Raw genomic sequence first — 56,549 nt, 5'->3', positions numbered from 1 at the left:
CGCGCTAACAGCTCTCGTGGATTAAATGGTTTTGGAATGTAGTCGTCTGCTCCCAATTCAAGGCCAATAATACGGTCAACCTCATCACCTTTAGCGGTAAGCATAACAATTGGAATGTCGTTTTCTTTTTGGCGTAAACGACGACAAATAGACAAACCATCTTCACCCGGCAGCATTAAATCGAGCACCATTAAATGAAAGTTTTCACGTTCGATAAGCCGATCCATTTGCTCTGAATTACCCGCTGTTCTTACAATAAAGCCTTGCTCTACTAAATAGCGCTCCAGTAAGCTGCGTAAACGCATGTCATCATCTACAACCAATACTTTTGTCGTTTCGTGTCCCATTGTGTTTCTTATTTTTATAATCTATTACCCATTAATATAAATGAAAAAACCTGTAAGCAACAATTTATTAGCCGCTTAGATTGTTACTGAACATTTCAAACTCATTTGTGCGCGTGTTTTATTAATAATACACTCGACAAGTTTGGGTTATTTTAATACCTTGCTCTGTATGAGTATTAAAAAAGAACATGGCGTGAAAACAAACTTAATTACCCGCGAAGGCTACTTACAATTACAACAAGAACATACCCATTTATGGAATGTAAAACGCCCTGAAATCACCAAAATAGTAAGCTGGGCGGCCAGCCTAGGAGATAGATCTGAAAATGCAGATAAAGGTTTATAACCCCACAAACAATACTATTTTTACTTTTAATAAACGGCTTCTACGGCAAATAGACCGCCGTGTGCGCTACTTACGTAAGCGCATACCCGACTTAAAAATTATTGATTATTCGCCTGTGCAAGATGGCAAAGTGTTTTTTGGTGCTTGGGTTGAAATTGAAAATGAGCAAGGCGAGATTAAAAAGTTTAAAATTGTCGGTCCCGATGAAATTTACGAGCGTAAAGACTATATTTCGATTGATTCACCAATGGCGCGAGCGTTGTTAAAAAAACAAGTAGATGACGAGTTTGACGTTATCACCCCTCAAGGCAAAAAACAGTGGTACGTAAATAGCATTAGTTATCAAAAAAATAGTTAAGCTGCTTTGATTCAGATCATATTAACTTTTTATTGTGTAACTTAATGCAATGAGCTATAACTGATTTAACTCAAGTTACACAATTTTAATTTGAGACTCGTTAATTAAGGTCGTATTTATGTCAAACATAGTATCGCGCATATTAAGTAATGCCGTATTGTTTGCACTCTTCATGAGTGTAAGTTTGACTTTGCATGCTAGCCCTAAAAACACACAACTAGACTCAAGTATAGTTACTCCCCACTTTATTGCTTGTGACACTCCTGATCAAACAAATCCCGACATAGACTTTGATTCTCATGCCTATGTTATTAGCCTTAGGGTACTGCAACCACTCCCTAAAGCACCCTACTCTTATTACCAGAGTACTATTTTAGACAAACCTTTTAGCTGCGCGCATCAGCGAGGCCCACCTAGCTATTTAATTTAATAACTTACTTTTCAAACTATTAAATTTTATAACTAAATAAGGTGACTAATATGTCTAACTTTAAAGAACTTCGTATTCAAGATATTTCTCATGGCGTTATTGCTAACACGTTTGCTGTTGAACAACCGCTTATTGATTTAACCTCTCCTGCTATTAAAATGATTAATAACTTTACGAATAAAATACCAGTGCGTGCATCATTCGATACAACCATTGAGCAAGCGCTAAAACAACTTAGTGTGCAACCTTCAAACTTTATTTTAGTCACCGACGAGCAGCATAAGCTAATAGGCATTGTTTCGAGTGCAGACTTACAAAGCTCAAAAACAATGATAATAGCCCAGCGTATAGGCTTGCCGCGCAGCGAAGTTAACTTACACCACTTAATGACCCCGTTAACTAATTTACTCGGTGTAAGCATGCAAAGCTTAAGCTACGCATGTATTGGCGATGCACTACAAACAATGGAGCACCGTGGCGCTATGTTTTTATTAGTGACTACTGCTAATAATGAAATATGTGGCTTAATTTCAGCTCGCGAAATTGCCAAAACACTGCAAATACCTGTGCACATAACCCCTATTGCTAACTCATTTAGTGAAGTACTAGAGAGCGTAGATCACCCCCATTAAAGCGCTTTACAACAATTAAAGTTATCGCTTTGATTGTTACATCTTAAAGCAAGCAAAATAGCTTGCTTTAAGACCTTTTTATTACCCTCCCCTGTGATATTATTCAAGCAATTGACCCGCCAGTTAAGTTAATTTAACTGGTCTTATTTTTGTTTTATAAGGTTTTTGCATGAGCGATATCTCTGCACGTTTAGCCAGTGAGTTAAACGCACAACAGCAACAAGTTGTTGCAGCAACAAAGTTACTTGATGAAGGCGCAACGGTTCCTTTTATTGCCCGTTACAGAAAAGAAGTAACCGGCGGACTAGACGACACGCAACTGCGGTTGTTAGAGCAAAGGTTGTCGTATTTACGAGAGCTTGAAGAGCGCCGTAGCTTTATTTTATCAACTATAGAGTCACAAAAAAAACTAACTGCAGCGCTAAGCGCCGATATTAATGCTGCACAAAGTAAAACTGAGCTTGAAGATTTATACCTGCCTTATAAAGCAAAGCGTCGTACCAAAGGGCAAATAGCAATAGAGGCGGGATTAGAGCCGCTTGCCAATGCACTATTTAATGATGCCAACCTAGATCCAGAGCAGCAAGCTGAGCAGTTTGTAAGTGCCGATAAAGGCATAGCAGATACAAAATCAGCCCTTGAAGGTGCTAAGTTTATTTTAATGGAGCGTTTTGCCGAAGACGCCAAGTTACTCGCGAAGTTCAGAAGCTACATTAGTCAAAATGGGGTTATTGAAAGCAGCTTAATTAAAGGCCAAGAACAAGCTGGCGCTAAATATCGTGACTACTTTGAGCATCAAGAGGCTCTTAAAAAAGTACCTTCGCACCGTGCGCTTGCTATGCTTAGAGCCCGTAATGAAGGCATTTTACAGCTTAATATTAATCCTGAACCAAGCTCAGAAAATTCAGCGCAACTTTGTGCTCAAATGATAGCTGATCATTATCGCTTAGATATTAAAAACCAAGCAGCTAGCAGCTGGCTATTAACTGTGGTGCAGTGGGCGTGGAAAATTAAACTAGGCTTACACTTAGAAAATGAATTTTTAGCGGCTATGCGCGAAAAAGCCGAAACCGGTGCAATTGATGTATTTGCTAAAAACTTAAAAGACCTACTCATGGCCGCACCAGCTGGCCCGCGTACTACTCTAGGGCTCGATCCTGGTCTACGTACCGGTTGTAAAATTGCGATTGTAGATAGCACTGGCAAACTTTTAACCACACAAACTATTTTCCCACATGCGCCACAAAATCACTGGGAAAAATCTGTACGCACCTTAGAGCTACTTTGTCGTCAACATAAGGTTGAGCTTATTGCGATTGGTAATGGCACCGCGTCTCGCGAGTCTGATAAGTTAATTGCTGAACTAATGAAAGCTAATGCCGAGCTTAAACTTAATAAAATTATGGTTAGCGAAGCGGGTGCATCGGTCTATTCTGCCTCAGAACTTGCTGCTAATGAATTTCCTAATTTAGACGTTTCTCTAAGAGGCGCGGTTTCTATTGCCCGTCGTTTACAAGACCCTCTAGCTGAGCTGGTTAAAATTGAGCCTAAAGCCATAGGTGTAGGTCAATATCAGCACGATGTATCGCAAAGCCAATTAGGGCAAAGCCTGATCTCAGTAGTAGAAGACTGTGTAAACTCTGTAGGCGTAGATTTAAATATGGCCTCGGTGCCATTACTAACCCGCGTTTCTGGTTTAAACAAAACCTTAGCGCAAAATATTGTTAACTACCGCGATGCTAATGGTTCGTTTGCAAAACGCAGTGAGCTTAAAAAAGTAGAGCGTTTAGGGCCAAAAGCGTTTGAACAAGCCGCAGGGTTTTTACGTATTAACAACGGCAGCGATCCGCTAGATAACTCATCTGTTCACCCTGAGGCTTACCCTGTTGTTAAGCGTATTTGTGAGCACAATAGCATTGATGTAAATAGCTTAATGGGTAACAGCGACTTTTTAAATAAGTTAGCCGCTAACGACTACATTGACGATAAATTTGGTTTACCTACCGTTACCGATATTATTAGCGAGCTTGATAAGCCAGGGCGCGATCCTCGCCCTGAGTTTAAAACTGCTGAATTTAAAGCCGGCGTAGAAAAAATAAGCGATCTAAAACCAGGAATGATTTTAGAAGGTGTTGTATCTAACGTTGCTAATTTTGGTGCTTTTGTTGATGTAGGTGTACATCAAGATGGTTTAGTACATATTTCATCAATTACTAATAAGTTTATCTCTGATCCGCGTGAAGTTGTTAAAGCCGGTGACATTGTAAAAGTTAAAGTAGTTGAAGTTGATGCCGCACGTAAACGCATTAGCTTTACCATGCGCCTAGATGACGACATTGATACCAGTAATAAGCCAGCAGCTCCTGCTGCGCAAAAGCCACGCGCTAACAACAACTCACAGCCAAGAGCTGCTAAGCCAAAGCGTGATAATGGTAATGCGCTAATGGGCAATGCGTTTGCTGATGCATTTGCTAACGCTAAACTGAAAAAGTAATACTTATATAGCTCCGAATAAATCTAGCTAAAAATAAAAAACCGCGTTAGCGGTTTTTTTATTTGGGTATTTTGATAAAAGCTTTAAGCTCAGTATTGCTTAAGCTACATAACTAACCTGATCTCCGGATAATAAACCTATCTCAAGCAGCTATTTTCAGCGCTAACTGCGTTGAATTTACTTGCAATAGGCCAGCTATTGACGCGTAAACTCGCCTTATTTTCACTGAAAATCTCTGGCTAGAGAAAATAAAGTTAAATATAATTATAAATTCAATACGTTAGTAAATTTCTTAACCAGAGTTCAGGTTAACTATATTTGCGCTGAAAAACCGCTGTTGCTTGCGGGCGATGTCGCCATTTGATAAAAATTAGCAATGCGCCCAGCGCGTGCTTCAACTTGTGTATCGCGAGTTTGCTCTGCACTTTTTGCTGTTTTTTCTTCACTGCTATCATTACTTGAAAGTGAAGCGGCTGCTTTACTTGTTGTTTTTTCGTCTTCATTACTTTTTGGGCTTGCAAGTTCAGCCTGTGCGGTGGCTATTTTTTGCGTGGCATCGGCAGCAATTGCTCTATCTGCACCCGATGGTTGAGCTGGGGCAAGTGCTGCTGCACGTACTGTTTGCATTTTTTCTATGGTTGCTTGTGGATCGCCACTTATAGCCCCCACATCTATTTGCACTTCGCCACCCACAGCGTAATTAGTGCCATCTGGGCCACGCTGATACTCATAACTAGGCGAGCCCGCATGTTGCCCACCCACTGCTGCATGCGCTTGTTCGTGCACACGCACTTCGGTATCACGCGCTTTAAGCTCTTTAATTTGTAGTTCTTGTTGCGCTAACTGCTGCTCTTCTTTTGCTGCTTCTTGTTCTGTTGTTTGGTTTTTTTCTTGCTCGTTTTCTTGCTCAGCATTATCTGAATTGCCTGAACTTTCGTCACGTGCCTCAACAGACTTTTCACCGGCCAGTTTTCCTTTCGCGTCGTAAGTAGCTGGGTCACTGTTACCCGGTAATTTAGCTTTTTCGGCATCACTTTGGGCTTTATTTTCGGTGCTACTAGCCGTACTTGATGCTGGCGGGGGAATAACTTCTCGCAACTGATTATCACGCCGTGCAGTTTCGGTATAAACATTTGCGGTGTTTATATTAATAGACGGGAATGGCGTGACAATATTCATAATATTTAAACGTTTATATCAATTAATGTACCGAGCACATCATCGGCAGTTTGAATCGATTGCGTATTCGCTTTAGCGTTAAACTCTTCAACTTTTAAGTTTACCAAAGCTTCATCAATACGGGCAGGTTTTGCTACTGGCGCAGTAACCGCTTCTTCTGAGCGAGCAGCCGTAAGTTGTCGCTGCTGTGCTAGTTGCGCATCGTCTTGTTGTTCAATACTGGCACGGTTAATTTCTGCGCTGGCTCTTTCAATTCCTTGGCTAGCTCGGTTAAACCCTTCTAGGCCACTATTAAATGCAGATCCTATTGGCATATTAAATCTCCATTAAAATAAATATTGTTTAATTATCGCTCAACTAATGCGCAAAATAAAGCTTTAACCAGCGCTATTCGTCGCTCTATTTTAAAGCATTGATTTAACGGCAGATATAAATTCATTTTTATGAGAAATAAAAGGAGCATGTGACGCTTTATCTAATACTTCATACTCAAACTCAGTATTAAGTGCTGCCATTTGGGCAATTGCTCTATAAGGAACAAGTGCATCTAAACGACCAAATATAGCGCTTATAGGCACAGGGCAATGAGTAAATAGCGCTCGTAAATCTTCATTTTGTAAAATATCTAAACCCGCAGTCAAAGCCTCATTTTCAGGGGCTTTATATTGATTTAGCAATTGTTTAAGTTGTTTTACGTCATCACGAGCCGATTCGCTGCCCATTGCCTGAATAGCTAAAAATCGCTCTATGGTTTTTTCACCATGATTAACAAGCTGCTCTTTAAATTGCGTTAAAACCTGTGCTTTTATACCCGGCCACGGCGCTTGCTCTGCAAAAAAGGGGCTAGCAGCAACAAGTATCACTTTAGCTACTTTTTCGGGCCAATGTTTAGCAATATATAGTGCAAATAACCCACCTAAAGACCAACCCATTAAAATAGAGTGTGGTTTTAACTGCTCACTTAAAAGTGCTGCAGCGCTGTGTAAGGTATAAGGGTTTGGGCATGTTTTACTACTACCGTAGCCAGGTAAATCAATACTGCGTACGTTGTTATTATGAATAAATGCTAGCTCTGGCTGCACTAATTGCCATACACCTTTGTTCATACCCCAACCATGTAGTAACACTAATTCATTTTGCATATTTGCCAAACCTTAACCAAACTGAAGTTTATAATAGCGTTTAACTAGGCGATTGTAATGAGTATATTTATCCGATGAAGCACGCATTTATAAATTGGCTGTTTGAGTCGCATTGCGTACTTTGCCAAGGCCCAGTCCCAGCCGCGCTGGGCTTGTGTGAGTATTGCTTAGAAGATTTACCATTATTTGATTTAAGCGAGCAAAAAAACTTGCTATATCGCCCTGATATTATTGAAATGTTTCCTAACTGCGAATTTGATAAGTTATTTTCCTGTGCGTTTTACCAGCCCCCTTTTGAGCAATGGCTGAAGCAACTTAAGTTTAATAATCAAATACATTATAAAAATGCATTACAACAAGTTATTACTAAACAATTGAGTACTTTTTTTACTCCTGATTACCCACTGCCCGATACCTTTATTATATTACCGCTGCATAAAAGTCGATTTTTTCAGCGCGGTTTTAATCAAGTAACACAAGTATGGCAACCGTGTTTATCATCTTTTAATTTACTTAGTGATTCGCTGTTACGTAATAAAAAAACGCACGCACAATCTAAGCTAACTAAAGCTAAGCGGGTTAAAAATTTAAAAGACGCATTTATATGTACTGCAGATATGAGTGGTAAAACGGTGGCAATTGTTGATGATATTATGACCACAGGCGCTACACTTAATGCAGCCACCCAGGCTTTAAAACAGGCAGGCGCTAAACAAGTGTGGGCTTTTACCACTTGCTTAACGCCTATTTAAAATTTTAATAGTTAGTCGCCACTTACCCGAAACGTGTGGCCAAAAAACAATGCGTTACTAAGTAACCTACTTGTACCGTACCAATAACCTCTAAACACCGGATCGTCGGTCATACCAATTACTGCTCCACGCCCGTAAGAGTGCGCAATTAAGCCTGCTGCGCCGGCAACTTGAGTAACATTTACAGCATCGGTAAAGCCCGCAAGTAATGGCTGCTCAGTATAGGTAAGCACATTAACAAACGGTGTCTCTGAGGTCTCCAGCAACCAAGTGCTATTTTTAAATACAGGTAGCGTATTACGTGGTAATGAAAAGGTAAGTGGGTGAGTTAAATCTACATGGGTATTAAAAATAGCGCCTGCAATACGCTGACGCCCAGCTAAATGCTCTTTATCAGCATAGTTTAAACCGTCGGTTTTAAACGCACTGGCTACTTCTTTGCGAGACAAGTAGCTGGCTTTTAATAGTTGCTGATCCGCTAAAAATTTAGCACCGCCTTTGTGACCCCAAATAACACCGCCTTTTCTAACCCAACCTTTTATGGCCACTTTATCAGCGTCAGATAAACCACTGTAGTTACCATGAGCCAGCACAATATGGCTGTAATTACTTAGCTCAATTGAGCCCAAACGCTCTAGCTCAACAATGGTTGGAGCAACACCCACAAAACGGTCTAGGTAGTACCACACTTCTCCAGCTTCATATTGGCTTACCCCTTTACCGCCTAACAGCAGCACTTTGGGAGCGCTAAGCACCGCCATTGAGCGTGACCCTAAATCGGCACCTTTACTGGTTAATCCTGACGTTATTGGCTTAATAGCAATGCCAAACTCATTTTGCGCCTGATTAAGCTGTGCTATCCAATCACTATTTGTTTGTAACCCTGCAGGAATAATAATACTCCCCGCTGCAAAATTTACTTCTTCGCTGTTTACTGACTTAGCCGTTAATGAATTTAATGCAACACGGGCTTTTACCCCTTGCTGCAGTAAACTATTGAGCATTTTTGGCGCCAAGGTATCATCCCACGAAAAGCCAAATGCATACCCTTCATTAAGTTGTGCAAAGCGCGGTGTAGCGGCTTGTTGCCATGCGTTATCAGCAACTTTTAATCCCCAACTACTGGTTACTTTAGCAAAGGGTAAATTAAATGCATGCGCTAGTGTCCAGCCAGATACATCGTAAAAAGTGTTATCGGCAAAGTTTTTTTGTTCGCTAAAAATAGCTTTAACTAAACGGTATTGTGGCTGTGCTAAAGGCACAAAATAGCTATTGCTAGAATAAGTTTCACCACCTGCTTTTAGCTCTTTTGTTAAAGGGTAAGCGTTAATTTGGTGCTGTTGCAGTAAGCTTAAAAAGTCGTTAACTCGGGTGTTATCGGCTGCACCTGCAACTACATAACCTTGAAAGCTTTCATCGGCTGCTAAATCTATCGCCTGGTTATAAAACTTAGCTTGGTAATCGAGTAAGGCTTGGCGGTTGTCTATCGCAGCTTTAAATGTTGATAAACTAGTAAGCAGCTGGTTTTTAATAGTAAAAGCAAAGCTGAGAGGCCCATTTACGGTTTCTTGAATATGCCCGCGCGAACTGGCTTGTTCAAATAAAATACCTACGCCACCATTTACGTCTGGGTAAGTTGAGCCTTTACCGTAATAAAAGTCATCAAAGCTTTCTTCGGTGAAGTATAGCGCATTATTTTCGTCTAATGTTTTAGCATGATAATTTGCAATTGCTTTAGTTAAGCTGACATTTTCATCAGGCGTAATCGGGTGTTTGCGCGATGGAATACCGGGCTGAAAAAAGTAACTGCTGTTTGGCCCCATTTCATGAAAGTCGGTTAAAATATTTGGTTTCCACTGATGAAACTTTGCAATACGCGCACGCGATTCTGGGTGTTGTAGTAATAACCAGTCGCGGTTTAAGTCAAACCAGTAATGATTAGTACGGCTACTTGGCCAGCTTTCCACGTGTTCTCGGGTAACGGGGTCTGACGATAAGTTCATACCACGATTACTATTAGCCCAATTAGCAAAACGAGCTAAACCATCGGGATTAAGTGAAGGGTCGAGTAAAATAACGGTATTATTTAATAACTCATTTATTTCATTACCTTGCGCTGCGGCTAAGTAATACGCCACCAGCAATGCAGAATTACTGCCCGACGACTCATTACCATGTACGCTGTAACCCATCCATACAACACCAGGCTGCTCTGATGATTGCGTGTTGCTAGGCGTTAAACGCGCTAAATGGGCTTGGCGAATTTGCTCTATATTTTTTAATTTATTGGCGGCGGTAATAGTCAGCATCACTAATGGTCGCTGTTCGTGCGTGCGCCCTATTACTTCAAAATTAATTCGATCACTTTTTTGTGCTAGTATTTCCATATAACGCACCAACTGATCGTGCCTTACATGCCACTCACCTACTTGATAACCAAGCACTTGCTTTGGAGTGGGTATACTTGGATCAAACTCAACATCCTCTGCAAAGTAGTAAGACAATGGTTTAGCTTGAGTTGAAAAACTCAGTATTGCCACCATTATCATTAATGTTATTTTTATTATTATACGCATATAATTTACTCATAAAATGTTTGTTGTTTGCACGCTAGCATTGCTTAAAATAGATGCCAACTTTTTACGCTCAACACTAGCCGCAACACGATGAGCGGGGTATGATATGCAGTATCCGAGTAATTTAGTCAAGTATAGACGGTCTTATGATTTCAATTTCCGAAACAGCACAAGCGCATTTTGCTAAACTATTAGCAGATCAAGCACAACAAACCAACATTCGTGTTTTTGTTGTAAACCCTGGTACATCACAAGCGGAATGTGGTGTTTCTTATTGTCCAGAAGACGCTGTAGAAGACAGCGATATTCGCCTAAACTTTAATGGTTTTGACGGCGTTGTAGATGCAGAAAGTGCACCCTTTTTAGAAGACGCTGAAATTGATTTTGTTACCGACAAAATGGGTACTCAGTTAACACTAAAAGCACCAAATGCTAAAGCGCGTAAAATTAGCGGTGATGCATCGTTAAACGAACGCGTACAACACATGCTAGAAACCGAAGTAAATCCGCAACTTGCTAACCACGGTGGCCAAGTAAGCTTAGTGGAAATTACCGCTGCAGGTATTGCTGTATTACAGTTTGGCGGTGGTTGTAATGGTTGTTCTATGATCGATGTCACGTTAAAAGAAGGCATTGAAAAAGAGATGATCGAAAAGTTTGAAGAGATCACTGGTGTTGCCGACATTACTGAGCACCAAGCGGGCGATCATTCTTACTATTAATAAGCATTTTTAATGCTAAAGTCGCTTATATATAGCTTAGGGAGCAACCCTAAGCTTAGCTTAAAGCGCTTTTTTCGCGGCGTAGCACTGTTTGTGCTAGCCGTGATATTTATTTTTTTAGGCTATTACAATCACTACAGCTTGCAAATTATTGGCGTTGTTATTTTAGTGCCAGCTTTGTTTTTTGCTGCTTGGGGCTACAGCGGTATTTTTGCTAATCGCTTTTCACAAGTACTTAAAAATATTGAGCCTAAAAACCACGATCCCGACCTATGGAAATAAGCCACCAAACTTCCTTAATCTAATAACTGATTACTTGCCTTTAACCTTTGGTACTTCACTATTAATGTTATTCCTCGCATTAGCATAAAGCAGCTCATTGCTAACCATAAACCATTATTCTCCCACTGATGAAACACAGCAAACACACCAAAAAAACCAACACTTGCTGAGAGCAACATACTATTGCGCATTGCTTTTGCCCGGGTAAGTCCAACAAATACACCGTCAAATAAAAAGCAACTCATTGCCAATAATGGCAAGGCTATAACCCAAGGCAAGTACAGCGTAGCCGTGGTGATCACTTCTGGTACATTAGTTAATAGCGTAATAATATAGCGGCCAAATATAGCAAAAAACAAACTGTATGCTAAGGCAAATAGCGCGCCCCAAAACACACTTATTTTTACCCAAAGATCAATATTCTTTACACTTTGCTGGCCTTTAGCATGCCCTACTTTTGCCTCACTGGCATAAGCAATGCCGTCGAGTGCAAAGCTTACCAACATTAAAAAGTTAAGTAATACTGCATTTGCTGCTAGCGTGGTTTCGCCAATTCGTGCGCCGTAAAAGGTCATAAAGCTAAAGCAGAGCTGTAAAATAAATGAGCGAATAAAAATATCACGGTTTAAACTTAGTAGGTTTGCCATTTTTGTAATGCTAAACCAACCTGGTACGCTTAGTTTTATGCCGCGTTTTTTAGCTAATTTAATAACTAACACCACGGCAAAAACTAACGCGGTGTAATCGGCAATAAGTGACGCCCATGCAGCGCCTGCTACCGCCCAATCTAGGTATACAACAAAATATATATCGAGCACTATATTGGTAATATTAGTCACTAATAATAAATAAAACGGCCCACGGCCATAATGCATACCTAGCATCCAGCCTAATAGTACTAAATTACATAAGGCCGCAGGCGCACTAAAAATACGAATACTAAAATACTGATACGCTTGCGTAAGCACGTCGCTATTGGCCGCCGATAAAAATGCAATGGCGTGTTTTATTAAAGGCGATAAGGCGATAAGCAATACGGCAACAAAGCAAGAAAGCACTAAGCTGCGTTTTAATAACGCCGCCAATTGGGTTAAATCGTTTTGCCCATAAGCTTGTGCCACTAACCCTGTGGTGCTCATTCTTAAAAAGCCTGCGAGCCAAAATAATATTGATATAACCGCAGATCCCAGCGCAATACCGGCTAAATAATGAGCGCTCCCTAAGTGGCCAATTACTGCAGTATCAACAATTCCTAACAGTGGGACGGTAATATTTGATAATATCATCGGACCCGCTAACAACAACAAGCTTTTATGGTGTGCTTTATTATGTATAAGAAATTGTTTCATTTAGTATTATTTATCCTTATTAGTATTTCACTGCGCGCTCAAGCAGCCGTTATTTTACAGTATCATCACGTTAGTGAAACCCTTCCGGCGGTAACCAGTGTTAGCGCGAGCACTTTTACTGAGCACTTAAGTTATTTAAAAGAGCATAACTTTAATGTTATTCCTTTAGATGAGCTGATAACTGCGTTGCAGCAAAAACACACTTTACCAGATAAAACCGTCGCTATTACTTTCGATGATGGTTACAACAATAATTACGAGCAAGCAGCGCCAATTTTAGAAAAGTTTGGCTATCCGTACACAATTTTTGTCAATCCTAAGCTAATAGACGAAGGTAAAGGCTATGTAATGGGCTGGGATAAACTCCAAGAGCTAGCAAAAAAAGGCGCACTTATTGCCAATCATAGTGGCCAACACGATTACTTACACCATATGCTTGCAAACGAAAGCGATGCACAATGGCAAGCCCGCATTAAACAAGACATCCTACATTCACAGCAGCGTATAAAAACAGAAATTGGCCATGATTATAAATATTTAGCTTATCCGTATGGCGAGTTTAACAATAAGTTACAAGCCCTAGTAACCGAGCTTGGTTTTATTGGTATAGGTCAGCATTCTGGCGCTGTAAATAAAGATTCTAACTTTAGTCGCTTACCGCGTTTTCCGGCTTCGGGCTTTTATAGTAAATTAGATACGCTGATCACTAAATTGAATTCTCGCGCATTTAATATAACCGCGCTCACTTATGAAGACAGTGTAACGGCGCAAAACCCACCCAAACTCACTATTGAGTTTACTATGGGGGATTTTCATAAAAGTCAGTTTGCTTGTTATGTATCGAGTGTTGGCCAGGCTAATTTAACCTGGATAAATAAAAACACAGTAGAAGTCACCTCACCTAAAGCGCTCAATAAAGGTCGTTCGCGCTTTAATTGTACCGCCCCTGCAATTAACAATGCTGGTAGCTATTTTTGGTTTTCGCAGCCTTGGGTTATTGAATAGTTTTAATTACAGTAGTAAAAAAGGAGCCTAGGGCTCCTTTTTAATTTACTGTTTAAATAACTAGTTTTTATAATAATCAGCTATTTTTTTAAATTCTTGAGTTAACTCTTTGGAATTTATTAACGGCACGCTACCTTGTTTAAATTCAGGTTTAAATATAGCTCTTACCGCCCCATTGCCATCGACCATAGCCACTGAAGCACTATGATCAACTGCATACTCTGACTCGCTACTATCACTTATAGCGTAAATTAAGCCTAACCCTCTCACCATAGGAAAAAGCTGTTTGTGCTCCCCCGAAACCGCTAAAAAATCGGGATTAAAGTAATCAATATAGCCTTTGCGTTTTGCTGGGGTATCTCGTTTGGGATCTACCGATACAAACCAAATTTGCACTGGGTAATCACTACGTAAATTTTTATACACCGCATTTAGTTTAGCCAGTGTTAACGGGCAAATATCGGGGCAGCTGGTGTAACCTAAAAACACTAAATTCCATTGTCCTAAAAATTGCTGCTTAGTAACCAATTCGCCATGTTGATCATCTAAACTAAAGTCGGCTAAAGGTTTAGCATTCTCGTACACTAAAGCATTAACGTCTGGCGGTGCATTATCATCTGAGCACGCCGATAAAAACAGTGTTAAAACAATAGCTAACCCTAGCCATAATTGCTTCATAATAGTAGCCATTTATCTATAAATAATATGATAAAGAGTACCATTAAATGAATAATTGAAAAGCGAAATAAATCCATAGCAGTGTCGTCGTTAGCGGCTAGTTTTAATTTAATCGCTTTATAAATAAAGACCGCATTTAATCCAGATGCGCCGATTAAATAAATTAACCCCGACATTCCTATCAAATAAGGAAATATACACACAATTGCCAGTAACACAGAGTAAGCAACCACACAGGTTTTAGAAAAATCGATACCATGCGTAACCGGTAACATAGGAATTTTAGCCCGTGCGTAATCGCTCTTACGAGCTATAGCTAAGGCCCAAAAGTGCGGAGGGGTCCACGTAAAAATAATCATCACTAGTAGCCAAGGTGCAGCTGCCATTTGCCCTGTTTCAGACACCCAACCCAATAAGGGTGGCATAGCGCCAGCAAGGCCACCAATAACAATATTTTGTGGTGTAGCGCGCTTTAAAAAAGAGGTGTATACAAAGGCATAACCCACCAGCGCAAATAAGGTTAATATGGCGGTAAGTGTATTTGCCCATAGCATTAGCATAATAAAACCTGCCACACCTATTATTGCTGCAAAACTCAGTGCATGTGCCTTACTTAAGCGGCCTTTAGCTACTGGGCGATGACGAGTACGCGCCATTTTGCTGTCTATTTCGCTATCAACAACATGGTTAATTACCGCTGCTGCTGCTGAAAGCAATCCTATGCCAAGTAAGCTTATAAACTGTACACCCATGCCTCTGCCTACATCGGGTGCTAGCGCCAAACCAACCCACGCGGTCAGTACCAACATAGCGACTACTTTAAATTTACTAATGGCTAAATAATCTTGTAGTAAATTATAACTACGTGTAATTAGCGGTAGTGTATTTATAGGTTGTATTGCTTTTTTATCTATTGTAAGTGCCATAACAACGCTCCTTTCTATTTGTAATTTTAGGTTCGTGCTTTTAAGTTCGTGCTTTGAGGTAATAGCATAATCTAATTAAAGTTAATAACAGTATGGCAGCCATTAAGTTATGTGCCAGTGCCATACTTAACGGAATATGCCAATGCACCACTGCGAGGCCTAAAGCAATTTGGCAAAATAAGACAACTAACACGCTAACGGCGCAGCTTTTTATTTTTTGCGAGTAGGCACGGCTGTATATTCGCCACATAATTAATGCCAATACTATGCAAGTAACTAATGCCCAAATACGGTGTAATAAATGAATCGACATACGTGCTTGCTGCGACAGGACGCCAAACTCGTAGTTACCATACTCAAGCGGGAGCTGAAACACACTACTAAGCGAAAATGGCTGAGCATTACTACATAAAGGCAAGCCATTACAATGCGGAGCAGCGTAATTTGCAGCCAACCAACCTCCTAATGCTATTTGTATAATTAGTACGCTAAGCGCCACTAAGCTTAAAGCAAAATAGCGTCTTGCACCTGCATCCCCCCCCATTATTGGCTTGGCGTTTAATCGTAAATATAATAAAGTGAGCAGCGCTAAAATACTAAAGCCACCAAGTAAGTGACCCATCACTATTAACGGCTGTAAATTCATCGTAACCGTCCACATACCTAATGCAGCCTGAAATATCACTAACAATAACAGTAGTAATGGTAATTTAACTGGCGTTGTTGGCGATTGACGTTTTAAAAAAGCATATACAAATAAGGCTAATATGAGCAAGCCTAGCGTACCGGCAAAGTAGCGATGAATCATTTCTTTCCATGCTTTAGCGGTTTCAAACATCATATCGGGATAACTTTGTGCTGCTTGCGCTATATCGGCTTCATGTTTGGGTACAGTTAAAAAGCCATAACATCCTGGCCAATCTGGGCAACCCAACCCGGCATCACTTAAGCGAGTATAAGCACCCAACGCCACTACTATCAAAGCCAATAAGCCCGCTATTAATACCCAGTTTTTATAATTTTTATACATGGCATCTTCCTACTTAGCTCGAACGAGAATAACTCAGTAATTTTTTTAGATCTTTTAATAGTCCTTTTTGTACTAATCTATTTTCCTGTGGCTGTGTTTTAAATGGATACTCAAGCACTACAAGCCCCATATGGTCGATTAAATACAAACTAGCCGGTTGTAAGTTTGGTTGCGCATCTATACTTTTCCACGGGGAGTTGGCAGCTTTTACTTCGCCTATCACGGCTACATCTACTTTATTCTGGTTTTTGCCTAGTGCTATGTATAAATTATTTAGTGCGGCTAATTGCTCACTACAAGGCGTAGTACATCCATTGGAGTAATTTAGGGCAATAGTCCATTGCTTATGATTGTTTTGCGGCCAATTTTCATATTTAACCTGTTGCTGTAAAAACTCACCATTGTTAGTAATGGCGGTAGGTAACCAATCTAATTTAAGCGCGCTGTACGCTAAAATTAGCGGAATAGCGCAGCAAATGACAAACAGTAAAAGGGGATTATTTTTCATTATGTGTCCTTTTTTTACTTGCAAAAATAGCCACTAAAACGCACGCCAGCGCAATTAAAAACCATTGCACCGCATAAGCGTGGTGTTTTTGTGGGCTCATAACAACCGCGGTATAGTGAGGTATACCTATTGCATCGCCGCTACCTTGGCGATACGCCATAAAATTAACTAATAATTGCTGGCTTTGTTCGCTCAACTTATTTAATTCAATTGTTTGCACTCGCTTTGGTAAATCAATGTTATTGGTTTTACTCTCGAGGCTAAAAGCAGTGAGGTTATTTTCTTTTATTTGAGCAGTAAGCGTAAAAGCGTGTTTAGGTAGGGTTACTTTAGGTAATGTATCGCGCGATAGGGGAGCTTTTATCCAGCCTAAATTAACCAAAATGGCATGTGTTTCGTTATTTGGCTTTAACAGTGCCAGTAAGTCATAACCCACCTGCCCGTTATAAACTTGGTTGTCTAAAAGCCAATATTCATCGTTAATAAAATGCCCTGTTAACTCAACTAACAATCCTGTTTTATTCCAGTTACTAGGTAGTTTAAGCATTTGCTGCCAGCTCATTACACCGTGCGTTTGCAGCGTTGCAATAGAAGCTAACTGCTGTTGTTTGTGTGTCGCACGTTCTAACTGCCAAAAACCTAAACGCACACACACCAAAACTACAATCACTACCATACAAATGGTGATTATTGAGCTAAACTTTTGTTCACGCCATCTAATTAACTGCATAAAGGGTCAACCTAGTGATGATTAAAATTTTTATTGTATTGTTGTTATTATTTATACTTTTTAACTTATTTCGCGCTTTATTTATTATGGTCTCTGGAAAAACCCAAGGACGACCTATGTCTCACTTTTTAGGTCGTCGCGTATTATTTTCTGTGGTGGTATTAATAGTTGTTATTGCCGCACTAAAACTTGGCTTTATTAGCGGCAATAACGCCCCTTTAATAACTACAGCACATACACAAATATAAATAAGCATAACCAAACTACATCAACAAAATGCCAGTACCAAGCCGCCGCTTGAAAAGCAAAGTGCTTATCTTTAGTAAAGTGTCCTTTTAAAATTCGTAAAAATACTACCAATAAAATAATAGTTCCTAAGGTCACATGCATGCCATGAAAACCCGTAAGTAAAAAGAACGTGCTGCCATAAATACCGGCATCTAATGTTAAGTTTAAATCGTTATACGCATGAATATATTCTTCTACTTGTAGGCCTAAAAAAACTGCACCCAATAAAATAGTCAGTCCTAAAAACACTTTTAACTGGCCGCGTTTATCACTTTCTATTGCCACATGGGCAAAATGCAAAGTAACTGATGAGGTCAATAAAATTAAGGTGTTAATCAGCGGTAGACCTTGCCATCCCATAGCTTGGGTAGTGTCGCCCCCTGGCGTGGTAATTAATGGCCACACAGCTTCAAATGTAGGCCAAAGCACTTCGTTAGTCATGGCATTGTTATCGGCACCACCAAGCCAAGGCACAGAAAGCATACGGGCGTAAAAAAGTGCGCCAAAAAATGCCATAAAAAACATTACTTCAGAAAAAATAAACCAACTCATTCCTTGTCGAAAAGAGCGATCCATTTGCGCCGAATATAAGCCTTTCCCGGCCTCATCAATCACGTTTTTAAACCAGCTAAACAACATATACAGCAGTACTGCTATACCTGCGTACAAAATATAAATGCCACTGTCACCTTCTTTACCGGCACTCATTACGGTTAGAGCTGCACCTACTGCAATAAAAAATAATGCTACTGCGCCAACAATCGGCCATGGGCTTTGATCTGGTACATAATAATGCTCATATTCTTGCTTCATTTTATTTGCTCCTGGTTGTCACTAGTTAGGCTAGTTGTTATTGGCTGCTAGCCGCTCACTAATATCAAATACCGTATAAGATAAAGTTAACTCTTCAATGTCACTTGGTAGTGCGGTATCAACATAAAAAAGCAACGTAAACTCTAGTTCTTCACCTGCTTTTAATGGCTGTTGATCAAAACAAAAACACGCTATTTTATGTAAGTATTTTGCTGCTCTACCGGGTGATACCGAAGGCACTGCCTGCATTACTTTATCTTGGTCACTATTATTTTTGGCGCTAAACATTACCTCACGCATAGCACCGGGCTTTACCGCAACACTGTACTCTTTAGACTTCACAGCAAAGGGTGCACCGCTTTGTGCATGCGTGGTAAAGCTCACACTTATTTCGCGATTTTGTATTACTTGCGTGCTTTGCTTTGCTTGCTCTAATGATGGCTTACCGTTAATGCCGGTAATATCACAAAACACGTCATACAAAGGCACTAACGCAAATGCAAATGCGAACATGGCTAAGCAAATAACAACTAAGCGCTTAAGTAGCGGTGCGTGTATCATTATTTTATTTCCGGTGGTGTTGAAAATGTATGGTACGGAGCAGGTGAATCTACCTCCCACTCCAGTCCTTCTGCGCCTTCCCACACTTTTGCAGGAACCTTGTCGCCGCCGCGTGCGCATTTAATCACTACAGCTACAAACAACAACTGCGATAATCCAAAGGCAAAGCCGCCAATACTAATAATGGCGTTAAAGTCAGCAAACTGTAGCGCATAGTCGGGTATACGGCGTGGCATGCCTGCAAGCCCTACAAAGTGCATAGGAAAAAACAATACATTTACGCTTACCAGCGATAACCAAAAATGCCATTTAGCCAGCGCTATGTTATACATATTACCAGTCCATTTAGGCAGCCAATAATACGCGCCTGCCATAATAGAAAACACCGCTCCCGTTACCAGTACATAATGAAAATGTGCCACTACAAAGTAGGTATCATGGTACTGAAAATCAGCCGGTGTAATGGCCAGCATCAATCCCGAAAAACCACCTAAGGTAAACAACACAATAAAAGCAATACTAAACAGCATGGGGACTTCAAACGTAATTGAACCGCGCCACATAGTGGCTACCCAATTAAATATTTTTACTCCAGTGGGCACCGATATCAGCATAGTCGCGTACATAAAAAATAGCTCGCCAGCCACCGGCATACCGGTAGTAAACATATGATGCGCCCACACTGTAAAACTCAACAACGCAATTGACGCCGTGGCATATACCATGGAGGAATAACCAAAAAGTTTTTTACGCGAAAAGGTAGGAACTATAGTAGAAATAATGCCAAAAGCCGGCAAAATCATTATGTATACTTCGGGGTGGCCAAAAAACCAAAATATGTGCTGAAACATCACCGGATCACCGCCACCAGCTGCATCAAAAAAGCTGGTTGCAAAGTATTTATCGGTGAGCACCATGGTCACTGCACCTGCGAGTACCGGCATAACCGCAATTAATAAAAATGCCGTTATCAGCCAAGTCCATACAAACATAGGGACCTTCATCCAAGTCATGCCTGGGGCACGCAAGTTAACTATGGTTACAATTACATTAATTGCCCCCATAATGGAGCTAATACCCATAATATGCACAGCAAATACAAACATGGCGGTATTGTCATTACTGTAGGTTGTGGACAGCGGCGCATAAAAAGTCCAACCAAACGCAGGACCGCCACCGGGCATTAATAGCGATGATAATAAAATTAAAAACGCGAATGGTAAAATCCAAAAACTCCAGTTATTCATTCGGGGTAAGGCCATATCAGGCGCGCCAATCATTAATGGCACCATCCAGTTAGCTAAGCCAGTAAAGGCCGGCATAACGGCACCAAATACCATAATCAACCCATGAACCGTGGTCATTTGATTAAAAAAGTGAGGATCCACTAATTGCAATCCTGGCTGAAATAACTCAGCGCGGATCACCATAGCCATAGCACCACCAATAAAAAACATAGTTAGCGAAAAAATTAAGTACAAGCTACCTATATCTTTATGATTAGTGGTATATAACCAACGCTTAAAGCCTTTAGCAGGATGATGAGCGTGGTGAGCTTCATTAATGTCAGGTTGTTCTACTATGCTACTCATTAGTTCGCCTCCCCATCGGCATCAAGTGCTGCCTGTATTTCACTTGGTTGAATTACATCACCGGTATCATTACCCCATGCATTACGCTTATAAGTAATTACCGCTGCTAATTGCTTTATAGAGAGCTGTTTAGCAAAGGCTTGCATGGCTGTGCCGGGGCTTCCGTGAATAACAATATCAATGTGGTCTTTTATATCGCCAAGCACTATCGGGCTGCCTTTAAGTGCAGGAAAAACGCCTGGCAAACCTAACCCTGTGGGCTGATGACATGCAGCACAATTGGCCATATACACTTGCTCACCCAAAGTCATTAATTCTTCTTTAGGGAGTGTTTGGTCAAGTAATGCAGCATCTGCTGCTGCTGCTTTTTGCTTTGCTTGTTTAGCATCTGCTAGCCAAACTTTAAAATCGGCCTCTGACTTAGCCTCTACTACCACTGGCATAAAGCCATGATCTTTACCGCATAGCTCAGCACACTGACCGCGATAAATACCGACTTCGTTTATGTTGGTCCACGTTTCGTTAATAAACCCCGGGTTTGCATCTTTTTTAATAGCAAAATCGGGCACCCACCAAGAATGAATAACATCGTCGGAGGTCATTAAAAAGCGTACTTTTTTATTGATCGGTAATACCAGAGGCTTATCTACCTCAAGTAAATAGTTGGGGTTTTTATCGGCTAGGTTGGCAATTTCATTTTGCGGTGTGGCAAGTATTGAGTAAAACTCAACATCTTCCCCCATATATTCGTAATGCCATTTCCATTGTGAACCAGTTACTTTAATAGTGATATCCGCTTTACTGGCATCTTCCATCGCTATTAATGTTTTAGTTGCGGGGACTGCCATTGCTATTAAAATAACAAATGGAATTGCTGTCCAGAGTATTTCTACTTTGGTACTTTCGTGAAATTGAGCAGCAACTGCTCCTTTAGATTTACGATGATGAATAAGTGCCCAAAACATAACGGCAAATACAATCACGCCTATTACACAGCATATTAAAAATATGGTCATGTGTAGTTGATAAACATTATTACTTATATCGGTTACGCCTTTGCGCATATTATATTGGCTATTTGCCAATGCTAACTGCGGAAAAACAAACAATATAAGCCACAAGGTAGAGCTCAATTTACCCATGTGACAGCTCCTTTAATACTGTTGCGAGTGCAAAACAAAAAGACATAAGCTTTATATGCCAATTTGTTATTTTTTATTTTTGTATTGCTGCCGGATATATAAATATATTTTCTCAAAACTAAAGCTGTGAGTTATTGTTAGTCCAGCCCATTAACAATTAGTTAATAATTGAACAACTAGCAAGTTTTAGTTTGAAAAATAATCAAATAATATTAGGGGATTAGCGTAAATATGGGATTTATTTAATTTTGTTCTAAGCAGGAAGTGAGCAACAGCAAGGGTTACAAATAAAAAGACAGCGATAACGAGTATTAAATACTTAAATGATAAAAAACATAAACTTAATATAATTTTTTCATTACAGCGGAATTTTCACAAAAAAAAGCAAAAAAAAGCGCACTAAAAAGTGCGCATTAATTATCTGAGCTATTAAATTATGCCGATATTTTACATAGCTATAACAGCTTAATTGTCACATCCAGTCAGCATTACGAATAACCCCAACAGCTAAGCCTTCAATATTAAAAGATTCGTTTTCAAGATCCACTTCTATCGACGAAAATTCTTTATTTTCAGCATGCAATAATACTTTTTTGCCTGCTTTTTCTAAGCGTTTTACCGTTACATCGTCATCAACGCGGGCAACAATAACTTGGCCATTTTCGGCAACTTGAGTGCGATGAACAGCCAGTAAATCACCATCCATAATACCAATATCTCGCATGCTCATACCATTTACACGCAATAAAAAATCGGCAGCGGGTTTAAACATTAACGGGTCAATTTTACAATGGCTCTCAACATGTTGTTGCGCCAAAATAGGTTCGCCGGCAGCTACACGGCCTATTAACGGTAAACCAAGTTGTTCTGGTTCATCTTCTTCAATAAGTTGAATACCACGGCTAGCGCCTGGTTTCATTTTAATAGCGCCTTTTTTAGCCAGCGCTTTTAAATGCTCTTCTGCTGCATTAGCACTTTTAAAGCCTAATGTTTGTGCAATTTCTGCGCGTGTAGGAGGCATACCAGTGTCTTTAATAAACACTTTAATAAGTTCGAGTATTTGCGCTTGGCGGTTAGTTAATGGTCGCATACAACTGGTTTTCCATACAGTACATTTAACTGTGAGTATATACAGTTATCTGAAAATCGCAAATTTAAATTACTCCTCGCCTTTGCTGCCAAAGATGGCATTGGTCTAAGCTTAAAATTACCAAGTAAATTACAGATAAAATTACGCAGATCACGATAGTGTTAGTTTTACGTTACATTAATTACATAACTACTAAGTTGTTGCTGTTATTAAAAATTAGTTAACTATCGTTTTTGTAATGGGCCTTAACTTCATCAATGTGAATTAACGGAGAGTGTTATGAATATCACTGTAGCGGTAATAATTAACGGTCCTAAACGTAAAGTATGGGCGGCAATAACTGACATCGAAAACAGTGCCAATATGCTGTCTGGCATTATTGATGTAAAAATAATCGAGAAGCCACCACAAGGGCTAGTGGGCTTAAAATGGTTAGAAACACGAAAAATTTTTGGCAAAGCAGCCTCAGAAACCATGTGGATCAACGAAGCTGTTACTAATGAATACTATTGCACTCGCGCAGAAAATGGCGGGGCAGTTTATACCACTAAGCTGTCACTTACCGCCGCCGAACCTAGCACCTGTTTAACCATGACTTTTTCTGATAGATCTGAGTCTATTTGGGTAAAAATGATCTCTGCAGTGATAGGTTTTTTTCTTAAAAGTTCGATGCGTAAAATGCTAAAAAAAGATCTCGATGAAATTAAGCACTATGTAGAAAGCAAAAAGTAGCACTGTATTACCATGCAGTAGCTGCACTAATTTGGCTATCATATCGCCATGAAAAATCGTATTATCGGTTATCGTTTTCAACCTTTAAAGGAGTAACAATGAGTATTTGGCATCAACCTATTACTTTAGCGTTTTGTAAGCAGTTAGACCAAGGCATAAATGGCCAAGGTACACTGATGAAAACCATGGGGATTGAAATAACTGAAATTGGTGATGATTACTTAGTTGCCACTATGCCAGCAATTCCTGCGCACCATAACCCTATAGGCATGGTGCATGGCGGAGCAAACGTGGTTTTAGCCGAAAGTGTTGCCAGCTACGCGGCTAATTTTGTGGTCGACTTCACTAAATTTTATTGTGTAGGGCAAGAGATCAGTGCCAGCCATTTAAAAGCCTCGCGTAATGGCACCTTAACCGCCACCGCAAAAGCGTTTCATATTGGCAAGCGTAGCTCAGTATGGGAAATAAAAATAACGAATAGTCGCGGCGAGCTTTGCTGCGTATCAAAAATGACCGCAGCTGTTGTAGAGCGCAAAGGCTAAGGCTATTTTTCTAGCGGGTAAATAGTAATTTCCATGCCTGCACCAATTGCCGATATACGTAATAATGTATCGGCGTGCAGCGCTTGGTTAAAACACTTTGGCGAAGTGCCCGATTCAAAACCAATATCAAAGGTACGGCGCGAACAACTCAACCATTGCTTAAGTGCAGCCCGCGAGCATGACTCTACTAACTCACATAAGTGGTTAATTGCTTTATCCGGTGAAGATATTTCGCCTGTTACTTCTATACGCGCTAACTGACGGTATTCGTCTTTATCATAATGTAAAATAGTGGCGATTTTTTTTAGGTCAGCTACAAGCACGCTAATATCTTGCTTTGACTCAAGCTCTAGGTCTACATTTAAAAATTGAATTTCCGACATTGTCTGCTGTTTATCCTCTAATTAGTTCGCTGTAAACTTTAACGCAGTTTTACGCTTATACCAAATCAACTCTGCAATATTCACCTTTTTTATCTGAATAGTCGGCTATTTTTACGCATTTATTGACGCTTTACTTACTCTTATTTCACGAATAAAAAATATTTAAGCACCAAAAGCTCACTATTATAAAAGTGCTGAGCTAGCTCCATAAAAATAGCTAGCTACTTGCATTTAAAATTTAACCACTATTTTTTATTCTAAATGTTTAAATCGACTTAAGTGCTGCTTTAACATTTGGTTTTCAGCAATCAACTCATCCCGTTCATCCAATAATTGTAAAACCAAAGCAATAGCAGACCAATCTAACGATAAGTCATGCTGAATACGCGCAGCCTTTTTAACTAAGATCACTGTTGATACCGTAAATTGCCATTCTGTAACGCGCTCGCCCTCAATAGGAATAGCAATGCTGTGCTCAACCAATTCATATAATATGGCTTCGCTAATATCACTACTCACACACAATTCTTGGCTAGTGAGTAAATTGCCTTGTGGTGCCTCGATAATTTTCATTATGACTTGCTCCAATTGCTACGGGGGTCAAAATGGGCTTTTTCGGCCAGCTCTTGCCAAAGCTTTTTGCTAACATCATCACTCAATGCTGGATTAACAATTTTAATCACAGCAAATAAGTCACCTTTGGCTTTTTTACTAATTAACCCTTTACCTTTAATGCGTAAACGTTGACCCGATTGACTATTAGCTGGAATAGTTAGTTGGATTTTTCCGGCTAATGTAGGTAAATTTATTTTAGTGCCCAAAGCAGCTTCCCATGGTGCAAGAGGTACCACTATGTTTAGGTTATGCCCCTCAACGTCAAATAATGGGTGAGGCACTAAGCGAATTTGCAAATACAAATCACCATTAGGGCCATTTGCCGAACCTAATCCACCTTGGCCTTTTAAGCGAATGCGTTCGCCATTAACCGAGCCGGCAGGAATTTTAACTTTAAGCGATTTTTTAACTTCAGATACACGGCCACTACTGTCTCGCTGCGGCAGCATAAACTCAATTGGTTTAACGGTATCGACTAACGTTTCTTCAAGAAATACCGGGAATTCAATTTCCACATCTTGTCCTTTTTGCGCACGAGCGCCACCAGTTCTGCCCTGCCCGCCATGGTTAAACCCACCTGCGCCGCCAAACATAGAATTTACAAAATCAGAAAACTCCTGATCGGCTTGGGGATCACCTTGCTGATAATGGTTTTGTGACGAGCCATAGCTACCGCCATAATTTGCTTGCTGCTGAGCACGGTTTTGTTGATTACGACGTAACACATCGTATTTAGCGCGCTCTTCTTTGTTGTGAATAACTTCGTAAGCTTCACCTATCTCTTTAAACTTTTCCTCGGCTTGAGGTTCTTTACTTACATCTGGATGATATTTTCTAGCTAGCTTTTTATAAGCTACTTTAACCGCTTTATCGTCTGCATCGGGCGATATTCCAAGCACGGCATAATAATCTACAAATTTCATTCGCAATCCAAATCACAAACTTATGAGCTTTCATCATACTCTTTAAGTAACAACTTTTGTTTATTTAAACAACAATTTAAAGTAGATAACCTGAGCTCCGGATAATAAAACTAAATATAACTATGATTCAATACGTTAGTAAATCTCTTAACCAGAGCTAAGGTTAAATACTAAAGAACGGTAAATATGGCTTTAAGTAAACTTTATCTTTTAGCTTCAAGTCATTAAACTAGCCGCTCCTGTAGTTCACGTATGTGATGGATATGACTCGATTTATTTTAGCCTTGTTGGCTTTTTTTGTATGCTTTTCGCTATCGGCTGAAGAATTCACTCGGTTTTCAACCGCTAAAAGACACCTAATTAAAACCCTCCCTAGTAATGCTAAAAGTATTTACTGTGGCTGCGATATAAAAAAGCAGGGTAAAAAACTAGTTCCCGACCCCACTAACTGTGGCTATGTGCCACGCAATACACATACCCGCTCAGGTAACGTAAATGCACGCGCTTTACGCATAGAATGGGAGCATATTGTGCCTGCCTGGGAGTTTGGCCACCAATTACAATGCTGGCAAAATGGCGGGCGTAAAAACTGCCGTAAAGTAAGTGCTAAGTTTAGAAAGATGGAAGCCGATATAAACAACTTGGCTCCTGCTATTGGTGAAATTAACGCAGATCGTTCTAATTATCGATTTGGAATGCTTAGTGAAAGCGCCACCCAATACGGTCGTTGTGAAGTTAAAGTTAACTTTAAACAACGAGTAATAGAGCCTCCTTTTTATGCCCGTAAACAAATAGCCGACGCCTATGCCTATATGCAAAAAACTTACGGCTTAAAAATATCAAATAAACAACAGCAGTTATTTAATGCTTGGCAACAACAAGCGTATGCCGCGCAAACCAATACCAAAAAGCTTTAATTTAAAGGTATTAGGAGCCAGTTTAATATTTAACCTGAACTCTGGTTAAGAGATTTACTAACGTATTGAATCATAGTTATATTTAGCTTTATTTTCTCTAGCCAGTGATTTCCAGTGAAAACAAGGCGAATTTACGCGTCAATAGCTGGCCTATTGCAAGTAAATTCAACGCAGTTAGCGCTGAAAATAGCTGCTTGAGATAGGTTTATTATCCGGAGTTCAGGTTATTTAACGGCACAAAAAAGCGCGCTATTGAAGTAATGCCCAATAGCGCGCTTTTTTAATTGAGTTTTATTCTATAAATATTATAGATCTTGATGCGGGCCAAAAATTTCGTAATGAATGTGTCCGTTATTAACGCCTAATTCTAGCAGTTGTTTTTTCACAAAGGCCATAAAATTAGCGGGTCCACACAAGTAAAAGTCGCCGTTGCTCAGTGGCAATTGCGCTTGTACTGCGTGTAAATCCATAAAACCGGTAAAATCAGCTCCTGCATCGCCTTGATTAAACCAAGTCATGGTTTGTAAACGCGGATAAACAGTGCTTAGCTCATTTAAATAATTAGCAAATGAGTGCTGCTGAGTATTTTCGCAAGCATGCAAATACATAATATTTTGATTAGCAGTATCGCTTAATAGCGTCTCTAACATTGCTACCATTGGCGTTTGTCCAACACCCGCTGAGATAAGTACAGCAGGACTGGTGTTATTACGTAAAAAGAAATCCCCTGCTGGCGGATATAGCTCTACTATTGCGCCTTGCTCTAGTGAGTGTAAATGATTAGACACCAAGCCAGGGTTTGGTAATAACTCTTTTTTAACGCTAATACGGTAGTTTTTACCATTACTTTTTTGCGAAATAGAATACTGGCGGATCTCTTCATATTCACTAGCCTCTGGCTTAACTTTAATACCTAAATATTGCCCCGGTTTATGGGCAATTACTGCTTCGCCATCAATTGGCGTAAGCGTAAAGCTAGTTACTAACTCTGACTCAACCTGCTTATTAGTTATTGCAAACTGACGTGTACCTGCCCAACCACCTAAGTTATTTTTGCTGTGCTCGTATAAAGCAGCTTCCTCTGTTATACAAATATCAGCAAGTACGCCATACGCTTCACGCCAAGCATATTCAACATCTGGCGTGAACTGCTCAGGAATAAGCTCTTTCAGCGTGCCAATTAAATGTGCACCAACAATTGGGTAGTGCTCCGGCAAAATATTTAAACTAGTATGTTTATGGTTAATGCGCCCAAGTGCCGCTTTTAACACCTCTAAATTATCAATGTTTTGTGCATAAGCAGCCAATGCGTTAAATAATGCAAATTGTTGACGGCCGGTATCTTGGTTGCTCATATTAAAAATATTTTTAAGCTCAGGGTTATGGCTAAATAAACGCTTGTAAAAATGATCAGTAACAACCGTACCTGCCTCAGCTAATAAAGGAACAGTACTTTTAACAATTTCAATAGTTTTATCAGATAACATCTAGGTTTTCCTACGTGTGAATAATACCCAATTAATAAAATAGGTATAGGTTAACCACGACGCCCATCAACACGACGCTGTGTTAAAATAGGTGTGCAGTGAATTAAAAATAATAAAAAGGCGATTAGCCACAGCCCAGCACTTAGCTGCCAAGCTAGGTGTGGCCCAATAACAAAAGGCAGTAAAGAGCGAGTAATCCCAGCCACTAACACTAAAGCAAAAGCAACCGCCATATAATGTGGGATAGTCAAAGAGCGTCCGGTATGACCATGAGATACGCGTGTCATCATGGCTAAAATCATCATCCCAATGGTACTTATGGTAATGAGGTGCAATGCATCTTTAAATAAAATAACACTGCTGTAAAAGCTCGCGGCTACCAGCATTAAACCAACACCGAGTGCCAAGTACGAAAAATGCAAAGACCATAACAAAGGAACTTTAAGTACGTTTTTATCCCACCAATAAAAACTGCGGATTAAATGCAGCACAGCAACAACAGCAAGTGCCCAACCTGGGTTTAGCTGGTTAAAAAACAACTGACTAAGAAAAAACACCGCAATACTAAAAACGCTCATATACGGCAGTACTGAGTCAACGTTAGCTGTACGTACCTGCGCTGTTAAACCAAGGCCTTTACTGGTAAAAAATGGCAATACACGCCCTGCTACTACGCCAATTAATAAGGTCATCAGTAATACTGCGGTATCAACAATGGCGAGCGCAAACTGCATTTTTTGTTCAATCAGCATGGCCAAGTAAACAATATTTAACGTACACAGCGCCGCTAATAGCACTAAAAATTGGTAGTTATTTTTGCTTTTAGCGGTTAATAACATATTAGCTAATGCTGCAATAACACCTAGCCACCATGCGAGCTGTAACGCTAACACCGCATATAAATTAAATTGTGCAAAAGCAGGCAAAGACACAAAAAAAGCACCTCGTGCCCCAAGCCATAGCAGCGTTAATAGCATTAATTTTTTGCCACTAATACTAGGTACTCCTGTCCAAGTTTGCGCGGCGGTAAGTAAAAAACCCACCGCAACAACACCTGCAAAACCAAATAACATTTCGTGGGCATGCCATAACGTAGCGGGAATTGTTAACTGCCAAGTTGCACTACCCGTTAAAATTAATAACCAGTAGCCTATTGAACTAAAAGCCAGCAAGCCTGCGGCTAAAAAATAGGGTCTAAATGGCAGCATCCATACTGGCCACTGCGTTATTTGGTAAAAGCGAATATTAGCCGGTACCGGCTGAGATAAATTAATAGGTCGCATTAACGAACTTCCTTACCCATGCCATGCAGTGCGATACAACGTAGTACATAGCTAATTTTTAAAATAGCAGCAATAACAATAGTGCTAATATGTGCCGAAATTTGCACCGGTATAGAAAAGTAATCGGCAAAAGGGTAGCTAATTAAAATACTGGTTATTAGTAATGCACAGCTAGCTGCTAATAATGAGTTTGCCACTCGCAATAGTTTTTTCAGTAAACAAGCTGTCTCAATTTTGTAGCTTGGATTATGTATAACCAAGGTGTTCATAACGGCCTCAACAACTAATGCACTTAACTACCTATTACACTTATCGTGCCAATAAAATAAACATATATATTTCAATGAACTAACTTATCCACCTTTGCTTTTTATGTCTTTATGACCTACCATAAATCAAACCAAAAAACACATAAGAGTCATTTTGACATGAGCAGCGCAATTAACTTCACTGCCGTAGCGGTAAAGCTGGCTCAAAGCACATTAGATAAAAACTGTTTTGAGCAATTACTTACTGTCCTTGAAACAGTGATTGCCAGTGATGCCAGCGCACTGCTTGAGCTACAAGGTGAGCAGCTCAAGCCACTTGCAATTAAAGGCTTAATGCCAGATAGCCTGGGGCGGCGTTTTAAGCTTAGTGAGCATCCGCGCTTAGAAGCTATTTGTAATACTCAGCAACCACTGCAATTTGCCCATGACTGCCCACTGCCCGATCCGTACGACGGCTTGTTGCTAGCAAAAACTGGCGACATTCCGGTACACGCCTGCTTAGGCTTACCCTTATTTGATCAACAACAGTTATTAGGTGTGATTACATTTGATAGCCTAAATGCCAATGCCTTTAACGCCATTAGTGCGCAAACGCTTAGCACCTTACAAACGCTATGCAGCGCACATTTTAAAACGGCATTACAGCTGGCTCATTACAAATTACATGCTCAGCATTCCAGCGCCTTAGTGCAAGAGCTTAATCGCGAAGCACTCACCCGTGATGGCGGCGAGATTATTGGTCAAAGCTCAGCAATACAAGTACTTAAAAATGATATAAAACTTGTCGCCGCCTCTAATTTTAGTGTGTTAATTTTAGGCGAGACCGGCGTAGGCAAAGAGTTGGTTGCACGTAATATTCATTTACACTCTAAACGCAGTGAGCAGCCGCTTATTCATTTAAACTGTGCTTCGCTTGCTGAAAACCTCGCCGAAAGTGAGTTTTTTGGCCATGCTAAAGGCGCTTTTACTGGGGCGGATCATGCGCGCCAAGGTAAGTTTCAGCTAGCGCACGGTGGTACTTTATTTTTAGACGAAATAGGCGAACTACCACTGGTACTACAAAGCAAATTACTACGGGTATTACAAAGTGGCGAAATACAAACAGTAGGCGAAGACGAAGTAAAATATGTTGATGTGCGAGTTATTGCAGCGACTAATCGTAATTTAAAAAAAGAAGTAGCCGAAGGACGCTTTAGAGCCGATTTATATCATAGATTAAGTGTTTACCCGCTAACGGTTGCACCGTTACGCCAGCGTGAAAATGATGTGGTTGTATTAGCTGGTTTTTTTGTTGAGCAAACCGCCCGAAAATTAGCAATAAAACAGCTTAAGCTAAGTGTCGATGCACAATTATTATTAACCCAATATCAGTGGCCGGGTAACGTACGGGAGCTTGAACATGTAATTAGCCGCGCAGCACTAAAAGCCAAGCAAAGCCAATGGCAACAAGCCATTATTACCATAAAGCCCGAGCACTGTGAGCTAAACCTTAGCGCAGGTAATGCAACACAATCCCCACTACCTGCTAATACTACAAACACCACCACTGGCAGTAGCACCAACATAGCAGAGCAAAATTTATCCCTTAAGCAAGCAACCGATACCTTTACCCATCATTTAATTAGTCAGCAGCTTGAGCAACATAATTATAACTGGGCAAGTGCCGCACGCACCTTAAAAGTAGATCGTGCAAACTTAGTTCGCTTGGCTAAGCGCTTAGGTATTTCAGTCAAAAAGTCGCTATAAAACCGTCAGTTCGTCTAAATTAGGGGCTTTACAACAAGTAGCCCCCAGCAGGTTAGCAAGCGATTGATAGTGCGGCGAAAAATACAGAAACACTTCACAATGCAGTCCACTTTTTGCGTAATATTTAACGTAAAGTGGTGCGTTGATAGCCATTACTAGCTGTTTTATTTTAGCCAGCTCTGCATCTGCAAACATAGCATCACCTAAGTTTTTATAATGCCACATTAGCTTACTTTATTTGTTTGAAAATAGGTTTTTAACAGTTGACTAAATGCCTGCACTTTTGCGGTACGATGCACTAAATGATGCGTTACTAGCCATATATCAGTACACCAGATTAATTCATTAGATAAAATGGGTACTAAATTAGCGTATTGAGTCGCAACATTGTGCTGTAACCCACCAATTCCTAAGCCTTTTATTACAGCGCGAGTAGCTTCTGAGGTTTCTGACACACGTAGTTTTATTTGCGGCGCTGCAATATGCTGATCTACCCATTCAAAATACGGCACCCGCGCATTAAAGCCTGCCACGCCAGAAATAAAGTTATGCTGCTGTAAGTCACTCAGCGATTTAGGCATGCCATATTTATTAATATATCGCTGGTTAGCATATAAACCCGAGTTAAGCTGAGCCAAATGCTGTGCAATATAGTCGTCTTCATCGGGCCTTGGCCCTGCACGTACGGCAATGTGCGCCTGACCGTGATCGAGCCGTAAACGCTTTTGCTCTAAAATCATCTCAAGCTGCACTTGTGGGTGTAGCGCCTGAAATTGCTCGCACACATCGCCAAGCACATCCATAAAGCCACTAACCGTAGTTAACAGTAAACTGCCGCGCAGTGTGCTATCGGCGGCCGCAATATCATTATGTAACTGCTCAAGCGAATTATCGATCACTTGTGCAGTACTAAACAGCTTAGCGCCTGTTTCTGTTGCTTTATAGCCACGAGCATGGCGATGAAACAAACGAGTATTTAAGTTTTTTTCAAGATTATTAATTCGCCTAAGCACTGTACTATGGTGCACATTAAGTGCCTCTGCCGCCGCAGTTAAGGTACCTAAACGTGCAACCTCAAAAGCCACTTTAACATCTTGCCAATCTTCAAACTTAACCGCCATACTGTGTCACCTTAAACTTGTGTGCATATACGCACACAAGTGTTGCGTTTATTCGGGTTTTCTTCAAGTCATTTTTTGTTAAAGTAACCCCATATTATCTACATTAACCTGAACTCTGGTTAAGAGATTTACTAGCGTATTGAATCATAGTTATATTTAATTTTATTTTCTCTAGCCAGAGGTTTTCAGTGAAAACAAGGCGAATTTACGCGTCAATAGCTGGCCTATTACAAGTAAATTCAACGCAGTTAGCGCTGAAAATAGCTGCTTGAGATAAGTTTATTATCCGGAGCTCAGGTTACATTAGCCCGAACTTTGGTTAAGAGATTTACTAACACATTAGCAGGATAAACCATGACAGCACCAAAAATTATTGCTTTAGCAGGTAGTTTACGTAAAGACAGCTTTAATCAACAACTGATCAATGAAGCAGCACGCTTTGCATTAGAAAGTGGTGCAGAAGTAGAAATAATTAAACTTGCCGATTTAAATATCCCACTTTTTAATCAAGATATTGAAGAGCAAGGTACACCTGCCGATGTGCAGTTGTTAAAAGAGAAGTTACGTGCTGCAGATGGTATTTTATTAGCCAGCCCTGAGTACAATGGCTCTATTACTGCCGCGCTTAAAAATGCAATCGACTGGGCTTCTCGTACAGAGCAAGGTGCGGTACCTGCTTTTCGCAATAAAGTAGTGGCGTTATTTGCCGCATCGCCTGGTGGATTAGGTGGTCTACGTGGCTTAAACCACGTACGTGATATTTTAAGTGGTATTGGCTCATTAGTACTTGCCGATCAGCTAACGGTTCCAGCTGTGCATACTGTACTCGATGAAAACGGCCAAATTAATAACCCAAATACAGCAGAACAAGTGTCGGCATTAGCGCAACAATTAGTAACCGTTGCCAGCAAGCTTAGCTAACTAGCTAAGGCTCTATTTTGTCGCCGCAATTTTAGCGGCGATAAAATCTACATGAGTTACATATAACAAGCCTGCCACTTTACGTATTACGTACTCTTCTTGCGGATCAATCTCACCATCGGCATAGGCCAAGCACCATAACAGCTCTATTATTTCAATGCGCTGCGCCGCACTACAATGTTGGTTAATTTGTTTTGAAAACTGAAAATAATCTGTCGCGCTATCCACGCTACTGTTTGCATTATTTAGCAGCTCGTTTACGTCGGCATCGTTTAATGCAAAATAGCGTTTTAAGGTAGTTGTTAGAGTATGTTGTTCATTATCATCTAACTTAGCATCTGCGCGCATTACCTCAATTAATAATGCAGCAACCGCTGTTTTTAAATCATGCTCTTGCATACTTGGCTGTTGCTCATCGAATACAGAAAAAAGTTGTTTTATTTGTTTGAACATCACACTTTCCCTTATTGGGTGTTAAACTTAATATAAATAAATAGCGCTTAATACTGATAGTATTAATGGGTATAAAGTTCGCAAATTAAAGGAATTATTTATGCAAGGATTAAACATTAGCTTAGTTATTGGCAGTACTTTGCTAGCTTGTTCAAGCGTAGGCACAGCTTTTGCCGAACAAGCAAAAACAGAAAAACTCTACGACTTTGATAATAAAGTACATTATTACCAAACAAAACTCGACGATGATAACTATAAAATAGAGATCCAGTCAGACGATTACAAACACTTTGCAAATCAGAGTGTATTTTTACTACGCCATGCTAATCGCTTGTGCCTTAATAAAACATTTATGCTTAAAGTGCTGGATGGCGTGCAAGAGTACGAAAGTATGCCTACTAACCCTAGAGCTTACCAACCAGCATTAAGTGTTTTACTACAGTGCGAAGATGAATAATTTTAGTCTGTATATCCCCAAGGGGCTGCTGGCGGAGTGATGGGTTTAGTTAAATCAAAATCCACTTTAAATTCGCGGCCTTGACGAATTAAACGATAAGTAAATACCTCAGGATAAATATACATTTGCCAAGTATTACCTACCGACTGTGCTATCCCTTGTGCAACAAATAATTCTTTTGAATATTGATCGGCAGGAAACGACTGCATTTGTGCAAAGCCAGCATCATTTGTATGCCCGCCATACATAGTTGAGATGTCGTTAGAACCATTTTTATGGCGATGGTCGTGCTTTAAGCTTAAGCCACTGCCCGTTTTAGTAATAATCCAAGTGCGCGATGCATCATCACCCACATGAAATGGCACTTGCAGCTCACTGTCGGTACATTTACGTACATGCATTACTAATTTTTTGCCCGCAAATGAGCTTGGTCCCGCGGCGTTATCAACACTTACCTTGCCTTCATAAGCTTTACCGCAATGTGCAGCAATATTACTAAAAAACGCATCGTGGCTAGCAATAGACACCAAAGGCGCAGGGCTTGCTACAACAGTTGATGAAGCCAATAATAAAGTGGCTGCAGTTAATAATTTCATCACATATTCCTTATAATAGTTTTTAGTACCATAGCCCTTTAACTCACTTAAAGGAAGTAATCACGATGAACCACCAAAGTGCAGGAGTAACCAACAAATGATACTTGCAACTCGCTGATAATTTTAAAATATAAATTGTTGCAAAAAAAATATAATAATTAAATACTGCCAACTGTAAAATTAATAACTAGCATGGAGCGCAGAACCAAATGACAAATTATATAGGCTTAATAATAGTCATATTATTATTGATTTTACAAAATCGTTATTACCTTTCCCTATGTAAATACCTTGCTCAGCAACACCCAAATGAATGGCAAAAGCTTACCCAAAACTCTTTAGATGGAACAGCACATGCCAACCTTGCTGAATCATTTAAAAATGGCTTTTTTGCGACCATAGATGACTCGAAAGTAACCCGTTTTCAAACCTTTAAAAGGATAAACTTATTAATAATAGCAGCCATTTCCGCCGCTAGTTTAGCTACTGCATTTTTATTTTGAACAAATTGATAAAACAATTAATGTGTTGCCGCTAAAATAAAAAAGCGCAGCTTATGCTGCGCTAAATACGTCTTTTTATTTATTTTAACAACTTACTGCCAAGGACGCTCTGCAGCAAGTTGCTGCTCAAACGCGTCTATTTGTGGGTTAAGCGTTTCGGTTACGCCAATAAAGTCTAGGCCGCTTAATAGACGCTCTTTTACGTCTTTGCGAATATCAAAACTAATGGGGGCAAATTTAGTGCTAGTCAGTGTTTGATTTTCAAGATCGATATCGATATGAATATCGTCATGTTGCTCACTTAACACAAATAATTGCTCTAGCGTATCGCCAGGCAGTGCAATGGCTAACATTTGATTATTGCCACAGTTATTGAAGAAAATATCGGCAAAGCTTTCAGCCAAAATCACTTCAAAACCATATTGCTTTAGTGCCCATGGCGCGTGTTCGCGTGATGACCCACAACCAAAGTTGTCGCGCGTTAGTAATATTTGCGCGCCTTGGTAGCAAGGACGATTTAAAATAAAATCAGGGTTTGGCTCGTCATTTTCTAAATAGCGCCAATCATAAAATAATGCGGCATCAAAGCCTTCGCGGCTGGTTGAGGTTAAAAACTGCTTTGGAATAATTTGATCCGTGTCCACGTTGTTTTTATCCAATGGGGCCATTAAGCCACTAAAATAAATGCTCATTAGGCTTCTCCTCTAATATCAACAAAGTGACCATGTATAGCTGCCGCAGCGGCCATTGCAGGGCTAACCAAATGGGTGCGCCCGCCACGGCCTTGACGTCCTTCAAAGTTACGATTTGAGGTGGATGCACAGCGTTTACCTGCACCTAAGCGGTCGTCGTTCATTGCTAAACACATTGAACAACCCGGTTCACGCCACTCAAAGCCAGCTGCTTTAAAAATATCTGCTAAGCCTTCGTCTTCGGCTTGTTTTTTAACTAAACCAGAACCCGGTACAATTAACGCTTCAATACCGGCAACTACTTTTTTACCTTCGACTATTTTTGCTGCTGCACGTAAATCTTCAATACGACTATTGGTGCACGAGCCAATAAACACGGTATCTACTTTTGCACTTGATAACTTTTCGCCCGCTTTTAGGCCCATGTACTTTAATGCACTGCGGATCGCATCAGCTTTAATTAGGTCAGGTTCTTTATCAGGATCAGGAATACACTCGTCTACGCCAATCACTTGCTCTGGGCTAGTGCCCCAAGTAATTTGTGGCTGAATGCTCCTGGCCTCTAGCTCAACAACATGATCAAACTGCGCACCATCATCTGTTTTTAATGTTTCCCAATACTTAACAGCTGCGTCAAAATCAGCGCCTTTAGGAGCAAATGGGCGACCTTTTAGGTAATCATAAGTGATTTGGTCAGAAGCAATTAAACCTGCTTTGGCACCCATTTCTATACTCATATTACACAACGTCATACGTGCTTCCATCGACAACGCTTCAATTCCTTCACCGCAAAATTCTGCAACGTAGCCCGTGCCACCCGCTGTACCTAACTTACCAATAACCGCCATAATTAAGTCTTTTGCAGTAACGGTGGGACGCAAACGGCCATTTATTTGAATTTTTAACGACTTAGCCTTTTTTTGTTGCAATGTTTGCGTTGCTAATACGTGTTCAACCTCTGAGGTGCCAATACCGTGAGCAAGCGCACCAAATGCACCATGAGTCGACGTATGGCTGTCACCACATACTATGGTAGTGCCAGGCAAAGTTATACCCTGCTCTGGCCCCATAACATGCACTATGCCTTGGTTAATTGAGTTTAAATCGTAAAGCACAATGCCAAACTCTTTACAGTTTGCATCTAGCGCCATTAATTGATTTTTCGACACTTCGCTAGCAGCATCCAATGAGCGACTTTTGGTCGATACATTATGATCCATAGTAGCGAAGGTTTTTTCTGGGCAGCGTACAGTGCGGTTTTTTTCACGCAAACCAGCAAAGGCTTGTGGTGACGTAACTTCGTGTACTAAATGACGGTCAATATAAAGTAAATCGGTTTGCTCGTTGATGCTGGCAATTGTATGTGCTTGCCAAATTTTGTCGTATAACGTTTGGGCCACTTGCTAATCCCCTAATCTGTTTTGAGCCGCAGCCTAACGGAGCTGCGGCATTAAAATGTGTTTTTAGTTAAATGCGCGCAACAATCGCTGCAGCAACATCATTGGTGGTATAGCCAGCGTTTGGAAATATATCTGGCGTACCTACGCCCGCTGCAACGGCTTCAGCTACTGCTTTTTCAATGGTGCGTGCAGCTTCGTCTTGGCCCAATGAGTAACGCAGCATTAGTGCGGCACTTAAAATTTGTGCAATCGGATTTGCCACGCCTTTACCTGCAATATCGGGGGCTGAGCCACCGGCTGGCTCGTATAAACCAAAGCCCGACTGGTTCAAACTAGCCGATGGTAATAACCCCATAGAGCCGGTGATCATCGCGCACTCATCAGACAAAATATCGCCAAATAAGTTATCGCACAGTAATACATCAAACTGGCTTGGTTGTTTTACAAGCTGCATTGCTGCGTTATCTACGTAAATATAATCAAGTTTTACTTCTGGGTAGTCTTTACTTACTTCGGTAACAACTTCGCGCCATAGTACGCTTGATGCTAAAACGTTGGCTTTATCAACCGAAGTAACATGGCTACTACGCAGTTTTGCGGCTTCAAAGGCAAAACGTGCAATACGTTCTATTTCTTTACGTGAGTATCTTTGCGTATCGAATGCTGATTCATTTTCGCCTTCGCCGCTGCGCCCTTTTTCACCAAAATAAATGCCACCGGTTAGCTCACGTACACACAAAATGTCAAAGCCTTGCTCGCTAATATCAGCACGTAGTGGCGATGCGGTGCTTAGTGCTGGCAATAATTGCGCTGGGCGTAAATTACAAAACAAGCCAAAGTGTTTACGCAGCGGTAACAGTGATCCACGCTCAGGTTGCTCATCGGGCGGTAAATGTTCCCACTTTGGACCACCAACAGCACCAAATAAAATAGCATCGGCATTTTCACAAGCTGTAACTGTACTTTGTGGTAAGGCTTTCCCATGCTTATTGATGGCTGCCCCACCAATTGCATGGTGTTCGCGGTTTAGAGTAAAACCAAACTTATTGCTCACTGCATCCAGTACTTGCTCTGCTGCTGCCATTATTTCTGGGCCAATACCATCACCCGCTAATACGGCTACACTGTAGTTTGTTTTACTCATCCTGCTTTCCTTTGTTGTTTTAAATCAGACACTTTTTGTGCGCGATAAATTAAATTATAAACACGAACCATAGCGCGTACCGACGCTTCTACCACATCTGCTGCTATGCCCGCACCGTGATAAGGGCGGCCGTTAAATTTAGCAATAATGTTTACCTGCCCAAGTGAACTTGCACCTTGGCCTGTGGCTTCTAAGTTATACTCAATCATTTCTACGCTCATTCCGGTTAAGCGCTCAATAGCAGCAAAAGAGGCTTCAACTGGACCATTCCCCGTTGCTGCTTCTTGTTTAGCTTCGCCATCTATCAACATGCCAATAGTAGAGCTGGCTACCGATTGTGAGTTAGATACCGAGTTAACAAATTCTAATTGGTACTTTTCGTCTTTGTCGTTAATTTGATTAAAGTAAATCATCGCTTCAAGGTCGTAATCGTATACAGTACCTTTTTGATCAGCCAAGGCTATAAAACTTTCGTATAGACTATCCATATCATAATCAGACTTTTGATAGCCTAATTCTTCTAAGCGATGTTCAATAACATGGCGTCCAGAGCGTGAAGTCATATTTAATTGGTTGCTCGGTACTCCTACACTTTCTGGCGACATGATTTCGTAGGTGTTTTGCGCTTTTAATACGCCGTCTTGATGTATACCTGAGCTGTGTGCAAAGGCGTTCTCGCCCACAATGGCTTTATTAGGCTGTACTGGCATATTACAAATTTTAGCCACTTGGCGAGATGCGCGATAAATTTCTTCACTTTTAATATCGGTATACACGTTTAAGTGGTCTTTGCGCATTTTCATGATCATTGCCACTTCTTCAAGTGAGCAGTTACCCGCACGTTCACCAATGCCGTTAATAGTACACTCAATTTGGCGAGCACCCGCTTGCACAGCAGCAATAGAGTTGGCAACAGCTAAGCCTAAATCGTTATGGCAATGCACACTTAAGCGTGCTTTATCAATATTTGGCACATTGTTCATTAAATGGCGGATCATGCCTGCGTATTCGTCCGGCGTTACAAAGCCAACTGTATCGGGTAAATTAATAGTAGAAGCACCGGCTTTAATGGCCTGCTCTACAATGCGGCATAAATCCCAATGCGGTGTACGTCCGGCGTCCTCACACGAAAACTCCACATCATCGGTATAGTTACGTGCTAATTTAATTGATTTAACTGCCATAGCAGTGGCATCGTCCAAGCTCATGCGTAACTTGTGCTCAAGGTGCAAAGGACTGGTAGCAATAAAAGTATGAATTCGACTTTGCTGCGCGTTACGAAGTGCTTCGCCACATGCTTCAATGTCTTTAGCAACTGAGCGCGCTAGGCCACAAATAATTGGCCCTTTAACCTCAGTAGCAATACGCTGCACGGAGCGAAAATCTGCTGGGCTCGATACCGGAAAACCCACTTCCATTACATCTACATTTAAGCGACTAATGGTGTGCGCTAGCTGAATTTTATCATCTTCGGTAAGGCTTGCTTTAAGCGCCTGCTCACCATCACGTAATGTGGTATCAAAAATCCATACTTTATCTTGATCTTGCATAACAGCCTCTCATTCCAATGCTATTTATTGTTAACTTATCCTACCGCGAGATAAAAAAAACCCCGCAAGTGCGGGGTTTTTTATGTTTAGCTCAATGCAAACACACTAATCCCCGCTCACTTGCCATAGCAGTAAGAGGTTCAGTTTTAGTGTAATTAAACGAATAATATGCATCTTGCTTTCTTATTTGTGTCGAGTGAGGCTTATTTTTAACATTACCATGCACAAGGTGCAAGCATAAAAATTCTAATGTTTGTATTTAACATCGCTTTAAACAGAAATAATTATGCGCTAAAGCAAGGTTTGGTGAGGTTTTTTAACAATAAAGCACCGAAAAGTGCTTAAATTACTAAACACTGTAAAGCACAGTGCTTAGATTAACTTTTTACTCTGTTTAAATCTCTTTATTTGTTTCTCGCACATAATGCGTTGCACCACGAGTAATGTAGCGCAATTGCCAAATAACACGTTCAACTAACTCATCGCGTTGTAAGCCCTCTAAATCAAGCGCTTCTGCTCCCGCATTAAATACCAGTGTTACCATGGCTTCAGATTGAATATACGCATGGGTGGCATCGCATTTTGTTTCGCTTTCTAGGTAGTGCGCCAACTCTAAAATAAAGTGTTTAACTTCGCGCGCTACCGCCGCTCTAAACGCTTTTGAAGTACCAGATCGTTCGCGCAGTAATAACCTAAATTGATTACTCGAGTTGTCAATAAACTCCATAAAGGTCACCACCGAGGTATTTATTACGCTACCACCGCTGGCAATGCGTCGGCGCGCTTGGCGCATAAGTTGACGCAGGGTTAAACCCGCTTCATCAACCATGGTTAAACCCAGTTCGTTCATATCTTTAAAATGTCGATAGAAAGAAGTTGGTGCAATACCAGCTTCACGCGCAACTTCGCGTAAACTTAAGTTTGAAAAGCTATGATCGGCACTCAACTGATTAAATGCCGCCTCAATTAACGCTTGTCGTGTTTTTTGTTTCTGTTGCGCTCTAACACCCGACATCAACAGCTCCCTGAATGAATTTATAGCAAATTTTGATTAAAATAGTTTAATTACTCAGTCTAATACTTGACGCCAAGAGTTTGAAATATTATTTTAGCTTACAGTTGTACGCTGAGATAGAGAATTATGAACAAACCACCACTTATTTGGACCAACGTCCTATTTTTTAGCCTTACTTTTTTGGCCGCGATAACGCTTGTGCCTTGGTATGGTATTAACTACGGATTTTCTAGTGCCCACTGGATTGCCTTTGTCGGCTGTATGTTTTATGCAGGCTTATCAATTACTGCCGGTTACCACAGATTGTGGGCACATAAAACCTATAACGCCCATCCGGCGGTTGAGTTTGTGTTTGCCTTAGGCGGTGCATTTGCACTGCAAAACAGTGCACTACATTGGAGCAGCGACCACCGTGTGCATCACGGCCAAGTTGACGACCCAATAAAAGACCCTTATGCCGCAACCAATGGTTTTTGGTATAGCCATATTGGCTGGATGTTACGTGACTATCAAGCTGATAGCTACGGCGATTACAGTAACTGTCGCGATTTACAACGCAATAAAATTGTAATGTGGCAACACAAACATTATTTAAAGTTAGCTCTTTTAATGAATGTAGGCCTACCTCTTACGCTAGGATTACTAGTTGGCGATGTATGGGGCATGTTATTACTTGCCGGTTTACTGCGCTTAGTACTTAGTCAGCACTTTACCTTTTTTATTAATTCGGTAGCCCATATTTGGGGCTCTCGTCCGTACACCGAAAAAAATACCGCCCGCGACAACGGCTTTTTAGCCCTATTTACATATGGCGAGGGGTATCATAACTTTCATCATATTTTTGCCAGTGATTACCGTAACGGCATTAGGTGGTTTCATTATGACCCCACTAAATGGGTTATTCGCTCGTTAGCTGCCCTTGGTTTAGCCAGTAAACTAAAGCGCACACCGGTTGAACGCATTGAAAAAGCCAAGGCCGAAACTTTAATGAGCAAAACACAAGTTCGCCTTGCAAAATTGCCTTTAGCACAAGATAAGCTTACATTATTACAACAAGAATATGATTTACTGCTGAAAAAACTGCAAAATTATTGTTCACTACAAAAACAAGTGTTAGAAGTTAAAAAAAATAACATGGCAAAGCAGTGTGAACGTTCAGCATTAATGGCACAATACCATGAGCTGGAAGCCGCCTGGGAAAACCAAAAGCAGGCATGGCTAGCACTTAATGCGAGGTTATTAAAAGCCTCTTTTAGTTAATATAGGAGTGGCTGTGGCCAAACAACCAGAAAAGAAAAAAACACCCGTGACATACCAATATGATGCAGTAATTATTGGCACGGGTCCTGGCGGTGAAGGTACCGCTATGAACCTTTCAAAAAATAACAAAAAAGTGGCTGTTATTGAACGCCACGAAGCCGTAGGTGGGGGCTGTGTACATTGGGGAACCATTCCCTCTAAAGCCCTACGTCACTCGGTTAGCCGTTATATAGAATATAAAACAAACCCTTTATTTAATACCGGTGATCGACTTGCTCGACTCACTTTTCCTGACATTTTACGCCATGCCAGCTCAGTTATTTCTAAGCAGTCTAATTTACGTAGCAGTTTTTACGACCGTAACCGTATTCAAATGTTTCAAGGTGACGCGCGTTTTATTGATAAACATACAGTTGAAGTAACTCGCCAAGATGGTTCAACTGAGCGTTTAACGGCCAAGACTATTGTTATTGCTACAGGTTCGCGCCCATACCGTCCGCCAGAAGTAGACTTTACCCATTCTCGTATTTACGACAGCGATACTATTTTAGGGTTAACCCACGATCCACATCGCGTACTTATTTATGGTGCGGGTGTAATTGGTTGTGAGTATGCCTCTATTTTTAAAGGCTTAGGTGCCAAAGTTGATTTAGTTAACACTCGCGACCGCCTACTTGCCTTTATGGACACAGAAATATCTGACGCGCTGAGTTATCACTTTTGGAATAGCGGTATTGTAATTCGTCATAACGAAGAGTTTGATCATATTGAAACCCGTGATGACTGTGTAATTATGCATTTAAAATCGGGTAAACGCGTAAAAGCTGACTGTATTTTGTTTGCTAATGGCCGCACCGGTAATACCGACAAGCTTAACCTTGAAGCAATTGGCTTAAAACCTGATAGCCGTGGTCAGTTAAAAGTAAACGAAACCTATCAAACCGAAATTGACAACGTATACGCTGTAGGCGATGTGATTGGTTACCCAAGCCTAGCGAGTGCCGCATTTGACCAAGGCCGTATTGCAGCTGATGCAATTTCCTGTGGCAACTGTGATGAAAAACTGATTATTGATATTCCAGCGGGTATTTATACTATTCCTGAAATGAGCTCAGTAGGTAAAACCGAGCAGCAACTTACTGCTGCTAAAGTTCCGTATGAAGTAGGTCGTGCGCAATTTAAACACCTTGCGCGTGCGCAAATTGCGGGTACTGAAGTGGGTACTTTAAAAATATTATTTCATACAGAAACCAAAGAAGTACTGGGTGTACATTGCTTTGGTGAGCGCGCCTCAGAAATTGTCCACATTGGCCAAGCCATAATGGAGCAAAAAAATGGCGGCAATAATATTGAATACTTTGTAAATACCACTTTTAACTACCCAACTATGGCTGAAGCCTACCGAGTTGCAGCGTTAAATGGATTAAATCGCTTATTTAAATAAAGCTTTTAAGCTAGGAATAACCTATGTAATGCGGTTATTTGATAAATAGGCAATAACGACGCATAAGTGCCAAACACGCCTTATTAAAAAGCCCGCTTACTAAAAATAGTAAGCGGGCTTTTTGTTGTTTAGCATGCAGTAAAGTAACACACTAAACACTCAGTACTTTATTTGGTATTAATTACTTATGGTATTTAGCACTGAACTCATGCACGGCATTAATAAACACACCCGCATTTTCAGGGTCTACATCTGGTGTAATACCATGGCCAAGGTTAAATACGTGGCCATTACCTGTGCCAAAGTCTTCTAAAATAGTCGCTACTTCTTGACGAATACGCTCTGGCGTACCGTGCAGCATTGACGGGTCCATATTACCTTGTAATGCTACTTTGTCGCCTACACGGCGCTTAGCATCGCTAATATTAATGGTCCAATCAAGGCCGATAGCATCACAACCAGTTGCTGCAATTGCTTCAATCCATTGGCCACCATTTTTAGTAAACAAAGTAACTGGTACTCTACGGCCATCGTATTCACGAATTAAACCATCAACAATTTTGTGCATGTACTGCAATGAAAACTCATTGTAGTCGCGCGGGCTTAATACACCGCCCCATGAGTCAAACACCATTAACGATTGTGCACCAGCTTTAATTTGCGCATTTAAGTAATCGATAACCGAATCAGCTAGTTTATCGAGTAATAAATGTAGCGTTTGCGGCTCTGCAAATGCCATTTTTTTAATTTTGCCAAATACTTTGCTGCTGCCGCCTTCAACCATATAAGTCGCTAACGTCCACGGTGAACCCGAAAAACCAATTAATGGTACTTCGCCTTTTAGTTCACGACGAATAGTACTAACCGCATTCATTACATAACCAAGATCGTCGTTTGGATCTAGCTTAGGAATTTTTTTAACATCGGCAAGCGATGAAATTGGACGCTCGAACTTTGGACCTTCACCCGTTTCAAAGTACAGACCTAAGCCCATAGCATCTGGAATGGTTAAAATATCACTAAATAAAATAGCGGCATCTAACGGGTAGCGGCGTAATGGTTGTAGTGTTACTTCGCAAGCAAGCTCAGCATTTCTACACAGGCTCATAAAATCGCCCGCTTGTGCACGTGTAGCACGGTATTCTGGTAAATAGCGTCCTGCTTGGCGCATCATCCATACTGGAGTTACATCAACAGGTTGTTTTGCAAGTGCACGTAAATAACGGTCGTTTTTTAATTCGCTCATAGCGTAAAATAATCCTAATGCTTATAGAAATTGAGCAAGATTGTACCACCATATTCATTACCTCTCTATCGCTAAGCGATTAAATTGACAGCAACAGGAGGTAGATCAAGATGTTTTTAGTTTTTAGCTGCTTTTGACTATTAAACAAGCAAACAGCAGCAACATTTAAAACTTTTAATTAATATGTTTGCAACATACTTAAATCTTTGGTATTGTTTATCCCGCGTTAACAAAAACAATAATAAAAATCTTAAAACAATAAAAATAAAAGTTTTAAAATAACAATAACAAAAATCTTCTCATAAAAATAAGAAAGCTTGTTACAACAAGCCATAGAAAAAAATTAAGCCACCGTAACAGGTGGTTTTTTCTTGCCTGCAATAAATTATCAATTCCCTACAAATAAAATAAACTGCTTCTAGATCATCTATTTTACTAGTTGATATACACATCAATTAACTATATCTTGAGGTATAAACAATTTTTACTTTTAACTAAAAAACCAACCCAGCTTAGGAGAACGATTATGCTGACGCGTGTAGAAAATGCTCAACAAAAGTGGGGGGGTAGCCATACTGTAATTGATAAATGGCTAAACGAGCGACAACGCCTCATTGTGCTTTATTGTAAGCTAGCTGGGTTTTCACCTTCTGATAAAAAAGATCATGCCCTGCCTGAACCACAACAAATTGAAACGTTTTGCCAAATTTTAATGGATTACTTATCTGCCGGTCACTTTGAAATATACGATGACATTGCTAAGGCTTGTGAAAGTAAAGGCCCAGAAAGCCAATTGCTAGCAAATGCTATTTACCCAAAAATAACAGATACCACCGACATTGCGCTAGATTTTAACGATAAATACGCTGAAGTTGATAAAGAAGATTTACTAGTAGGCTTTGACAATGACTTATCTGTTCTTGGTGAAGCACTTGAAGCGCGCTTTGCGCTAGAAGATGAGCTTATTGATAACTTATTTGCTAATCATACGGATTAACAAGCGCACCGTTATTTATACGCATTAAAAAAGGGACTTAAAGTCCCTTTTTGTATATGTAGGCTAAATTATTTTTAGCTTATATCTTATTTACTCTGCTGCTGCATCTGCATCGCTTTGAATTTCTAATAATTCCACTTCAAATACAAGTGTTGAATTAGCAGGAATTTTACCTAAATCACGGTCGCCATAAGCTAGCTCAGAAGGAATTGTAAATTTATATTTAGAACCAACAGGCATAAGTTGTAAACCTTCAGTCCAACCAGTAATTACACGGTTAAGAGGGAAAGTTGTTGGCTCGTTACGTGAATATGAGCTATCAAATTCAGTACCATCTAAAAGTGTGCCTTTATAATGTACTTTAACTACATCAGTTGCAGCTGGTTTTTCGCCATCACCTTGAGTAATCACTTCGTACTGTAAGCCAGACTCAGTAACAGTAACGCCTTCTTTTTTAGCGTTATCAGCTAGGTATTTTACACCCGCTTCTTTGCTTTTTTCAGACTCTACTTTTGCTTGTGCTTCTTGCTTAGTACGCACTGATGTATCTAACTCAGTTAACACTTCGCGAATTTTTTCTTCGTCAATTTTTGCATTACCAGCAAGTGCATCTTCAAAACCACGAATTAACAGCGCTTGGTCTAGTTCAATACCAATTTCTTTTTTATCGGCTAAGTCTTTATTTAAAAAGTTACCTACCGATGCGCCAATACCGTATGCTTGTTGCTGCGCTACAGTGTCTAGTTTAACTTCAGCTTGCTCTTTTTTTGCTTCTTGATTACATGCTGTAAGCGCTAAAACTGACGCTGCAATCAATGACAATTTAATCGTCTTTTTCATTTTAAATCTCCGACACACTTTGCAGTTGCCATTTATTGTATTATTACTAGTTAAAGATTAACGACCTACATGATAGGCTGCTTGTTTAATAACTAAAATTTACGTTGTTAGCTAAACTAAAAACATATCCAGTGATTAGACAAACAACCTAGGCCTTCAACGAGACCTAGTCTAACCTCTCAATCACTAAGAGTTAAGAGGAAATGCTTGTAATATGCCGTTATTTCGTACTTTTTTTATCGTGTTTTGCTGTTTATCGGCCATCGCCTGTAGTGATGAAAAACAACAAGCTGTTGCCAGTTATGAACATGCTGCACAAGGCGCGTTTTCATCGGCGCTATCGCATGATGGTAAATACAGCTTAGTCTCCTCCATTAACCATGGGGTCGCGCTGTGGGATAATCAACAGCAAGCACTTAAATACCAATGGTTTCAGCAACAAGCCCAAGATAGCTTGGTTTATGCCGTTGCGATCGCTTTTGACAACAGTGTGGCTGTTACCGCCGAAAAAACCACCTTTGCGGTATGGGATATTGCCACCGGCGAAAATAAAGGTTACTACAAAATACAAAAATCCAGTATTCGCGATATTGCTATAAGCAACCAAGGCCGTAGCGTACTATACGGGCGCAGCGATGGCGTAGTGGTGTTTATTAACCTTGAAACTGGCCGCCGTATTGAGTTTTTAGGCCACCAAGAAAAAGTAAACACGGTCGATCTTGCCCCTAACGGGCGCTATGCTTTAAGTGGTTCAAACGATTACGTTGCTTACTTTTGGGATACGCGTACAGGGCAAGTGATTCATCGCTTTAACCACCCTACTCGTGTTACTCAAGTTACGCTTGACCCACAAGGTCGCTATGCATTTACGGCCGACAGTATGGCACAAGCAAATGTATGGAAGCTCACTACAGGTGATCTTGTAAGTAAACTGAAGTATATTGCGCGTCAGAAAATTTTTACGGCGGTACGCTTTAACGATCAAGGTGATTTGCTAGCAACTGGGTCGCCTAATAAACGCATTGATTTATGGCAAATATCGAGCGGTGAAAAAATTCAAACTTGGCAAGTGACACCACGCGAAGGCAGTAAGCCTAAATCGGCCGTGGTGCTCGATGTAACATTTACAGATAACGGCAGGTCGTTATTAACCGAAAGCTCCAGCGGTATCGCAGAGCGATTTATTATACGAGAGAATAATGAACACAATTGAACATCGCTTAATGGAACTTGAGGCCAAAGTGGCTTTTCAAGACGAAACAATTGATATTTTAAATGACGAAATAAAAGTTCACCAGCAGCTGTTGGCAAAAATGAAACGCCAAACAGAGCTACTGGCTGAAAAAATTAAAGAATCGCAGTCATCATCATCGATGATGTCAAACGAACCTGAGCCACCGCCGCCGCATTATTAATATGCAGCTATGCAGCAAAGGATTTAATCTCCTGGTTTAAACACGCCTATAACTTGTTCAAACTGGCGTGTTGACGCCTGCACAGCCTGTTCTGGCTGTGCCATTTTATGGCCGCACTCTACACATTCTACTTTTTCTACATCATGCTCTTTGTAAAGCATTAACCTATCCATGGCTTTACATTCAGGACATGTTGCCCCAGCTATAAATCGCTTTTTTTGTTTCACGAGATTTTTCCCACAGTTTGACCTAATGTTATTTTATCGTATTACGTGATGCGTTGATACGGTTGATATGCCCAATACGATCCGTGTTATCATATTGGCAATTCAATTAGGGCACAGTAAAGTAACGCATTTATGATCCAAATCTCAGAAATAGAACTTCTTCGTGGCGGTAAAGCTTTATTAAAAAATGCATCTGCTACGTTATTTCCAGAGCATAAAGTAGGCCTAGTAGGCGCTAATGGTTGTGGTAAATCAACCCTATTTAGCCTCCTCAAAGCAGAGCTACAGCTCGATGGCGGTAACTTTACTATACCTAAAGACTGGTCTATAGCGTCAGTAAAACAAGAAACTCCCGCACTGGAAATAAGCGCAATAGACTATGTACTACAAGGTCATCCGCAGTATTACGCCATGCGTATCGCACTGCGTGAAGCCGAGCAAGCTAACGATGGCGATGCACAAGCTAAAATACATATTCAGCTTGAAAACATTAAAGGCTACAGCATTGAATCAACCGCTGGTGAGCTATTACATGGTTTAGGCTTTGCTAATAACTTAATAGAAAACCCGGTAAGTTCATTTTCGGGTGGCTGGCGTATGCGCTTAAATTTAGCCCAAGCGCTTATTCGCGATGCCGACCTGTTATTACTTGATGAGCCCACTAACCACCTTGATTTAGACGCAGTATATTGGCTTGAACGTTTTTTACGTGCTTATACTGGAACTTTAGTACTGATATCGCATGACCGTGAGTTTTTAGATGCCGTAGTTGATCAAATTTGGCATATAGATAAACAACTTATCAACGTGTACAAAGGCAACTACTCGCAGTTTGAGCGTCAAAAGGCCGAGCGCATGCTACAGCAGCAAGCCATGTTTGATAAGCAACAAGAGCAAATTGCTCATCTAGAACAGTTTATAACTCGCTTTAAAGCAAAAGCCAGTAAAGCTAAGCAAGCACAAAGCCGCGTGAAAGCACTTGAGCGTATGGAAAAATTAGCTCCAGCACATGCCGACTCGCCATTTAACTTTGAGTTTGCCGAGCCAAAAGCATTACCAAACCCACTAATGACAATAGATAAAGCCAAAGCGGGATATGGTGATGTCACCATTTTAAATAATATAGAATTAAACTTAGTACCAGGCAGCCGCATTGCTTTACTTGGCCGAAATGGCGCGGGTAAATCAACGCTAATTAAACTGCTTTCGGGTGATTTAGAGCCTCAAGCTGGCGAAGTTATTCAGCACCATGGGCTAAATATTGGTTATTTTGCGCAGCATCAACTTGAATCTCTTGATTTAAAAGCCAATGCAATAACACATATACAACGACTTAACCCAAAGGCTACTGAGCAATCACTGCGTGATTTTTTAGGCGGATTTGCCTTTATTGGTGATAAAGCGCTTGAGCCAGTAGCACCCTTTTCGGGGGGCGAGAAAGCACGTTTAGTACTTGCCATGCTGGTATATCAAAAGCCAAATTTATTACTACTCGATGAGCCAACCAACCACCTTGATTTAGAAATGCGCCATGCACTTGTTATGGCACTGCAAGGCTTTGAGGGCGCTATGGTTACTGTATCGCACGACCGCCATATGCTTAAAAACACCGCCGATGAATTTTACTTAGTAGATGACGGCAAAGTAACTCAATTTGGTTACGACTTAGATGCGTATTACCAATGGCTGCTTAACGCCAATAAAGAAGCGACTAAAACAGAGCAAAGTGACGAAGTAAAAGCTAATTCAGGTATTAACCGTAAAGAGCAAAAACGCCTTGAGGCCGAATTTAGAAAAGCCACGCAACCGCTTAAAAAACAAATTGAAAAGCTCGAAAAGCAACTCGACAAATACGCTGCAGAGCTCAATGAGGTTGAAGTAGCATTAGGTGATAACGAGCTATATTCTGATGACAATAAAGCCAAGCTAAAAGAGTTACTAGCCAAGCAAGCCACACTTACACCTAAGCTTAACGACATTGAAGAAGCGCTCCTTATGGCGCTAGACGAAATGGAACAAAAAGAGCAGGCGTTCGCCGATGAACTTGCTCAATAGCGACCATTTTTGGCAATTTTCCTGCACTTTGTACGCCAAGCCAGTGCAACAACAAACCTTGCTGGAGTTACAAAACCAGCAAGGTAAAAACGTTAATTTGTGTTTATTACTCTTGTATTTAGATTCACTAAACTTAGTTGTAAATAGTCAGCAGCTTGGAGTATTAACACAAGTTGTTAATGAGCTCGATAATAACGTGATGCAGCAACTACGCGCAGCACGCAGTTATTTAAAAGTACACCAACAAGCTATTACTGACTATGCAAACATACGCAAAGAGCTGCTTAGCGCTGAGCTCAAGCTTGAAAAGCAGCAACAGCAAATGCTAATAAATGCAGTAAATGAATGTGAATTGGTAAAGTGTACCGAGCCAAATAATATTGAATTATATTTAAAGGCCAGCTTTTAGGTACAAAGCGCCAGAAAAAACAACTCGCGCATATTTCAATACTTATGAGTCCTGCCCTCTTTTACTGCTCATTCTTTTCTCTTTGTGCAAAAGATCTTTAAGTGACTTATACACAAACAGGTTAAAAGGCGCTGCGCTTTTATAGGGAAAAATTAAAACCTCTTTAATCCTTATATTCTCAGTGGTCAAAGCTGTTTTCACCTGCTCCCTTTACCCATCTGTTAAACCTAATACCTTCTTCTCAAAACATGATCCAAATCAACTTCATATCGCTCATTATTTCACTTAGGTAAATAACTTGATCTTGATCATAACTGTATCCCTAAACCCAGCTTATGATTAACCCATAGACATTAGGAGGCAAGTTATGGACGTATTCTTCAGAGATTTTTTTACCGACCCAGTACTGTTCTTATCGTTTGGTTTTCTGGGGATCGTTATTAGCTTGTGCCTTTTCTTTGTATACTACTTTATTAAGAAAGTACAAGAAGCAGAAATTCCTGACCAAAATTAAGCACGACGCACAAAGCGCCTATCAGTTTACTGATTAGGCGCTTTTTATTTTCCTAGCCGAAAAATTTGCTACACTAGCGCCTCGTTTATTGCAAAGTGCGTAGTACAGACATGATCCCTAAGTTCAAACCCGCATGGTGGATGACCAACCGACACGTTCAAACCATAATGCCGCGTTTTTTTCGCCCTTTTCACCATACTCGCTACGAACTTGCGCAACTTGATACACCCGATGGTGATTTTATTGAGCTTGCTTGGTCACTCCCGCATAACGAAAAAGCACCACTCGCAGTGGTACTTCATGGACTTGAAGGCAATATCAACAGTTTTTATGCCAAAGGCATGATGAAGGCATTAAAAAAGCAAGGCTTTGCTGTCGTATTGATGCACTTTAGAAACTGCTCAACCGAAGTAAACCGCTTACCAAGAGCCTACCATAGTGGCGACACCGCCGATTTAGCTTTTTTTATAAATCATTTAAAACAACAGTTTCCAAATCGCCCTATTGTAGCGGTGGGTTTTTCATTGGGTGGTAATGTACTGGCTAAGTATTTAGGCGAAGAAAACATTCACTGCCCACTTAGTGCAGCCGCCGTGATATCTGCGCCCTATGATTTATCATCATCTAGTGATGTTATTCGTAAAAGCTTAGGTAAAATTTATCAAAAATATTTGCTCGATCGAATGAAAAAGTCGATGCAACGTAAATTACCGCAAATTAAACAGCAGATACCGATCACCACTGATCAATTAATGGAAATTGACGATTTATTAGAGTTCGATAACCAGCTTACAGCACCGTTGCATGGCTTTGAGAATGCACACGATTACTACAAAAAAGCCAGTGCTATGCCATATTTAAAACATATAGCGGTGCCAACATTAATTATTCATGCCAAAGACGATCCTATGCTCTCTATAAAGGCCGTACCAAGTAGGCAAGATGTGAGTGAGCATGTTACGCTGCGCATCTCTGACAAAGGCGGGCATGTGGGCTTTATTAGCGGTAAAAATCCATTTAAGCCGGTATTTTGGTTAGAGCAAGCGGTGCCAAGTTATTTTGGCCAATATGTATTAAATAAAACCAACTAAGAGTCAGTATGATCATTCCTTACGAGCAACTTGATAAAGACACCTTATACAACCTAATAGAAAGCTATGTACTGCGCGAAGGCACTGATTATGGCGAAGTAGAATCCAGTATTGAATCGAAAGTAAACCAAGTAAAGCTGCAGCTTAAAAGTGGTGAAGCTATGGTATTTTTCTCAGAACTACATGAGTCGGTAACTATCATTTCCAAAGGTGAATTTAAAGCGCTGCAAAGTGAAGAGCATCAGGCACAATCGTTTGATTAGATACAGTTAACTTTGTAGCACTTGTAACTTTTGTATTGAAAGTACACAATGGCTTTTTACCCAAAGAGCCATAAAATGATAAAACTCAGCACTCTAGTGGTAGCCATATCACTAGCATTAAGTAGTCAAGCCAATGCAACAACAATAACCGCATCAGATAAAGCAATTAAGCTGGCAAAAGACACAATTTTAATTGATACCCATATTGATGTACCTTACCGTCTACACGACAAATGGGCCGACGTTACCAAAGCCACCGACGATGGTGACTTTGACTACCCTCGTGCTATACAAGGCGGTTTAAATGCCCCATTTATGTCGATTTACATTCCTGCTCACTTAGAATTTGAAGGCAAAGGTAAAAGCTATCAACTTGCTAATTTACTTATTGATAGTATGGAAGCAATCGCACAACGTGCACCCGACAAATTTGCAATTGCCAGCTCAACTGCCGATATAGAAGAGCAGTTTAAGCAAGGTAAGCTTTCGATTGCTATAGGCATGGAAAATGGCTCACCTATTGAAGGTGATATGAAAAATCTACAACACTTTTTCGACCGTGGTGTGCGTTATATTACCCTTGCTCATTCGCAAAGCAATCATATTTCTGACTCGTCATACGACATTCGCCGTAAATGGAAAGGATTAAGCCCTTTTGGTAAAAAGCTAGTTACTGAAATGAACAACATTGGCATGTTAATCGACGTTTCGCACATTTCTGATGATGCGTTTTATCAGGTAATAGAACTCTCTAAAACACCCGTTATAGCTTCGCATTCATCGCTACGCAAATACACACCCGGTTTTGAGCGTAATATGAATGACGACATGCTACTGGCGCTGAAAAAGAATGGCGGGGTTATTCAAATTAACTTTGGCTCAAGCTTTGTTACTGCTAAAGCAGGTAGTTGGGGCAAGCAGCTAAAAAGTACAAAAGAGTCTGCAAAAAAAGAAGGCACCAAATTAAGTAATGATTTTGATGCTGCATATCGCGCTAAAAACCCCTACCCATTTGCAAGCTTAGAGCAAGTGCTTGATCATATTGATCACGTTGTGAAGTTAATTGGTATCGAGCATGTTGGTATTGGCTCTGATTACGACGGTGTAGGTGACTCACTGCCTATCGGCTTAAAAGATGTGTCTAGCTACCCAAACCTTGTACAAGGCTTAATGGATAGAGGCTACAGCGATAGCGATATTAAAAAGATTTTAAGCGGCAATACGCTAAGAGTGTGGAAGCAAGCTGAGCAATACGCAAAATCTCATTAAGCTTTACGCGCTAGGCTTAGGTCTAGCGCTTATAGCCACTTTAAACACCGTATTTCGCCACTCACGCCCCGCATTCTTAATTAACCCGTATATTTAACCCTCATTTAACACACTTTTTAACAGACTTATATTTCGAAAACAGATAAATTACCCATTTTAGAGGCTGATTATTTTATGACTATAAACAAAGGAACTATTGCGATTGCTATAGCAACACTTGCCTTGGTAATTTCATGCTACGGAACATTTTTTAAAGATCAGGCCAGTTCGCTTAATAAACCCAACCAGCAACAGCTAAGCTCCACAGTTTCTATTAGTACTCCTGCAGAATACCAGCAATCAAATGAAACCCTAATTGACGAACTAAGCAAGAAAGTAAGTTCGCTACAACGCAAAATAGCAAACTTAAAACTGCACGCTCATGACTCTTATCAAGAACAAGATACCGACGAATTTAAGGAGCTTGTTCTTGACGTACTAGAGGAAAAACAGCAGCAAGAAGATGAAAAACGACGTGAGCAAAATCCTCTTTATAGCTTTTATGCAGATTTACCAGAAGACTATGATTTAAGGATCAAATCAGAACCTGATTATGCTAAACAAATAAACTCTCAATTAAGAGAGCAAACTTTAGATCCAAGCATCTCTGATTTAAATAGGTTAGCTGCACTGAGCCAACTGCAAATGAATATGTATATTCTAAATAAATCTACTATGCCTGAGTATGACTATGAAGTAGTAGGTAACATTTTAAATTTAGCGAACAACAGTAGTAACGAAAAATTTAAAATTCAAGCTGTTGAGCTATCAACTCAAACACCGGTACTTGATTACCGCCTTGCAGAGCAATTTACAAACTTGTTAGAGCAAGACACGAATGATTATATCCGTCGCTTAGCTGCACAAGGGTTGATGGCGCAATACTACCAAGCTCAAAATAAACAAGATGGCTATACAAAGCAAATGGCGCAACATCTACTTTCAGTTTATGACAATACCTCTGACAATGCAGTCAGGGCAACGCTTGACGAAATGATGGGTAACCAAGACATGCTTGATGAATTACGTAAGAATGCTGGTTACTAACTAAGTTCATACTCCTACTTTGTTACAGCGATAACATTAATAATTACACTTTACCTCAGGCATAAAAAAACCGAGACTGAGCTCGGGTTTTATTAATGCTTAATGCATTACAACTAATGATTACTCTACGATAGTTGCTACAAAGCACCGATGCCTAAGTAAGTGCGCTACCTTCATGCTTTATCCTCTGAGTTCGATAAAACTCAACCCATGCTACGATGATCAAATTAATACCGCTTTGCTCTGCCTGAAGCCTCGCACCTAATACCTGAAACCTGTATTTTTCTTGAGACATTAAAAAGCCCGACGCTAAGCTCGGTTTTTTTCGTATTAATTAGCTAGGCTAATTATTACTCGTTGAACGTTGCTACAAAGCACCTACCCCTAAGGTAAGAGCGCCACCTTCACATGAAGTAAATTGCAGATATTAAAAAACCCGAGGCTAAGCTCGGGTTTTTTTAGTATTAATTAGCTAGGCTAACTATTACTCTACGATAGTTGCTACAACGCCAGCGCCTACAGTACGACCACCTTCACGGATAGCGAAACGAAGACCTTCGTCCATCGCGATTGGCGCGATTAGAGTTACTGTCATCTTAACGTTATCACCAGGCATTACCATTTCTACGCCTTCTGGTAACTGTACGTCACCAGTTACGTCAGTTGTACGGAAGTAGAACTGTGGACGGTAACCTTTGAAGAATGGAGTATG

60 protein-coding genes and 2 pseudogenes (1 of these 62 running past the window's edge) are annotated in these 56,549 nt (G+C 40.5%); 27 read left to right on the top strand and 35 right to left on the bottom strand.

Annotated elements, in window-relative coordinates; genetic code table 11:
• A protein-coding gene (ompR, locus tag H5058_RS09355; protein ID WP_058374346.1) for a two-component system response regulator OmpR crosses the window boundary here: on the bottom strand, positions 1 to 347 show its 5' end (the start). The gene continues 373 nt to the left of window position 1, outside the view; 347 of the gene's 720 nt are visible here — the first part of the coding sequence; the start codon lies at positions 345 to 347; its stop codon lies off the left edge, out of view.
• Positions 348 to 540: 193 nt separating this feature from the next.
• Here ompR and greB point away from each other — a divergent pair.
• From greB to H5058_RS09335, 4 genes and pseudogenes are all read left to right on the top strand, one after another.
• Positions 541 to 1,051, top strand: a pseudogene (greB, locus tag H5058_RS09350) (transcription elongation factor GreB).
• A gap of 118 nt (positions 1,052 to 1,169) precedes the next feature.
• Positions 1,170 to 1,481 carry a hypothetical protein gene (locus H5058_RS09345; protein ID WP_011329480.1) on the top strand — a complete coding sequence of 104 codons (312 nt, stop codon included), beginning with the start codon at positions 1,170 to 1,172 and terminating at the stop codon, positions 1,479 to 1,481.
• Positions 1,482 to 1,531: 50 nt separating this feature from the next.
• On the top strand, positions 1,532 to 2,113 hold the full coding sequence (locus tag H5058_RS09340) for a CBS domain-containing protein (protein WP_086998923.1): 582 nt from the start codon (positions 1,532 to 1,534) through the stop codon (positions 2,111 to 2,113).
• 169 nt (positions 2,114 to 2,282) lie between these two features.
• On the top strand, positions 2,283 to 4,607 hold the full coding sequence (locus H5058_RS09335) for a Tex family protein (RefSeq protein ID WP_011329482.1): 2,325 nt from the start codon (positions 2,283 to 2,285) through the stop codon (positions 4,605 to 4,607).
• Positions 4,608 to 4,919: 312 nt separating this feature from the next.
• On the opposite strand, the gene H5058_RS09330 is transcribed toward H5058_RS09335, so the two are convergent.
• From H5058_RS09330 to bioH, 3 genes are all read right to left on the bottom strand, one after another.
• A complete protein-coding gene (locus tag H5058_RS09330; RefSeq protein ID WP_182677816.1) occupies positions 4,920 to 5,786 on the bottom strand; it encodes a putative metalloprotease CJM1_0395 family protein in 867 nt (288 codons plus the stop codon).
• Between the two features lie 5 nt (positions 5,787 to 5,791).
• Positions 5,792 to 6,100, bottom strand: coding sequence for a hypothetical protein (locus tag H5058_RS09325; RefSeq protein WP_011329484.1), 309 nt, complete (start codon positions 6,098 to 6,100; stop codon positions 5,792 to 5,794).
• Positions 6,101 to 6,190: 90 nt separating this feature from the next.
• Positions 6,191 to 6,928, bottom strand: a complete 738-nt coding sequence (gene bioH / locus H5058_RS09320; protein ID WP_011329485.1) for a pimeloyl-ACP methyl ester esterase BioH — start codon at positions 6,926 to 6,928, stop codon at positions 6,191 to 6,193.
• Between the two features lie 74 nt (positions 6,929 to 7,002).
• Here bioH and H5058_RS09315 point away from each other — a divergent pair, with 74 nt between their 5' ends.
• Positions 7,003 to 7,680 (top strand): ComF family protein, encoded by a 678-nt coding sequence (locus H5058_RS09315; protein WP_011329486.1) that lies wholly within the window; start codon positions 7,003 to 7,005, stop codon positions 7,678 to 7,680.
• 11 nt (positions 7,681 to 7,691) lie between these two features.
• Here H5058_RS09315 and H5058_RS09310 read toward each other — a convergent pair whose 3' ends face one another.
• Positions 7,692 to 10,223, bottom strand: a complete 2,532-nt coding sequence (locus H5058_RS09310; protein WP_182677827.1) for a M14 metallopeptidase family protein — start codon at positions 10,221 to 10,223, stop codon at positions 7,692 to 7,694.
• Between the two features lie 179 nt (positions 10,224 to 10,402).
• On the opposite strand from H5058_RS09310, the gene nfuA reads away from it, so the two are divergent.
• A complete protein-coding gene (gene nfuA, locus H5058_RS09305) occupies positions 10,403 to 10,978 on the top strand; it encodes a Fe-S biogenesis protein NfuA (protein ID WP_011329488.1) in 576 nt (191 codons plus the stop codon).
• 12 nt (positions 10,979 to 10,990) lie between these two features.
• The gene (locus H5058_RS09300) at positions 10,991 to 11,260 is read left to right on the top strand and encodes a hypothetical protein (protein ID WP_182677814.1); all 270 of its coding nucleotides are present in this window, start codon (positions 10,991 to 10,993) and stop codon (positions 11,258 to 11,260) included.
• A gap of 14 nt (positions 11,261 to 11,274) precedes the next feature.
• On the opposite strand, the gene H5058_RS09295 is transcribed toward H5058_RS09300, so the two are convergent.
• On the bottom strand, positions 11,275 to 12,546 hold the full coding sequence (locus H5058_RS09295; RefSeq protein WP_259398621.1) for an MATE family efflux transporter: 1,272 nt from the start codon (positions 12,544 to 12,546) through the stop codon (positions 11,275 to 11,277).
• A 42-nt stretch (positions 12,547 to 12,588) separates the two neighbouring features.
• Between H5058_RS09295 and H5058_RS09290 the strand changes: the two genes are divergently transcribed.
• Positions 12,589 to 13,614 (top strand): polysaccharide deacetylase family protein, encoded by a 1,026-nt coding sequence (locus tag H5058_RS09290; protein WP_011329491.1) that lies wholly within the window; start codon positions 12,589 to 12,591, stop codon positions 13,612 to 13,614.
• Positions 13,615 to 13,674: 60 nt separating this feature from the next.
• Here the strand turns inward: H5058_RS09290 and H5058_RS09285 are convergent, their stop codons facing one another.
• Genes H5058_RS09285 through H5058_RS09265 form a run of 5 tightly spaced genes read right to left on the bottom strand, consistent with a single transcriptional unit; the run spans position 13,675 to position 17,486 of the window.
• Positions 13,675 to 14,292: an SCO family protein gene (locus tag H5058_RS09285; RefSeq protein WP_182677810.1), complete on the bottom strand. Its 618-nt coding sequence runs from the start codon at positions 14,290 to 14,292 to the stop codon at positions 13,675 to 13,677.
• Positions 14,289 to 15,218, bottom strand: coding sequence for a heme o synthase (gene cyoE, locus H5058_RS09280; protein ID WP_011329493.1), 930 nt, complete (start codon positions 15,216 to 15,218; stop codon positions 14,289 to 14,291). Before cyoE ends, H5058_RS09285 begins: the two co-directional genes overlap by 4 nt.
• A gap of 40 nt (positions 15,219 to 15,258) precedes the next feature.
• Complete coding sequence (locus H5058_RS09275; protein ID WP_182677807.1) at positions 15,259 to 16,248, bottom strand: heme A synthase; 990 nt, start codon at positions 16,246 to 16,248, stop codon at positions 15,259 to 15,261.
• A 13-nt stretch (positions 16,249 to 16,261) separates the two neighbouring features.
• Positions 16,262 to 16,756, bottom strand: coding sequence for a transmembrane cytochrome oxidase associated protein (locus tag H5058_RS09270; RefSeq protein ID WP_086997112.1), 495 nt, complete (start codon positions 16,754 to 16,756; stop codon positions 16,262 to 16,264).
• Positions 16,746 to 17,486, bottom strand: a complete 741-nt coding sequence (locus H5058_RS09265; protein WP_182677805.1) for an SURF1 family protein — start codon at positions 17,484 to 17,486, stop codon at positions 16,746 to 16,748. The genes H5058_RS09270 and H5058_RS09265 overlap by 11 nt, the downstream gene beginning before the upstream one ends.
• A gap of 17 nt (positions 17,487 to 17,503) precedes the next feature.
• Here H5058_RS09265 and H5058_RS09260 point away from each other — a divergent pair, with 17 nt between their 5' ends.
• A complete protein-coding gene (locus tag H5058_RS09260) occupies positions 17,504 to 17,734 on the top strand; it encodes a DUF2909 family protein (RefSeq protein WP_050754475.1) in 231 nt (76 codons plus the stop codon).
• On the opposite strand, the gene H5058_RS09255 is transcribed toward H5058_RS09260, so the two are convergent.
• The 5 genes from H5058_RS09255 to lexA form a co-directional block, all read right to left on the bottom strand.
• Positions 17,712 to 18,587: a cytochrome c oxidase subunit 3 gene (locus H5058_RS09255; RefSeq protein WP_011329497.1), complete on the bottom strand. Its 876-nt coding sequence runs from the start codon at positions 18,585 to 18,587 to the stop codon at positions 17,712 to 17,714. The genes H5058_RS09260 and H5058_RS09255 overlap by 23 nt on opposite strands.
• A gap of 30 nt (positions 18,588 to 18,617) precedes the next feature.
• Positions 18,618 to 19,148 (bottom strand): cytochrome c oxidase assembly protein, encoded by a 531-nt coding sequence (locus tag H5058_RS09250; RefSeq protein WP_086997121.1) that lies wholly within the window; start codon positions 19,146 to 19,148, stop codon positions 18,618 to 18,620.
• Entirely contained in the window at positions 19,148 to 20,740 is a 1,593-nt protein-coding gene (gene ctaD / locus H5058_RS09245; protein WP_011329499.1) for a cytochrome c oxidase subunit I, read from the bottom strand. Before ctaD ends, H5058_RS09250 begins: the two co-directional genes overlap by 1 nt.
• Entirely contained in the window at positions 20,740 to 21,882 is a 1,143-nt protein-coding gene (gene coxB, locus H5058_RS09240) for a cytochrome c oxidase subunit II (RefSeq protein WP_011329500.1), read from the bottom strand. The genes ctaD and coxB overlap by 1 nt, the downstream gene beginning before the upstream one ends.
• Positions 21,883 to 22,354: 472 nt before the next feature.
• Positions 22,355 to 22,972, bottom strand: coding sequence for a transcriptional repressor LexA (gene lexA / locus H5058_RS09235; protein WP_041454613.1), 618 nt, complete (start codon positions 22,970 to 22,972; stop codon positions 22,355 to 22,357).
• Positions 22,973 to 23,251: 279 nt separating this feature from the next.
• Between lexA and H5058_RS09230 the strand changes: the two genes are divergently transcribed.
• Complete coding sequence (locus tag H5058_RS09230; RefSeq protein ID WP_182677803.1) at positions 23,252 to 23,704, top strand: SRPBCC family protein; 453 nt, start codon at positions 23,252 to 23,254, stop codon at positions 23,702 to 23,704.
• 98 nt (positions 23,705 to 23,802) lie between these two features.
• Positions 23,803 to 24,246, top strand: a complete 444-nt coding sequence (locus H5058_RS09225; protein WP_011329503.1) for a PaaI family thioesterase — start codon at positions 23,803 to 23,805, stop codon at positions 24,244 to 24,246.
• Positions 24,247 to 24,248: 2 nt separating this feature from the next.
• Here H5058_RS09225 and H5058_RS09220 read toward each other — a convergent pair whose 3' ends face one another.
• From H5058_RS09220 to H5058_RS09210, 3 genes are all read right to left on the bottom strand, one after another.
• Positions 24,249 to 24,629 (bottom strand): hypothetical protein, encoded by a 381-nt coding sequence (locus H5058_RS09220; protein ID WP_011329504.1) that lies wholly within the window; start codon positions 24,627 to 24,629, stop codon positions 24,249 to 24,251.
• Positions 24,630 to 24,881: 252 nt separating this feature from the next.
• Positions 24,882 to 25,202, bottom strand: coding sequence for a chaperone modulator CbpM (locus H5058_RS09215; RefSeq protein ID WP_011329505.1), 321 nt, complete (start codon positions 25,200 to 25,202; stop codon positions 24,882 to 24,884).
• Positions 25,202 to 26,167: a DnaJ C-terminal domain-containing protein gene (locus H5058_RS09210; RefSeq protein WP_182677801.1), complete on the bottom strand. Its 966-nt coding sequence runs from the start codon at positions 26,165 to 26,167 to the stop codon at positions 25,202 to 25,204. Before H5058_RS09210 ends, H5058_RS09215 begins: the two co-directional genes overlap by 1 nt.
• A 263-nt stretch (positions 26,168 to 26,430) precedes the next feature.
• Here H5058_RS09210 and H5058_RS09205 point away from each other — a divergent pair, with 263 nt between their 5' ends.
• Positions 26,431 to 27,084: an endonuclease gene (locus H5058_RS09205; protein WP_372810630.1), complete on the top strand. Its 654-nt coding sequence runs from the start codon at positions 26,431 to 26,433 to the stop codon at positions 27,082 to 27,084.
• Positions 27,085 to 27,389: 305 nt separating this feature from the next.
• Here H5058_RS09205 and hmpA read toward each other — a convergent pair whose 3' ends face one another.
• Genes hmpA through H5058_RS09190 form a run of 3 tightly spaced genes read right to left on the bottom strand, consistent with a single transcriptional unit; the run spans position 27,390 to position 30,123 of the window.
• The gene (hmpA, locus tag H5058_RS09200) at positions 27,390 to 28,571 is read right to left on the bottom strand and encodes an NO-inducible flavohemoprotein (RefSeq protein WP_182677797.1); all 1,182 of its coding nucleotides are present in this window, start codon (positions 28,569 to 28,571) and stop codon (positions 27,390 to 27,392) included.
• Between the two features lie 50 nt (positions 28,572 to 28,621).
• The gene (locus tag H5058_RS09195; protein ID WP_182677795.1) at positions 28,622 to 29,854 is read right to left on the bottom strand and encodes an NnrS family protein; all 1,233 of its coding nucleotides are present in this window, start codon (positions 29,852 to 29,854) and stop codon (positions 28,622 to 28,624) included.
• Positions 29,854 to 30,123: a hypothetical protein gene (locus H5058_RS09190; protein WP_182677793.1), complete on the bottom strand. Its 270-nt coding sequence runs from the start codon at positions 30,121 to 30,123 to the stop codon at positions 29,854 to 29,856. Before H5058_RS09190 ends, H5058_RS09195 begins: the two co-directional genes overlap by 1 nt.
• 159 nt (positions 30,124 to 30,282) lie before the next feature.
• Here H5058_RS09190 and norR point away from each other — a divergent pair, with 159 nt between their 5' ends.
• Complete coding sequence (gene norR / locus H5058_RS09185) at positions 30,283 to 31,869, top strand: nitric oxide reductase transcriptional regulator NorR (RefSeq protein ID WP_182677791.1); 1,587 nt, start codon at positions 30,283 to 30,285, stop codon at positions 31,867 to 31,869.
• Here norR and H5058_RS09180 read toward each other — a convergent pair.
• Both H5058_RS09180 and H5058_RS09175 read right to left on the bottom strand, forming a co-directional pair.
• On the bottom strand, positions 31,864 to 32,094 hold the full coding sequence (locus H5058_RS09180; RefSeq protein ID WP_182677789.1) for a hypothetical protein: 231 nt from the start codon (positions 32,092 to 32,094) through the stop codon (positions 31,864 to 31,866). The two genes, norR and H5058_RS09180, sit on opposite strands and share 6 nt — an antisense overlap.
• The gene (locus H5058_RS09175) at positions 32,094 to 32,990 is read right to left on the bottom strand and encodes a LysR family transcriptional regulator (protein WP_182677787.1); all 897 of its coding nucleotides are present in this window, start codon (positions 32,988 to 32,990) and stop codon (positions 32,094 to 32,096) included. Before H5058_RS09175 ends, H5058_RS09180 begins: the two co-directional genes overlap by 1 nt.
• Positions 32,991 to 33,344: 354 nt before the next feature.
• Between H5058_RS09175 and H5058_RS09170 the strand changes: the two genes are divergently transcribed.
• Positions 33,345 to 33,911, top strand: a complete 567-nt coding sequence (locus tag H5058_RS09170) for an NADPH-dependent FMN reductase (protein WP_182677785.1) — start codon at positions 33,345 to 33,347, stop codon at positions 33,909 to 33,911.
• Between the two features lie 12 nt (positions 33,912 to 33,923).
• Here H5058_RS09170 and H5058_RS09165 read toward each other — a convergent pair whose 3' ends face one another.
• A complete protein-coding gene (locus H5058_RS09165) occupies positions 33,924 to 34,364 on the bottom strand; it encodes a TerB family tellurite resistance protein (RefSeq protein WP_182677782.1) in 441 nt (146 codons plus the stop codon).
• 100 nt (positions 34,365 to 34,464) lie between these two features.
• Between H5058_RS09165 and H5058_RS09160 the strand changes: the two genes are divergently transcribed.
• The gene (locus H5058_RS09160; RefSeq protein ID WP_182677780.1) at positions 34,465 to 34,821 is read left to right on the top strand and encodes a hypothetical protein; all 357 of its coding nucleotides are present in this window, start codon (positions 34,465 to 34,467) and stop codon (positions 34,819 to 34,821) included.
• Between the two features lie 2 nt (positions 34,822 to 34,823).
• Here the strand turns inward: H5058_RS09160 and H5058_RS09155 are convergent, their stop codons facing one another.
• On the bottom strand, positions 34,824 to 35,417 hold the full coding sequence (locus H5058_RS09155; protein WP_011329517.1) for a hypothetical protein: 594 nt from the start codon (positions 35,415 to 35,417) through the stop codon (positions 34,824 to 34,826).
• Positions 35,418 to 35,626: 209 nt separating this feature from the next.
• Here H5058_RS09155 and H5058_RS09150 point away from each other — a divergent pair, with 209 nt between their 5' ends.
• On the top strand, positions 35,627 to 35,920 hold the full coding sequence (locus H5058_RS09150) for a hypothetical protein (protein WP_011329518.1): 294 nt from the start codon (positions 35,627 to 35,629) through the stop codon (positions 35,918 to 35,920).
• Positions 35,921 to 36,012: 92 nt separating this feature from the next.
• Here the strand turns inward: H5058_RS09150 and leuD are convergent, their stop codons facing one another.
• The 5 genes from leuD to fabR all read right to left on the bottom strand — a co-directional run bounded on the left by leuD (position 36,013) and on the right by fabR (position 41,721).
• On the bottom strand, positions 36,013 to 36,612 hold the full coding sequence (gene leuD / locus H5058_RS09145; RefSeq protein ID WP_011329519.1) for a 3-isopropylmalate dehydratase small subunit: 600 nt from the start codon (positions 36,610 to 36,612) through the stop codon (positions 36,013 to 36,015).
• Positions 36,612 to 38,012, bottom strand: coding sequence for a 3-isopropylmalate dehydratase large subunit (leuC, locus tag H5058_RS09140; protein WP_182677778.1), 1,401 nt, complete (start codon positions 38,010 to 38,012; stop codon positions 36,612 to 36,614). The genes leuD and leuC overlap by 1 nt, the downstream gene beginning before the upstream one ends.
• Positions 38,013 to 38,079: 67 nt before the next feature.
• Positions 38,080 to 39,156, bottom strand: coding sequence for a 3-isopropylmalate dehydrogenase (gene leuB / locus H5058_RS09135; protein ID WP_182677776.1), 1,077 nt, complete (start codon positions 39,154 to 39,156; stop codon positions 38,080 to 38,082).
• Positions 39,153 to 40,706 (bottom strand): 2-isopropylmalate synthase, encoded by a 1,554-nt coding sequence (gene leuA / locus H5058_RS09130; RefSeq protein WP_011329522.1) that lies wholly within the window; start codon positions 40,704 to 40,706, stop codon positions 39,153 to 39,155. Before leuA ends, leuB begins: the two co-directional genes overlap by 4 nt.
• 394 nt (positions 40,707 to 41,100) lie before the next feature.
• Entirely contained in the window at positions 41,101 to 41,721 is a 621-nt protein-coding gene (gene fabR, locus H5058_RS09125; RefSeq protein WP_011329523.1) for an HTH-type transcriptional repressor FabR, read from the bottom strand.
• Positions 41,722 to 41,847: 126 nt separating this feature from the next.
• On the opposite strand from fabR, the gene H5058_RS09120 reads away from it, so the two are divergent.
• Both H5058_RS09120 and sthA read left to right on the top strand, forming a co-directional pair.
• Positions 41,848 to 42,981, top strand: a complete 1,134-nt coding sequence (locus tag H5058_RS09120; protein ID WP_011329524.1) for a fatty acid desaturase — start codon at positions 41,848 to 41,850, stop codon at positions 42,979 to 42,981.
• 13 nt (positions 42,982 to 42,994) lie between these two features.
• Positions 42,995 to 44,425: a Si-specific NAD(P)(+) transhydrogenase gene (sthA, locus tag H5058_RS09115; RefSeq protein ID WP_172459241.1), complete on the top strand. Its 1,431-nt coding sequence runs from the start codon at positions 42,995 to 42,997 to the stop codon at positions 44,423 to 44,425.
• Positions 44,426 to 44,606: 181 nt separating this feature from the next.
• On the opposite strand, the gene hemE is transcribed toward sthA, so the two are convergent.
• The gene (hemE, locus tag H5058_RS09110; protein WP_058374381.1) at positions 44,607 to 45,671 is read right to left on the bottom strand and encodes a uroporphyrinogen decarboxylase; all 1,065 of its coding nucleotides are present in this window, start codon (positions 45,669 to 45,671) and stop codon (positions 44,607 to 44,609) included.
• A 526-nt stretch (positions 45,672 to 46,197) separates the two neighbouring features.
• Here hemE and H5058_RS09105 point away from each other — a divergent pair.
• A complete protein-coding gene (locus H5058_RS09105) occupies positions 46,198 to 46,668 on the top strand; it encodes an Rsd/AlgQ family anti-sigma factor (protein ID WP_011329527.1) in 471 nt (156 codons plus the stop codon).
• A gap of 90 nt (positions 46,669 to 46,758) precedes the next feature.
• Here H5058_RS09105 and fkpA read toward each other — a convergent pair whose 3' ends face one another.
• Positions 46,759 to 47,508 carry an FKBP-type peptidyl-prolyl cis-trans isomerase gene (gene fkpA / locus H5058_RS09100; protein ID WP_182677775.1) on the bottom strand — a complete coding sequence of 250 codons (750 nt, stop codon included), beginning with the start codon at positions 47,506 to 47,508 and terminating at the stop codon, positions 46,759 to 46,761.
• A 214-nt stretch (positions 47,509 to 47,722) separates the two neighbouring features.
• Between fkpA and H5058_RS09095 the strand changes: the two genes are divergently transcribed.
• On the top strand, positions 47,723 to 48,721 hold the full coding sequence (locus H5058_RS09095; protein WP_011329529.1) for a WD40 repeat domain-containing protein: 999 nt from the start codon (positions 47,723 to 47,725) through the stop codon (positions 48,719 to 48,721).
• Positions 48,708 to 48,923, top strand: coding sequence for a SlyX family protein (locus H5058_RS09090; RefSeq protein ID WP_011329530.1), 216 nt, complete (start codon positions 48,708 to 48,710; stop codon positions 48,921 to 48,923). The genes H5058_RS09095 and H5058_RS09090 overlap by 14 nt, the downstream gene beginning before the upstream one ends.
• Positions 48,924 to 48,946: 23 nt before the next feature.
• Here H5058_RS09090 and H5058_RS09085 read toward each other — a convergent pair whose 3' ends face one another.
• Complete coding sequence (locus tag H5058_RS09085) at positions 48,947 to 49,150, bottom strand: YheV family putative zinc ribbon protein (RefSeq protein WP_041454614.1); 204 nt, start codon at positions 49,148 to 49,150, stop codon at positions 48,947 to 48,949.
• A gap of 132 nt (positions 49,151 to 49,282) precedes the next feature.
• Between H5058_RS09085 and H5058_RS09080 the strand changes: the two genes are divergently transcribed.
• From H5058_RS09080 to H5058_RS09055, 6 genes are all read left to right on the top strand, one after another.
• Positions 49,283 to 51,205, top strand: coding sequence for an ATP-binding cassette domain-containing protein (locus H5058_RS09080; protein WP_089368872.1), 1,923 nt, complete (start codon positions 49,283 to 49,285; stop codon positions 51,203 to 51,205).
• Complete coding sequence (locus H5058_RS09075) at positions 51,189 to 51,614, top strand: TIGR02444 family protein (RefSeq protein ID WP_179807947.1); 426 nt, start codon at positions 51,189 to 51,191, stop codon at positions 51,612 to 51,614. Before H5058_RS09080 ends, H5058_RS09075 begins: the two co-directional genes overlap by 17 nt.
• A 624-nt stretch (positions 51,615 to 52,238) precedes the next feature.
• A complete protein-coding gene (locus H5058_RS09070; RefSeq protein WP_182677773.1) occupies positions 52,239 to 53,219 on the top strand; it encodes a hydrolase in 981 nt (326 codons plus the stop codon).
• A gap of 8 nt (positions 53,220 to 53,227) precedes the next feature.
• Entirely contained in the window at positions 53,228 to 53,482 is a 255-nt protein-coding gene (locus H5058_RS09065) for a YheU family protein (protein WP_182677771.1), read from the top strand.
• A 75-nt stretch (positions 53,483 to 53,557) separates the two neighbouring features.
• Complete coding sequence (locus H5058_RS09060) at positions 53,558 to 54,751, top strand: dipeptidase (protein ID WP_182677769.1); 1,194 nt, start codon at positions 53,558 to 53,560, stop codon at positions 54,749 to 54,751.
• 174 nt (positions 54,752 to 54,925) lie between these two features.
• On the top strand, positions 54,926 to 55,837 hold the full coding sequence (locus H5058_RS09055; RefSeq protein ID WP_179807945.1) for a hypothetical protein: 912 nt from the start codon (positions 54,926 to 54,928) through the stop codon (positions 55,835 to 55,837).
• Positions 55,838 to 56,321: 484 nt separating this feature from the next.
• Here the strand turns inward: H5058_RS09055 and H5058_RS09050 are convergent.
• Positions 56,322 to 56,549 (bottom strand): annotated as a pseudogene (locus H5058_RS09050) (elongation factor Tu); the annotation flags it as partial.

It is taken from the genome of Pseudoalteromonas sp. SR45-4 (assembly GCF_014163535.1).
GTDB classification, from domain to species: Bacteria; Pseudomonadota; Gammaproteobacteria; order Enterobacterales; family Alteromonadaceae; genus Pseudoalteromonas; species Pseudoalteromonas nigrifaciens.
Note: the sequence above shows the minus strand (reverse complement) of the source record. Positions and strands in the feature narration are given on the sequence as shown.

Bases quoted from the DNA above. Each gene is read 5' to 3' on its own strand.
- H5058_RS09345 (WP_011329480.1), top strand. From the start codon at position 1,170: ATGTCAAACATAGTATCGCGCATATTAAGTAATGCCGTATTGTTTGCA.
- H5058_RS09340 (WP_086998923.1), top strand. From the start codon at position 1,532: ATGTCTAACTTTAAAGAACTTCGTATTCAAGATATTTCTCATGGCGTT.
- H5058_RS09335 (WP_011329482.1), top strand. From the start codon at position 2,283: ATGAGCGATATCTCTGCACGTTTAGCCAGTGAGTTAAACGCACAACAG.
- H5058_RS09330 (WP_182677816.1), bottom strand. From the start codon at position 5,786: ATGAATATTGTCACGCCATTCCCGTCTATTAATATAAACACCGCAAAT.
- H5058_RS09325 (WP_011329484.1), bottom strand. From the start codon at position 6,100: ATGCCAATAGGATCTGCATTTAATAGTGGCCTAGAAGGGTTTAACCGA.
- bioH (WP_011329485.1), bottom strand. From the start codon at position 6,928: ATGCAAAATGAATTAGTGTTACTACATGGTTGGGGTATGAACAAAGGT.
- H5058_RS09315 (WP_011329486.1), top strand. From the start codon at position 7,003: ATGAAGCACGCATTTATAAATTGGCTGTTTGAGTCGCATTGCGTACTT.
- H5058_RS09310 (WP_182677827.1), bottom strand. From the start codon at position 10,223: ATGGTGGCAATACTGAGTTTTTCAACTCAAGCTAAACCATTGTCTTAC.
- nfuA (WP_011329488.1), top strand. From the start codon at position 10,403: ATGATTTCAATTTCCGAAACAGCACAAGCGCATTTTGCTAAACTATTA.
- H5058_RS09300 (WP_182677814.1), top strand. From the start codon at position 10,991: ATGCTAAAGTCGCTTATATATAGCTTAGGGAGCAACCCTAAGCTTAGC.
- H5058_RS09295 (WP_259398621.1), bottom strand. From the start codon at position 12,546: ATGATATTATCAAATATTACCGTCCCACTGTTAGGAATTGTTGATACT.
- H5058_RS09290 (WP_011329491.1), top strand. From the start codon at position 12,589: ATGTATAAGAAATTGTTTCATTTAGTATTATTTATCCTTATTAGTATT.
- H5058_RS09285 (WP_182677810.1), bottom strand. From the start codon at position 14,292: ATGAAGCAATTATGGCTAGGGTTAGCTATTGTTTTAACACTGTTTTTA.
- cyoE (WP_011329493.1), bottom strand. From the start codon at position 15,218: ATGGCACTTACAATAGATAAAAAAGCAATACAACCTATAAATACACTA.
- H5058_RS09275 (WP_182677807.1), bottom strand. From the start codon at position 16,248: ATGTATAAAAATTATAAAAACTGGGTATTAATAGCGGGCTTATTGGCT.
- H5058_RS09270 (WP_086997112.1), bottom strand. From the start codon at position 16,756: ATGAAAAATAATCCCCTTTTACTGTTTGTCATTTGCTGCGCTATTCCG.
- H5058_RS09265 (WP_182677805.1), bottom strand. From the start codon at position 17,486: ATGCAGTTAATTAGATGGCGTGAACAAAAGTTTAGCTCAATAATCACC.
- H5058_RS09260 (WP_050754475.1), top strand. From the start codon at position 17,504: ATGATTAAAATTTTTATTGTATTGTTGTTATTATTTATACTTTTTAAC.
- H5058_RS09255 (WP_011329497.1), bottom strand. From the start codon at position 18,587: ATGAAGCAAGAATATGAGCATTATTATGTACCAGATCAAAGCCCATGG.
- H5058_RS09250 (WP_086997121.1), bottom strand. From the start codon at position 19,148: ATGATACACGCACCGCTACTTAAGCGCTTAGTTGTTATTTGCTTAGCC.
- ctaD (WP_011329499.1), bottom strand. From the start codon at position 20,740: ATGAGTAGCATAGTAGAACAACCTGACATTAATGAAGCTCACCACGCT.
- coxB (WP_011329500.1), bottom strand. From the start codon at position 21,882: ATGGGTAAATTGAGCTCTACCTTGTGGCTTATATTGTTTGTTTTTCCG.
- lexA (WP_041454613.1), bottom strand. From the start codon at position 22,972: ATGCGACCATTAACTAACCGCCAAGCGCAAATACTCGAACTTATTAAA.
- H5058_RS09230 (WP_182677803.1), top strand. From the start codon at position 23,252: ATGAATATCACTGTAGCGGTAATAATTAACGGTCCTAAACGTAAAGTA.
- H5058_RS09225 (WP_011329503.1), top strand. From the start codon at position 23,803: ATGAGTATTTGGCATCAACCTATTACTTTAGCGTTTTGTAAGCAGTTA.
- H5058_RS09220 (WP_011329504.1), bottom strand. From the start codon at position 24,629: ATGTCGGAAATTCAATTTTTAAATGTAGACCTAGAGCTTGAGTCAAAG.
- H5058_RS09215 (WP_011329505.1), bottom strand. From the start codon at position 25,202: ATGAAAATTATCGAGGCACCACAAGGCAATTTACTCACTAGCCAAGAA.
- H5058_RS09210 (WP_182677801.1), bottom strand. From the start codon at position 26,167: ATGAAATTTGTAGATTATTATGCCGTGCTTGGAATATCGCCCGATGCA.
- H5058_RS09205 (WP_372810630.1), top strand. From the start codon at position 26,431: ATGACTCGATTTATTTTAGCCTTGTTGGCTTTTTTTGTATGCTTTTCG.
- hmpA (WP_182677797.1), bottom strand. From the start codon at position 28,571: ATGTTATCTGATAAAACTATTGAAATTGTTAAAAGTACTGTTCCTTTA.
- H5058_RS09195 (WP_182677795.1), bottom strand. From the start codon at position 29,854: ATGCGACCTATTAATTTATCTCAGCCGGTACCGGCTAATATTCGCTTT.
- H5058_RS09190 (WP_182677793.1), bottom strand. From the start codon at position 30,123: ATGAACACCTTGGTTATACATAATCCAAGCTACAAAATTGAGACAGCT.
- norR (WP_182677791.1), top strand. From the start codon at position 30,283: ATGAGCAGCGCAATTAACTTCACTGCCGTAGCGGTAAAGCTGGCTCAA.
- H5058_RS09180 (WP_182677789.1), bottom strand. From the start codon at position 32,094: ATGTGGCATTATAAAAACTTAGGTGATGCTATGTTTGCAGATGCAGAG.
- H5058_RS09175 (WP_182677787.1), bottom strand. From the start codon at position 32,990: ATGGCGGTTAAGTTTGAAGATTGGCAAGATGTTAAAGTGGCTTTTGAG.
- H5058_RS09170 (WP_182677785.1), top strand. From the start codon at position 33,345: ATGACAGCACCAAAAATTATTGCTTTAGCAGGTAGTTTACGTAAAGAC.
- H5058_RS09165 (WP_182677782.1), bottom strand. From the start codon at position 34,364: ATGTTCAAACAAATAAAACAACTTTTTTCTGTATTCGATGAGCAACAG.
- H5058_RS09160 (WP_182677780.1), top strand. From the start codon at position 34,465: ATGCAAGGATTAAACATTAGCTTAGTTATTGGCAGTACTTTGCTAGCT.
- H5058_RS09155 (WP_011329517.1), bottom strand. From the start codon at position 35,417: ATGAAATTATTAACTGCAGCCACTTTATTATTGGCTTCATCAACTGTT.
- H5058_RS09150 (WP_011329518.1), top strand. From the start codon at position 35,627: ATGACAAATTATATAGGCTTAATAATAGTCATATTATTATTGATTTTA.
- leuD (WP_011329519.1), bottom strand. From the start codon at position 36,612: ATGAGCATTTATTTTAGTGGCTTAATGGCCCCATTGGATAAAAACAAC.
- leuB (WP_182677776.1), bottom strand. From the start codon at position 39,156: ATGAGTAAAACAAACTACAGTGTAGCCGTATTAGCGGGTGATGGTATT.
- leuA (WP_011329522.1), bottom strand. From the start codon at position 40,706: ATGCAAGATCAAGATAAAGTATGGATTTTTGATACCACATTACGTGAT.
- fabR (WP_011329523.1), bottom strand. From the start codon at position 41,721: ATGTCGGGTGTTAGAGCGCAACAGAAACAAAAAACACGACAAGCGTTA.
- H5058_RS09120 (WP_011329524.1), top strand. From the start codon at position 41,848: ATGAACAAACCACCACTTATTTGGACCAACGTCCTATTTTTTAGCCTT.
- hemE (WP_058374381.1), bottom strand. From the start codon at position 45,671: ATGAGCGAATTAAAAAACGACCGTTATTTACGTGCACTTGCAAAACAA.
- H5058_RS09105 (WP_011329527.1), top strand. From the start codon at position 46,198: ATGCTGACGCGTGTAGAAAATGCTCAACAAAAGTGGGGGGGTAGCCAT.
- fkpA (WP_182677775.1), bottom strand. From the start codon at position 47,508: ATGAAAAAGACGATTAAATTGTCATTGATTGCAGCGTCAGTTTTAGCG.
- H5058_RS09095 (WP_011329529.1), top strand. From the start codon at position 47,723: ATGCCGTTATTTCGTACTTTTTTTATCGTGTTTTGCTGTTTATCGGCC.
- H5058_RS09090 (WP_011329530.1), top strand. From the start codon at position 48,708: ATGAACACAATTGAACATCGCTTAATGGAACTTGAGGCCAAAGTGGCT.
- H5058_RS09080 (WP_089368872.1), top strand. From the start codon at position 49,283: ATGATCCAAATCTCAGAAATAGAACTTCTTCGTGGCGGTAAAGCTTTA.
- H5058_RS09075 (WP_179807947.1), top strand. From the start codon at position 51,189: ATGAACTTGCTCAATAGCGACCATTTTTGGCAATTTTCCTGCACTTTG.
- H5058_RS09070 (WP_182677773.1), top strand. From the start codon at position 52,239: ATGATCCCTAAGTTCAAACCCGCATGGTGGATGACCAACCGACACGTT.
- H5058_RS09065 (WP_182677771.1), top strand. From the start codon at position 53,228: ATGATCATTCCTTACGAGCAACTTGATAAAGACACCTTATACAACCTA.
- H5058_RS09060 (WP_182677769.1), top strand. From the start codon at position 53,558: ATGATAAAACTCAGCACTCTAGTGGTAGCCATATCACTAGCATTAAGT.
- H5058_RS09055 (WP_179807945.1), top strand. From the start codon at position 54,926: ATGACTATAAACAAAGGAACTATTGCGATTGCTATAGCAACACTTGCC.